A 49,571-nucleotide genomic window follows, 5' to 3' on the forward strand; every position below is an offset into this window, starting at 1 on the left:
AGATGAATCTCCTGACCTGCCTCGATGAACTGGCCGGTGCCGATCGAGACGTGCTGGTTGACGCCGACCGTGAGGTGGTCGTCGGCCCTGGCGTGTACTTTGCGGTCGGCGTGGACGGTGCAATGCTCTTCGGCCTTGAACTCGCTGTAGCTGTTGTGCTCCACGGTGTCGTGCCGTTCGTGGCCGACGTGGATTTTCTGGTCGTGCCCGATGTTTTGATCCCAGTTGCGCTGGGCGTGCACGAAGATCTGCTCTTGGCCTTTGCGGTCTTCGATGCGCAGTTCGTTGAAGCCGGCGCCGCCGGGTGAGCTGAGGGTCTTGAAGGTGGTGCGGGTCTTGTGGACGGGCAGTTCGTAGGGCACGGCGTTGGTCTTGTGAAACAGACAGCCGCTGATCAGCGGTTGGTCGGGATCGCCCTCCAGGAAGGTCACCAGCACTTCCATGCCGACGCGCGGGATGGCGAGGCCACCGTAATGCGCACCGGCCCAGGCCTGCGAGACGCGCAGCCAGCAACTGGTCTTGTCGTCAGACTGGCCCTCGCGGTCCCAGTGAAACTGTACTTTTACCCGGCCGTACTCATCGCAATGAATCTCTTCCCCTTTGGGGCCGGTGACCCTGGCGCTCTGGCTGCCGAGTATTCGCGGTTTCGGATGCTTGAGCGGCGGCCGGTAGGGCACTTCCCACGGCGTCGCCCTGAAGGTATTGCGATAGCCCTGCAGGAAATCATCCTTGAAGCGCGCCGTATCGCTGTTGATCGACTCTTCCAGCACCTGTGGCTGCTTGCCTTCGTGGAGGATTTCGGTCAGCAGCCACAAATCGTTCCAGCGGGCCTGCGGGTGTCGGGTCAACGCCAGGAAGTGGCCGCTGACCAGCGACGGTTGATCGCTTTTGCCTTCGGCCAGTTGGAAGTCGCTGCGATGCCGTTCCAGCGCGCGTCTGGCCAGGTGTCTGCCACGGTCGCGGTGGGTGAAACGCCCCGGATAGTCGTAGTCTTCGAGATCGGGCATGACGCCGCTGCTGTCGTCGCTTTGCAGATTCAGGTGCGGCTTTTCAAAGTCATGGTCGCGGCGAGTGGTGCGGGTGGTGCGGGTTTCCAGGCGTACGTCAAAGCCCTTGATCACCGGCTCGCTGGCGAGCATCCCGCAATCCTGCTGATAGGCGACAGGCGCCAGCCTGGGGAACATCACCTGGTCATCGGCGAACACCAGCCTGTGTGCCGTGGGGCTGTGTTCGAAGTGGTAGTGAATGCCTTCCTCTTCGCACAGACGCTGGATGAAGTGCAGGTCCGATTCATCGTATTGCACGCAGTAAATGCGCTCGGGATAAACAGCCCCCACCTTGAAGGCGTAGGCATTGCTCTGGATGCCATGTTCCTCCAGGACCTGGGCGACGATGTCCGGCACGGTGAGGTTCTGGAAGATGCGCTGGTTAACGCGGTGGGCCAGATAAGAAAGGCGCGGACGCAGGGTCACGGAGTAATGCGTCAGGCGTTTGCCGGAGTCACCCTGGGCGACGCGATAGATCTGCCCGTGGATGCCGTGACCGTCGGGCGAGAGCTGCAGGAAGGCCGGCTTGTGCAACAGCTTTTCGAGGTCCAGTGAAGGCCGTTCGCTGACCAGTTCCACATCAAACCCGAACGGTTCACTGATCGTTTCGCGACCCTTGAAGGCATGAACCTGAAGATCGTCTGAAAACCCTTCGATGGTCAGGCTGAAATGGGTCCGGTTGGCCGGTGCGGACATCCCTTGTTCCTTCTGCATGTGGCTGCGCTGGCCAATACCCAAGGGCATCAGCAAACGTAAAAGAGAGGTAAGCATGCAAGCGCACCGACCCGCCGAGCGGGCCGATGCGCGAGACGATCAGTCGTGGTCAAACGACCGGAGAGCGCCAGTCATCGGAACCGGAAGTGCCGGAAACCTCGTGGGTCCAGGTGATTTTGCGGTAGGTGAGCTGCACCTCTTCCTGGAGCATGAGATGAGCGTTGTCGAGGTCCTGGCAGTTGGGCATGGTGTTGTTGATGGAGACGACGATCGCGTCTTCGAGTGTGGTGGTGTAGTAGTGCTCCTGAGCGCCTAGCGCCGAAGTGCGGTAAAAGTGAATGACGATTTCGGTCAACCGCTCCCCGGAGGTCAGCGCGGCCAGCAGCAATGGTGATGACTTGTCGTGGGCCTTGGTGATGGTCACGGGCTTGTGAACGCGTTGACCGGTCGGTTGGCCGGATTGCGGATCCCGTGGAATGATGATGTCGTGGTGGAAGGCCTGAATCATGACCTGGTCTTCGTGACCGTCCTGATAGGTGTTGCCAACCGAGTCGGCGGTAAATGCGCCGGCCGTGATCAGACCTTGTTTTTCGCCAGTGACGGACATGTACGCTGGAGTTGCCATGAATGCTTCCCTTGCTGAAAGTTGGGTTGTCCGAAGAGCGGAATTGCCCGCCGGGGTAGACAAGGGAAATCAATTAATGTGCCAGAAAATAAAAAGCCCATATAAAACAAGTTTTTATAAAATCGGCTGGTTATTTATTAATCAAAAAGAGCTAAAAAAGCCTTGAAAAGTGCGCAAGAAGTTGCGCAGTGCTGTGCAACTTCTTGCGCACTTGTCTGTAAGTATTTAATTGCATGGCCTGCGGAGAAGTATCCACAGGGTTATCCACGGAGAGGTGCGCAACTTGTTGCGCATTGTGCGGCAGCATGACTTAGGTTCGGATCTGGCGATGCGTGAGAGGGGTGTACTGCATTCAAAATGAGCTGTACTTGCATGTGATGGAATGACCGGGTCTGCAAGGGCGCTTAAAAGAAGCGCACTAAAGTTTCTGTAGGGAGTTTCGGTTGCATGTTAACCCTGCTGGAACTTTCCTACAGAATGTAGGGAAATGTCAGGCGTACAACCGCTTGCCGCTTTCGGTTGTGGTTAGTAAGATCCCAGAACTTTCTGCATGTCCAGTTTCAATCAGTAAATGTAATGCACATTATTTTATCCCTAATGCCTGTAGCACGAATGCTATGTGGAATTAATTGTGTTTGAAGGTCATGAATGTCCTACTCAAGCAAACTTTCGACTCATTATATTCAGCTCGCTGAAGCTGCTATATCCAGCGAAAACGTCGTGGGTGACGATGCCCGTTTTTCGAGTGAGTATGAAGCGTTAGAGCGCGAACTGGCTAAAGCTTCGTCTGTACATGTTAGTGGTCTTGTTGACTGGGCTGAGATTCGAGAAAACAGCGAGCGGTTGCTGCGCAATCAGTCCAAAGATCTGCGAGTGGGAGCTTGGTTGACATGGGCCTTGTATCAGCGAGAGTCGTTCCCTGGATTATTGGCCGGTCTGGGTTTATTGCTTCACCTTTGCGAAAAACACTGGGTTGACGTTTATCCTCGGAAAGCCAGAACACGCAGTGCAGCGATCGCCTGGTTGGTGCCACGTCTTGAACAGGTGCTGACGGAGGGCGTTGCAATAAAAGAGCAATTGCCTTTGTTCAGTCGTATGACTGAGTTGTTAGAGGGCCTTGATGCTGTTTGTAGTGCGCACCTGGCGCATGATGCCCCATTGCTGCTACCAGTTTCACGCCGCCTGAAGGGAATGGTACAGCGTGCGGCTGACAATCAATCTGAACAGGGTGCTGTTAGCTCTGCAGTTGCTCAGGTCAGGCAAGTCGCCAGTTCTCTACTGGGTTCTGGGGGCGTAATCGAGAACGAAAAAGAAGCGCATAAGGTTTTGCGCGCCCAACAAGAACAAGCACGACTGCTTTGCGCCTGGTGGCTCAAGCAGAAAGCGACGGACCCGCGTGCTCTTCGCCTAAATCGCACGCTGCTCTGGTTGTCTGTCGACGCCTTACCTGAACACACCGCCGAGCACGTCACTAGTTTGCGCGGTTTGCCGACCGATCGGCTCAAGGCTTACCAGGCTCGATACGACCAGGCCAAATACGCAGATCTTCTGGTTGAGTTGGAGTCGAGCCTGGCGAAGGCTCCTTTTTGGTTCGATGGTCAGCGCATGGTCTGGGAGTGCCTTCAAGAGCTCAACGCAGCCATTGCGATGCGCGAAGTAGAGATCCAGCTTGCGCACTTGATTCAGCGGCTTCCCGGTCTCATCGACTTGCGGTTTCACGATGGCACCCCGTTTGCCGATTCCGCGACTCAGGCCTGGATTACCGGGCATGTCATGCCTCATCTGGAATCTGCTACCCCGCCAAGCAAGATTGAAATCGCTGGCGACGAGTCGGAGTGGGAGGTGGCGCTTAAAGAGGCGATACCGATCATGCGTAAGGAAGGCCTCAAGACAGCCGTCCAGATGCTCAAGCAAGGACTGCAGAAGGCTTATGGCCAACGCGCCCGATTCCTTTGGCAGTTTGCTCTGGCACGACTGTGTTTCGAAGCCAAAAAGTACGAACTTGCCAAAGTTCAGCTCGAGACACTCGATCAGACTTTGCAGGGATCAGAACTGAACAAATGGGAACCTGAGCTGGGTTTGCACGTACTCCGTTTGTTGCATAGTTGCTGTGAGTTATTACCACAGAGCCATGTTGTACGTGAGAGTAAAGACGGGATTTATCGCAGGCTGTGCCATCTCGATCTTGAAGTGGTACTCGAATAGGCCCAAGGGCCGCAACCTCAAGGAGAAAAGCCATGGCCAAAGAAGGCTCGGTAGCCCCTAAAGAACGCATCAACATCACTTTCAAACCTGCTACTGGCGGTGCTCAGGAGGAGATTGAACTGCCGCTGAAGTTGATTGCAATCGGTGATTACACCCATCGCAAGGACGAGCGCAAAATCGAGGATCGCAAGCCGATCAGCATCGATAAGGACACGTTCGACGAGGTATTGGCCAAGCAGGAATTGAGTCTGACGCTTGGAGTACCAAACCGCCTTGAGAGTGGCGATGAGGCCGATGAGTTGGCCTTGCAACTTCGCATCAACTCGATGAAGGACTTCAATCCCGCCAGCCTGGTCGAGCAAGTGCCTGAGCTGAAAAAACTGATGGAACTGCGCGATGCGCTGGTGGCCCTTAAAGGCCCGCTAGGCAATGCACCTGCGTTCCGCAAAGCGATAGAAAGCGTCCTCGCCGGCGAGGAATCCCGTGATCGTGTATTCGCTGAGCTGGGCCTGAACGCCCCAGCCCCAGACGCCTGAGACTCCAGCCAAGGAAGCCAATGCAATGAGTACTAGCGCAGCACAAGAGAAAAGCGCCGAGAGCGGCGAATACAGCATCCTCGACAAAATCATCGCCGAAACTCGTCTGACTCCGGATGATGAAGCCTACGATATCGCCAAGCGTGGTGTGTCAGCTTTTATCGAAGAACTGCTCAAGCCGCAAAACAAGGGTGAGCCGGTCAAGAAGGCTTTGGTTGATCGTATGATCGCCGAGATCGATGCCAAGCTAAGCGGTCAGATGGACGAAATTCTTCATCATCCGGAATTCCAAGCGCTGGAATCGTCGTGGCGTGGCCTGCAACTGCTTGTTGATCGGACCGATTTTCGCGAAAACATAAAAATCGAAATCCTCAATGTCTCCAAAGACGACTTGCTGGACGATTTCGAAGATTCCCCTGAAGTCATGCAGTCGGGGTTGTACAAGCATATCTATACTGCCGAATACGGCCAGTTTGGTGGGCAACCGGTTGGCGCGATCATCGCCAACTATTACCTCTCCCCAAGCTCGCCGGACGTAAAGCTGATGCAGTACGTCTCCAGTGTGGCCTGTATGTCCCACGCGCCTTTTATCGCGGCTGCGGGTCCGAAGTTCTTCGGTCTGGAGAGCTTTACCGGCCTGCCGGATCTCAAAGATCTGAGAGATCATTTCGACGGTCCGCAATTTGCAAAATGGCAGAGCTTCCGTGCTTCTGAGGACTCCCGTTACGTTGGCCTGACCGTGCCGCGCTTCCTGCTCCGCAACCCTTACGATCCTGAAGAGAATCCGGTCAAATCGTTTGTGTACAAAGAAACTGTTGCCAACAGTCACGAGCATTACCTATGGGGCAATACTGCTTACGCGTTCGGCTCCAAGCTAACAGACAGCTTCGCAAAATTCCGGTGGTGCCCGAACATCATCGGCCCGCAGAGCGGTGGCGCTGTCGAAGACTTACCTTTGCACCACTTTGAAAGCATGGGCGAGATCGAAACCAAGATCCCAACCGAAGTTTTGGTCTCTGACCGTCGTGAGTACGAGCTGGCCGAGGAGGGCTTTATCTCTCTGACCATGCGCAAAGGCTCCGACAATGCCGCGTTCTTTTCCGCAAGTTCGGTGCAGAAGCCGAAGTTCTTCGGCGGCAGCGCAGAAGGCAAGGTTGCAGAGTTGAACTACAAGCTTGGCACCCAACTGCCGTACATGATGATCGTCAACCGCCTGGCCCACTATTTGAAGGTGCTGCAGCGCGAGCAACTCGGGTCGTGGAAAGAACGTACTGACCTTGAGCGTGAACTCAACAAGTGGATCCGTCAGTACGTTGCCGATCAGGAAAACCCGAGCGCTGAGGTTCGCGGGCGTCGTCCGCTGCGTGCTGCGCAGATCACCGTCAGCGACGTTGAAGGCGAGCCGGGCTGGTACCGAGTCGGCCTGAATGTGCGGCCTCATTTCAAGTACATGGGGGCGGATTTCACGCTGTCGTTAGTAGGCAAGCTGGATAAAGAGTAAGCGTGCGACTCATGGACGGATACGGCAGCCTTTTCGAACGCCTCAACGGAGACGCAGAACAGCGTAAGGGCTCGAGTTTCGAGGTCTCGGCGCTGGCGTCGGTCGCTGCCCATCTGGCCAAAATGCTCAGTACTCGGGCGGGCAGTGTGCAAACGCTGCCCGACTATGGGTTGCCCGATCTCAATGACATGCGCCTAAGCCTGCACGACTCACTGAGTCAGGCCCGTGCGGCCATCGAAAGCTTCATCGAAGCCTACGAACCAAGGCTGAGCAAGGTGCGTGTCATTTCCCTGCCCCGTGATCATGATCAGCTTCGCTTGGCCTTCAGTATTGAGGGTTTGTTGGAGGTCCAGAGTTTCAAACGACAGGTCAGTTTCGCCGCGCGCCTGAATGGGAGCGGTCAAGTGCAGGTCAACTATAAATTAGAATGATGCCGGAGCAGTTTCCAATCACCAGCCTGGATCCGGAAGGGCAGCTCGCGTTTTTCATGGGGCTGAAGTGATCTATTTAAATCCATCCTTTTTCTGATATCTGGAAGTAAGTATTTTATCGGTCCATTGAACAGGGAGATTGATAGGTGACAGGGATCCAAGTTAAGTGCGGTTATTAAAAACAATTGGTTTGGTACGCGTTTTTTACGCGCGGGTCGGTTAGATAAATACATGTTTCATACCAGCCTTACCGCATTCTGGCGTTATTCGAGTTGACGCTCTTAGGCTTGTAAGTACAGAAATATGCGTCGGCAATAGCTCATCCAACAGGAAGGTTATTCGTGTCCTTTAATAACTACTACCAGAGCGAACTCACCGCACTGCGCCAACTTGGTCGCCGGTTCGCCGAGCGTAGTCCGGCGCTGGCGCCTTTTCTGGGGCAGAGCGGGCGAGATCCGGATGTCGAACGACTGTTGGAAGGGTTTGCGTTTCTGACAGGCCGGTTAAGGCAGAAACTTGATGACGAACTGCCAGAACTCAGTCATTCGCTGATGCACCTGTTGTGGCCTAACTACATGCGCCCGTTGCCGGCCTTCAGCATGCTGCAGTTCGATCCGCTCCGACGTTCCGGACCGGCACTTAAGGTTGGCCGCGATACCCCCATCGAAAGCGTGCCGATCGAGGGCGTAAATTGTGGTTTCCGTACGTGCTACGCAACCGAGGTTTTACCGCTGCAGCTGGCCGCGCTCAATTATTCGGTGAAAGGGAGCGGTTCGTTGCTCAGTCTGCATCTTGAAATGAGCGCAGAGGGCCATCTTGGTGAAGTCAAACTGAGCAAACTCCGTCTCTATTTTGCAGGCGAGCGCTACATCAGTCAGATGCTGTACCTGAGCCTACTACGCAACCTCGCGGGCATCGAGCTTATTCCTCTGGACGAAGCTGGCAAGCCCCTCGTGGATGCTGGGGAAAAACCGGTAATTTTTAAAATCCCGAGTAGTCAGGTTGAGCCGGTGGGGTTCGCTGAAGAAGAAGCGCTGATCCCATACCCTTTGAACACTTTTCGCGGTTATCGCTACCTGCAGGAATATTTTGCTTTTCAAGACAAGTTTCTTTTTGTCGATGTCAACGGTCTAGGCGTTCTGAATACGTTGTCAGATGACACCCTCAAGCAAGTGCGCGGCGTGGAATTGCGTTTCGAGATTAGCAAGAGCGGCATCTTGCACGCGCGGCCAACCCTGGAAAACGTAAAGCTCTACTGCACCCCGATTGTCAACCTGTTCAAGCATGACGCTTTGCCCATCTGCCTTGACGGCAAGCAGGATGAATACTTGCTGCTGCCAGCAAAACTCGGCCTCGAAAGCTGCGGCGTATTTTCGGTGGAAACCGTCCTGGGGTGGGATCCCGGCGGGCTCAGTTATCAGGAGTACGTGCCCTTTGAGTCGTTCGAGCACGACCCGAGTTTCGACGTTCCCGATAGCCGTCCTCACTACAGTGTCCGTCAGCGCTCTTCATTGCTGCATGGTGGTCTAGATACTTACCTGAGTTTTGGCGTGCGTCATACCGAAGTTCGCGAAACCGTTTCGACTGAACTGATGTGTACCAACCAGAATCTGCCACGCAAGCTAAAACTCGGCGATATCTGCCTGGGCTGTGAAGCCACGCCGGAGTTCTTGAGCTTTCGCAATATAACGCCAGCCACCTCAAGTTTTGCGCCTCCGTTGAGTCGGGACTTTCTTTGGAAGCTCATCAGCAATATGTCGCTTAACTATCTATCACTGGCTGATATCCGAGCGCTGAAAGTGATCCTCGAAACCTATGATCTGCCTCGGTATTACGACCAACACGCTGAAAAAGTCAGCAAGCGACTTCTTGGGGGACTTAAGTCGATCACGCATCAGACCGTAGATCGTCTGCATGGAGGATTGCCGGTTCGCGGCGTGCGTACGGAGCTGACCATGGACCCTGAGGGGTACATCGGAGAGGGCGATATGTTCGTTTTCGCGTCTGTTCTAAACGAGTTTTTTGCGCTGTACGCCAGCCTCAACTCGTACCACGAGCTCCACGTAAAAAGCACTCAGGGAGAGGTGTACCAATGGACGCCACGTATGGGCCTCCAGCCGTTGCTTTGAGCGGGCTGACTCAACAAATACGCGAATACTCACTGTTTCAGGCGGTTCTCCTGATCATCGAACGATTGCGGGTGGCGCACCCGCATCTCAGCGAGGACGAAGTGTATGAACAGTTGGAGTTTCAGGCTAACCCGAGCTTGGGATTTCCCGGCAGCGATGTTGATCGCGTGGAGTTTTTCCATGAGCACGGCCTCATGCGTGCGCGCCTGCGCTTCAACCTGATTGGCTTGGTGGGATCGGTTTCGCCAATGCCTGCTTTTTATGGAGAGCAAGCGCTGGGCGACAGCGAGGAGGGTAATCCGACACGCGATTTCCTCGACCTGTTTCATGATCGCTTGCAACGAATGATGTTGCCGATCTGGCGCAAGTACCGCTATCGGGTGAGCTTCCAGAGTGGAGCCCTGGACCCTTTTTCGGCGCAGCTATTTGCCTTGATCGGGCTAGGTGGCGAGGAGATCCGCAAAGCGAAGGAGCTGAACTGGAAGCGCTTACTGCCTTACTTGGGTTTGCTTAGTTTGCGGGCGCACTCGGCGGCGTTGATTGAGGCGGTACTGCGTTACTACTTCAAGCACCCCGAACTGCTGCTGGAACAATGTATCGAGCGCCGGGTAACTGTTCTCGATGAGCAACGTAACCGGTTGGGTCAAACCAACAGCCTGCTCGGCGCAGATGCGGTTCTGGGCGAATACGTGCGTGATCGTAGCGGCAAGTTCCGTATTCACGTCCGTGAACTCGACTGGTCGCGATTTCACGAATTCCTGCCGATCGGCCTCGGCTACCAACCATTGTGCGCACTGGTGCGCTTCACATTGCGTGATCCCCTCAGCTACGACATTCGCCTGGTGCTGCGTCACGAGGAAATCCGCGAGCTTCGTATCGGCGAGCAGAACCGTTGTCGCCTCGGCTGGACCACCTGGCTGGGCCGTGAAAAAGCGGACGGTGTGGTGCTTCTCGGCAGCAAAATTCATTAAGGACAGATACCCCCATGATCAATGTGGATCTTCAAAAACTGATTCAGGCGCTGGATGTCGATACCCGTCGTGATCTTGAGCGATCCGCTGAGCGCTGTGTCGCTCGTGGCGGCTGTAAGGTCCTTGTAGAAGACTTGATGCTCGGGCTATTGGAGCGTCCTCAAGGCTTGCTCGCCCGTGCCCTGCAGGACGCGGATGTGGACTGCGCGGAAATGACCGCCGTGCTGCATCCGAAGGTCGAGCAAAGCGCTTCTCGCAACCCGGTTTTTGCCCCTGAACTGGTGCAGTGGCTGCAGGATGCCCTGCTGGTGGCCACCCTTGAACTCGGTCAAAACCAGGTGGATCAGGCCGCATTGATTCTCGCCCTGCTGCGCAACCCCAATCGTTATGCGGGCAGCCGCTATCAGTCCATTCTCGCCACGCTAAACATCGACCGCTTGAAAGAGTTTGCTCTCTCCCAGCAGTCACAACCTGCTTCCGTGAAATCCAGTTCGGCAAACGAGTCGCTGATGGCGCGGTTCACTCACAACCTGACGCAACAGGCCCGCGACGGCAAGCTCGACCCGGTACTTTGTCGCGACGGCGCGATTCGTCAGATGATTGATATTCTCGCCCGTCGCCGAAAGAACAACCCGATTGTGGTTGGCGAGGCAGGCGTCGGTAAAACCGCTCTCGTCGAAGGGCTCGCGTTGCGCATCGTGGCGTGTGAGGTGCCAGAGGTGCTTAAAGGCGTGGAGCTGCTGTCTTTGGACATGGGCCTTTTGCAAGCAGGCGCCAGTATCAAAGGCGAGTTCGAACGCCGCCTCAAAGGTGTGATCGATGAGGTCAAAGCATCGCCCAAGCCAGTCATCCTGTTCATCGACGAAGCCCATACCCTGATCGGCGCGGGTGGCAGTGTCGGTGGGTCCGATGCGGCCAACCTGTTGAAGCCGGCGCTGGCTCGCGGCGAGCTGCGCACCGTTGCTGCCACCACATGGGCGGAGTACAAGAAGTATTTCGAGAAAGATCCGGCGCTGGCTCGACGTTTTCAGCCGGTGCAACTGCTTGAACCGACTATCAGCGAAGCGGTGACCATACTTCGTGGCTTGGCACGTGTGTATGAACAGAGCCATGGTATCTATCTGCGCGATGATGCAGTGGTGTCGGCCGCCGAGTTATCCGCTCGTTATCTGGCTGGCCGGCAACTGCCTGATAAAGCCGTCGACGTTCTGGACACTGCATGCGCCCGTGTGCGTATCAGCCTCGCGGCCGCTCCGGAAAGCCTTGAGCGTTTACATGGCGAACTGGCAGAAGGGCGCCGCAGTTGTCGTGCCCTGCGTCGTGATGCCGAGGCCGGTGTGCCAATCGACCACGAAGCGCTTCAGGCGCTGGAAGCGCGTCTGGCGGAGGCCGAAAACGAAAAGACTGCACTGGAAATCCAGTGGATCGAACAGCGGCAATTGGCCGAGCATCTGCTGGATCTGCGGCGGAAGCTTGCGAAAGCGCGTGAATCTGTTGCTGGCGAAACGATTATCGCGATTGAAAAAGACGCTGAAGACCTCGTGGTCGAAACCGTGAGGGCTGAAGTCGAGGAAAGCCAAAGCGTCGAGGCTTTGGAAGCCCGGCTCAATGAAACCCACAGCGCATTGACCGCTGCTCAGCTCAAAGCGCGATTGGTCAGCTTCGAAGTCTGCCCGCGGCTGGTGGCGGAAGTTATCAGCGCATGGACGGGTGTGCCTTTGGCGCAACTGGCCCGTGAGCACAACGCCAAGGTTGCCAGTTTCGCCACCGATCTACGCACACGAATCCGTGGTCAGGAGCAAGCCATTCACTTGCTGGATCGCTCCATGCGCGCTGCTGCCGCAGGCCTGAACAAGCCTGACGCACCGGTTGGCGTGTTTCTATTGGTTGGTCCAAGCGGTGTCGGAAAAACTGAAACGGCTCTGGTGCTCGCGGATCTTCTATACGGCGGTGATCGGTTCATTACCACAATCAACATGTCCGAGTTCCAGGAAAAACACACGGTTTCCCGTCTGATAGGTGCGCCACCGGGCTACGTCGGCTACGGCGAGGGCGGCATCCTCACCGAGGCGGTACGGCAAAAGCCATACTCGGTGGTATTGCTTGATGAAGTCGAGAAAGCTGATCCAGATGTACTCAACCTGTTCTACCAGATTTTCGACAAAGGCTTGGTCAATGATGGCGAGGGGCGCGAAATCGATTTCCGCAACACGCTGATTTTGATGACATCGAATCTGGGTAGCGACCTGATCAACGATCTTTGCGAAAACGGTGTTCGGCCAGCCACTGAACTACTCGAGCGGACTATCCGTCCGGTGCTCAGCAAACATTTCAAACCAGCATTGCTGGCGCGCATGAAAGTGGTGCCGTACTACCCAGTCGGTGGCTCCGTGCTGCGCGAGCTCATCGAGATAAAGCTCAGCCATCTCGGCGAACGTCTCAGTCGTCGTCGGCTTGACTTCACATGGTGCCAAAGCCTCGTCGATTACCTGTCGACGCACTGCGCTCAGAGCGAGAGCGGTGCTCGGCTGATCGATCACCTGCTTGATCAATACGTGGTTCCACTGGTGTCGGATCGTTTGCTCGATGCGATGGCGATCGGTGAAGAGCTCAAACGTGTACACGCCGCTCTCGATGCCGGCGGTGGCGTGACGTGCGAATTCGTCTGAGGCCTGCGTGATGTTCACTCAAGTACCGCAGCCGCTGGCATACGCCGAATCGTTGATGACGCAGTTCGCTAAATTGGCCCGCGCGCCGGATGGCCCTGCGCTATTAAGCGCATTCGTTAGGGGGCTGACCGAGCTTAGCGGTTGCGAGCTTGCGCAAGTGTATCTACTTGACGCGACTCACACGCGCCTTGGGATCAGCGCCGAGTGTCTTGATGGCGTGCTTCGGCCATTGGAGGCAACGAGCCCTATGGCCAACTATTACGAAGAAGAGTTGATGCAGTTCGTGCTCTGCCAAAATCGGATAGTGTGCCTTGAAGACTTGAGCAGCAGCCTGCAAAAAACCGACTTCCTTCCTGTCGTGACGGCACCCTGGCGATCATTGTTATGCGTCCCTTTGGTTAACCAGCACAAATCCATTGAAGGTTTGATGCTGTGTGCCAGCCAGCGGCGTAACGAGTTGCAGGGTGTTGCCGATTCTCTCCGATTGCTTGGCTCATTCGTGGTTGACCAACTGCATGTGCTGCAGCGCTTGCGTCACCCTTCCGATTTAGTGAGGTCTGCCGCTCTTGGCCCGCCGAGCATCAGCGGTTATGGACTGATCGGCGAAAGCACCGCGATACGGAAAATCTCCTCGCTGATCAGCAAAGTTCTGCATACGTCCTACACCGTACTACTGCGTGGCGAAACGGGCACCGGCAAGGAAGTGGTAGCTCGGGCGATTCACGACTGTGGTCCGCGCCGCTCAAAGGCGTTCATCGTGCAGAACTGTGCGGCGTTCCCGGAGAGCCTTCTTGAAAGCGAGCTCTTTGGCTATCGCAAAGGGGCTTTTACCGGCGCGGATCGCGACCGCGTTGGACTGTTCGACGCCGCCAACCACGGGACGTTGCTTCTCGACGAGATCGGTGACATGCCGATGCAGTTACAAGCCAAATTGTTACGTGTGTTGCAGGAAGGAGAGATCAGGCCACTGGGATCCAATGAAACCCACAAAATCGATGTGCGAATTATCGCCGCGACTCATCGCGATCTGGCGGTGTTAGTCAGTGAGGGGAAGTTTCGGGAGGATTTGTACTACCGGTTGGCACAGTTTCCAATCGAACTGCCAGCCCTTCGCCAGCGCGAAGGCGACATCCTCGATCTGGCCCGTCATTTCGCGGACAAGGCTTGCGTATTTCTACAGCGGGAGCCAGTGCGCTGGTCGAAAGCCGCGCTTAACCAATTGTCGGATTACGCATTCCCTGGAAACGTCCGCGAACTTAAAGGCTTGGTCGAGCGTGCCGTGCTTTTGTGTGAGGGCAGCGAATTAAGGCCCGAGCATTTCTCTCTATGCAATGAAAAGACGGCGGAATGCTCCCGCTTCAATGTGCGCAAACGCCTCGAGCAGTTCGAGCGCAGTCTGCTACTCGATTGTCTGCGCAAGCACGATGGTAATCAGACCCTCGCTGCACGCGACTTGGGGTTACCGCGGCGAACGCTTCTATACCGCCTTGGGCGCCTGAACATCAATACGAGCGAAGCCTATCAGGAGGCCAAAGACGCTCGATCGCACGTTGTTCGCTTCTGACAGCGCGGCCCGTGGGGCCGGAGCCTGTGTTTGTCTACCCCTGGAGGACTCCAATGTTCGTTCGTCACTGGCAAGCCACCCTGCTGGCGCTTGTCGTCTTATCCGGCCTGAGCGGCTGCAACAGCAATTACAAATTCAACGACGACGCGTATCGCCCGCTGGGTGATGCGAATGCGTTCAATCGCGGGCGATAACCGCAAGGAGCATCACTATGGAACTGGCTTTCGAAATCCGAAACGCCAAGCATTTCGTGTCCGCGAAGTTCTGCCGTAAGACCTTTAAACAGGCGGGTGGCGTGATCGGACGAGGCGCCGATTGCGACTGGATCATCCCTGATTCAAATCGCCATCTGTCCAATCACCATGCGATCGTCAGTTACCGCGATGGCACGTTCTTCCTGACCGACAGAAGCAGCAATGGTGTCGTGGACGCACACACGGGTGCACGTTTGCCCAAAGACTCGCCGGTGCCTATCGAGGATGGAAGTACCTATCTGCTGGGTGAGTTCGAGATTGTTGCGCAGTTGCCATCTCGGTCAGTCAGTCTCGACGGCGATGCCAACCCTCCCGAGGCCGTTGGCAGTCTGATTCCCGATGACGCGTTTCTTGGCGTTGACCCCGTTATGGCCTTCGATCAACGAGATCGGATCTACTCGAAGAACGAGGATGTAATGACGGCAGTCTCCACGCCGCATCCCCCCCTTCAGAGCCCCGACTACGCGCGTATCGATATGGAAAACCTGCGTGTGCCGGAGTTGATCGCTGACACTGCGAACGACCAACCAACGCCAGCCCCGGAACGGGTGGAGTGTCAGAGTGAATCCTTCTGGGAGCGCTTCGGCACTTCGCTCGGGTTGAATCTCACTGATCTCTGTCAGGACCAATGCGAGGCATTGGCGCTCAATGCCGCACGCCTGCTCAAGCAGAGCATTGGTGGGTTGCAGCAAAGTTTGCAAACCCGCAACGAGTTAAGAGGTGAACTGCGCCTCGCACAGACCGTCGTGCAAGGTGCTCAAAAAAATCCGCTCAAGTTCGCTGCCGATGCCAGTGAAGCGTTAGAGATTTTTTTGTTGCAGCCTGGAAAGTCCGGGCAGTTATCAGCAGAGCAAGCAGTCGCTCGTTCCTTTCGCGATTTGCAGGCGCATCAGATCGCTCTGCTTGCCGGCTGCCGCGCGGCAGTCCGCGGCACACTGGAGCATTTCTCCCCTGAACGGTTGGCCCTACGCTTCGAGCGCGATAACCAGCCGATCTTCTCCACTTCGGGCAGTCGTTGGAAAGCCTTTGGGCGTTACCACCATTCCTTGCGACAGGACAACGACTGGAGTGAGCGCCTCCTGGCGCGTGACTTCGCTCAAGCCTACGAAGAGCAGGTTCGCCTCATTTCCACCTTCCACACCGACCGCCAAGGATGATGCGCATGTCTCACCCCTCTGCCATTTGTGTCAAAACGCTGATTGTGTCTGCCTTCCTGATACTCATCGTGGGTTGCTCGTCGCTGTCTCCGTACTCGTCGGTGACCAAACTTGATCTAAAGGTGACGGCCAGTGATCAGTTGAATCCGGATTTGAATGGTCGGCCATCGCCGGTTGTTGTGCGTCTTTTTGAGCTCAAGCACCCGGTTGCTTTTGAGAACGCGGATTTCTTTAGCCTGTACGAACGCTCCAAGGAAACATTAAGCCCCGACTTAGTGGCGACTGAAGAACTGGAACTGCGTCCGGGCGAAACATTGAAACTCAAGCTCCGTGTTGAAGAGGGCAGCCGTTTCGTAGGCATCCTTGCCGCATACCGCAACCTGTCGGAAACCCAATGGCGCCATACGGTGCAAGTCACTCCCGCCGGCGTCAACGAGGTTGATCTTACCCTGGACCAGTCAGGCATCCGCACCACGCATGATATGTCTGTCAAGGCGGGTGAATGACCATGAACGCTCATAAAGTTGTATGGCAGGAAGGCATGCTGCTTCGACCTCAGCACTTCCAGCACAACGATCGTTATTTCGATCGGGAAATGAAGACCCGAACCCAATTGCTCGGTGCTTACACTTGGGGCTTTCTGAGTCTGGACATCGACTTGCATGGCCTCAAGATCGGTAAATTAGGCGTTAGCCAGGCTTCGGGTGTTTTGCCAGATGGCACTCTTTTCGAGTTGGGGTGCAACGCCGAACCTTTGGTTTTGGAGGTCCCGCCGAATACTAGTAATACGCCCGTCTATCTGGCTCTGCCACTAGTGACCGGTAATCACATTGAAGCTCGTCGCCGTGAGCAGTCTGACGTGCTGGCGCGCTACACCGTCTACGAAGCAGAGATTGCTGACTCTAATGCTGGCGATGACTCTTACCGTCAGATCAGCTGCGCGCGTCCGGATTTCAAGCTGTTGCTAGGGGAGCAGCAGAGTGATCAGGCGTACGTGAAGCTGAAAATCTGTGAAGTGCTCGACACCACGCCAGACGGAGCCATCAGCCTTGACCCCGGCTTTGTCCCGACTTACATCCAGGCCCACTCATCCAGCTACCTGCTGTCCTGTCTCAAGGAAGTCATCAGCATGCTTGGCCACCGGGGCGACGCGATTGCCGACCGTATAAGCTCCAGCGGCAAGTTGGGTGGCGCTGAGGTGGGTGACTTCATGATGCTCCAGCTGATCAATCGCAGCGAATTGTTATTACAGCACTACTTAAGGCTGGAGCATGTTCATCCGGAACTGCTGTACCGCACGCTGCTGACTTTGCTCGGTGATTTGGCGACTTTTTCCAATGAGAGCCGACGACCTCGACTGGAGGTTCAATACCAGCACAGCAATCAAGGGGTGAGCTTTGGCAGGTTGATGGACGCTATTCGTCAAATGTTGTCGATGGTGCTTGAACAGCACGCCATCGAACTGGCTATGCAAACTCGCCAGTACGGAATCATCGTCTCTCCGCTGCACGACCACAAACTGCTGAACTCGGCCTCTTTCGTAATAGCCGCGAGCGCCAACTGCGAGTCCGAGGACCTACGGCATCGATTGCCAGCACATCTCAAAGTCGGCCCAGTCGAAAGTATCCGTCATTTGGTGAACCTGCATCTGCCAGGCATCAAGATCAGACCGTTACCCGTAGCGCCGCGCCAGATCGCTTTCCACGCCGACAAAACATATTTCATCCTCGAACTCAGTGCCGAAGACCAGGAACAAATGGGCCGCTCTGCAGGGTTCGCTTTCCACGTCTCGGGCGAGTTCGCCGATCTTGAACTGAAATTCTGGGCTATCAGGAACTGACCAACATGAATAGGGACACAGAATTCGATCAAGACCAGAAGACCGTATTGCTCGACCGCCAAGGCCGTGGCCCGGCATCGAGCCCTCTGACGGACTTCGACGCACCGCCTCGATTCGAGCAATTGGAAGAACGCATGATCTATGCGGCACGTCTGCATCCCGCCGAAGCGTTCAACATCAGCCTCAACTCGCTGGTGGCTGCAGCGTCAGAGCTCTTTTCTGAAATCGTACGCCTTAAACATGCCGCGACTCGGGAACAAATGAGTGATCTGAACGCTGCTCTGATCAAAAAGGTCAATGAGTTTCAGGTTCGCGCCTTCCACAGTGGTTTCGAAAACAGCGAGGTGATGAGCGCCTGTTATGTGCTTTGCACGGTTATCGATGAGACGGTCGTTACCACGTCGTGGGGCATCGAAAGTGAATGGGCTCAGATGAGCCTGCTCAGCAGATTCCACCAGGAGACCTTCGGCGGAGAGAGGTTCTTCCGCATCCTCGAGCAGCTCTCGAAGAACCCTCTCAAATATCTGCCAATGCTGGAACTGATGTACCTGTGCCTGTCGTTGGGCTTTGAAGGTAAATATCGGGTTCAGCCGCGCGGCATGCTTGAACTTGAAGGCATCCGGGACGCCCTTTATCGGCAGATTCGTCAAGCGCGCGGTGACGTGCCACGTGAGCTGTCGCCGCAGTGGAAGGGGCTGAGCGATCAGCGGCGAAATCTGATCCGTATCGTGCCTGTGTGGATGGTCGCTCTGTTCACTCTTGTATGTCTGTCGGTGATGTATTCCGGGTTTGCCTGGGTATTGGGTGAGCAGCGCGAAACCGTGTTGCAGCCTTATCAACCGTTTGATCCGGTCGCGGCAGCGCCGCAGTCGCAGTTGTAAAACAGGGACGCGTAATGAAAAAGTTCTTTAAGAAGATGGGCGAATTCCTGCGCAAGACGTGGGTCTGGACGCTCCTGCTGACGCTGCTTTTCGCCCTCTTGGTGTGGTTCGTTGGCCCGCTTTTGGCCGTCGATGATTACAAGTTCTGGGAGGCTTCGACTGCCCGTTTGCTGACCATCAGCGGGCTGACGCTGATATGGGGGCTGACGATGGTGTTCGTCAGTTGGCGCGCGGGTCTGCGCAAAAAGGCGATTGAGGAAAGCGAGTCTGGCCAGAAACGTATCCAGCGGGACGAAAAGATTGATCAGCACCAAAGGGAAATCACTTCACGCTTCAAAGCTGCTTTGAAAACGTTGAAGACCTCGCGCGTTTACAGCGGTCGAAGCGAGCGGTGGCGTGACGACTTGCCCTGGTATCTCTTGATCGGCCCCGAGGGCAGTGGCAAAACCAGCTTGTTGGATTTTTCGGGTATTGATTTTCCAATCAATGCGATTGACCGAAAAATGACCCGGGACACCACCGGCACCCAGCACTGCGACTGGTATTTTGGTGAGCAAGGCGTGCTGATCGACACCGCAGGTCGTTACCTGACCCAGGAGGATTCTGAAGTCGATGGCAGTGCGTGGAGGACCTTACTTGAACTGCTGCGCAAGCGACGTCCGAATCGTCCGCTAAACGGCGTGCTTGTGGCGATTCCAGTGGAAAGTTTGCTGAGCTCGGACGAAAGACATCTTCAGGATCTGGCCACTGCCGTTCGTGCGCGCCTGCAAGAGCTGCATCAGAAACTGTATGTCGATGTACCCGTTTATCTGGTCCTGAGCAAAGCGGACCGACTGTTGGGTTTCGAAGAATTCTTTGACCAATTGACTCATGAAGAAAGTGAGCAGGTGCTAGGCGCCACGTTCCGTAAAGAACAGAAGGGCAGCGATACCACCGTTCTGCGCGGTGAGTTCGAACAATTACTGCACCGCCTCAACAGTCAAGTCATAACCCGCATACGACAAGAGCGTGACCCCCAACGCTGTGGACGCATTCTTGATTTTCCGCATCAGCTCGGATCGACCGGAGACAAGCTTTGCCTTTTTGTCGACATGGCATTCACGGGTAACCGTTATCAGCGCGTCACCCAGTTGCGTGGCTTTTACCTGATCAGTGCGCCTTACCTTACTGAAAAAATGGATAAAACCGCTGCCAAGATCGGAACTGAGGCGGGCATGAATAGCGTTGTACTGCCGATCTTGCGCAGTGGTCGGTCGCGCTTCATTCATCATTTGCTCAGCCGGGTCATTTTCCCCGAAGCGGATCTCGCAGGTCTGAACCGGCAAGAACGTCGTCGTATTCATTGGCGGCATCGAACGTTGTACGTTGGCGCATCCGCCGCGCTGGTCTTCTGCGGCATGCTTTGGACTCAGGGGTTCTCCGCAAATCATGATCGGCTGGAAAAGTTGCGCAGTCTGGCGCAGGTCGCGGCCCAACAACGATCGGTTCTTATGCCTGGTGATGAGGCCAAGGCAGCGCTCAATTCATTGGACACCCTTTATGCGGCCACCCAGGTATTCCCGAAAAAGACTGAAGCTGGCTATCAAGAGCGCACCGGCTTGTTTCAGGGTGACGATGTCAACCCCGTGGTCAACGCTGCTTACGAGCGGGAGCTTCAGGATCAATTATTACCAAGGGTAGCCGCGCTGCTTGAACGGCAAACCCGCGGCAGCATGACGGATCGTGAGCGCCTGCTGAACAGTCTGCGGGCATATCTGATGCTAAACATGCAGGAACGTCGTGACATACCGTGGCTTAAAGACTGGGTCGCTGCGCAATGGTCCCAGCTTTATAGCGGCGATACCGCAGTGCAAAACGGCTTGGGTAAACACTTTGAACGCTTGTTGAAGCTGCCCTTCAGTCATCCGGTCAATGATCAATTGGTCGCTCAGGCGCGACAGGTTTTGCGTAGCGAGTCCTTGGCCAACGTCGTTTATCGCATGCTGCGTGATCAGGCTCATGCGTTACCGCCTTATCGCTTTAGCCAGCACCTTGGTCCACAAGGATCGTTGTTTGTGGGCGCTGATTACGTCATCCCTGGGTTCTACACTCAGCAAGGCTATCAGCAGTATTTCTCGGTCAAGGGCATGGTCCTGATAACCGACATGCTGACGGACAACTGGGTTCTGGGAGAAAGCGCTGGCATCAGCACCATGGATTTGCGTCGGCTCATGGTCGAGCTCGAACAGCTTTATTTCCGCGACTATGCCAACCATTGGGGCGAGGCAGTCGGTGCGCTTGATTTGCCCGCCGTCAATGATTTTGGGGAGAGTGCGGAGCAACTGGCAGGTCTGACATCGGCCAACTCACCTCTAGTCCAATTGCTGGTGGAAGTCCGGCAGCACACCCGCTTTCCAGAGGCGGCAGACGCAGCGACCGAAGGTCTCGATGCTGCGCAGCAGTTGACCGGCAAGGGCAGTAAGTTAACCAGGCTGGCGGGTGATACGGCTACTAAAGCGGCTGACGCCCTGGTGAAGAACTTGCCGAATACCGCGAAAAAATCTCTGCAAAATCGCTTCGAACCACTGCACCGTTTGCTGGATGCCGAGCACGCTCCGACGGCCGATCTAGCCGCCACGCTAGGCGCTCTGAATGAACTGCAACTGCAGATGGACAGCCTGGCGCGAGCCAGTGTTCCAGAGCAAGCGGCATTCGAAATGGCCAAGGCGCGCATGGGTGGGCAGCGTGACGCCCTGAGCAAATTACGCAGTGTGTCCGTACGACTGCCGCGTCCAGTGGCCGGTTGGTTCAACGTACTGGCAGAAGACGCCTGGCGTCTGGTGCTCAATGATTCCTATCACTATCTCAATCAGCGTTATCAGAGCGAGCTGTACAGCTTTTATGGCAAAGCGATCAGCCAGCGATACCCGTTCAATGCTCACAGCGCTAGCGATGTTACGATCAGCGACTTCCGCGAGTTCTTCAAAGCGCAGGGCATAGCGGACCGCTTCTTCGACAATTACATGCGTCCATTCGTCAGCGGTACCCCGGAAAATTACCGCATGCGCCATGTCGACGGACACAGTGTACCCGTCTCCAAGGTCTTCCTTGACCAGATGTCGGCCGCTTCAGTCATCCGGCAGAGTTTTTTCGCCGACAACCCTGCCGAGCCGCAAGTGCAATTCAAGCTGGAGCCTTACACCCTTGATCCAGCTGTGAGTCGCTCCGAATTCAAATTTGGCGAAAAAACCATTGAATACCGCCATGGCCCGATCTTGCCCGTCTCGCTCAAGTGGCCCAACGATGTTGATGGCGGCCGTACCAGCCTGGTGCTCGACAGGATGGCAGGTCGGCCGCTAGGCATCGAAAAGAATACGGGTCCGTGGTCGCTGTTCCGGTTATTTGATTTGATGCAAACCGAATACCTGATTGGGCGGGACGTGATGGTGCTCAAGGCAGACGTAGGCGGGCTGCGTGCCAACTACCTGCTGACCAGCCAACGCATGCCTAATCCGTTCGATATGGATGTGTTGCGCCGCTTCCGTATGCCGGTGCAGCTCTGATGTCGTCCGTCAGCCCGTGGCGCAGTGCTGCTTGCACCAACGTCGGCAAGGTTCGAGCCCGCAATGAGGACGCTTTTCTCGACACCCCGGAACAGGGACTGTGGGCTGTTGCGGACGGGATGGGCGGCCACCAGGGCGGAGATATTGCCAGTCAGTTGATCGTCGCCAGCCTGGCGGACTTGCCGCTTAAAGATGACTTCAACGAGCGGCTCACGGATATCCGTCAATGCTTGCATTGGCTTAATCGTCGGTTGGCTCAGGAGTTGACCCTGATCGCCGAGCACCACGACAGCACCATGGGCAGTACCGTTGTGGCGCTGCTCGTGGAAGGCAGCCGTGCAGCATGCATCTGGGCGGGCGACAGCCGCTGCTATCTATGGCGCGGCCAGCGTCTGTATCAACTGTCCAGAGACCATTCGTTGCGCCAACAGTTGGTCGATGAACAGAACATGAGCGTTGAGCAGGCCGAGGTCTATCCGGGCTCCCATGCACTGACCCGGGCGGTCGGAGCTGACGACCAGCTAACCCTGGATGTGCTGGAGTTCGAAGTGTATTCCGGTGATGCTTTTCTGCTCTGCAGTGACGGTCTCTATCAAGAGCTCAGCAGCGCTGCACTGGGCAGCGCGCTCAGCCTGACGGCTCCTCATGTGGCGTTGGAGCGTCTTTTCGACAGCGCATTGCGTGGTTGCGCACGCGACAATCTCACCGCAGTGGTAATACGCCAATGACCGAAGTCTCTGAACCCGTTCCCGCCTTACCCGCAGGGGACGCGCAACACAGTCGCCTGACCTGTTATGCGGGCGCCGGGTCTCGCAAGGTTAAACCCGCGTTGGCATCAAACAGGGCCAGCATCAATGCAATGCCCGATCTACTCGCGGGACGGTATCGCATCGAACGTTTACTTGGCGCAGGCGGCATGGGGGCGGTGTACCGCGCACGAGACTTGCTGAGCGAGCAGTACGGTGAGCCTGAGGCTTACCTCGCAATAAAAGTGGTCAGCGAAGAACTTGCTGAGTCACCGGATGCCAGCGCCTTGCTATACAACGAATTCGCCCTGACCAGACGCCTGCATCACGAAAACGTGTTGCGCTTTTATAGCTTTGAAGTCGACACCGTCTGCCAGCGGGCGTTCATCACCATGGAGCTGATGCGTGGGCTGCCACTGGACAAGCTTCTCTGCGAGCGGCCGCTTGGCATGCCGTGGAATGAGGTGCGCGACATCGCGCTGCCGTTGCTCGATGCGCTCGCACATGCTCATGCTCGCGGTGTGCTTCATGGTGACCTGAAACCCAGCAACATAATGCTGAGCGACGACGGTGTTCGCTTGTTCGACTTTGGCCTCGGTCAAGCGGAAAAAGGAACCCTCCGCGGTTTACCGCACGTGAGCCGTGATCGCTTCAACGCCTGGACGCCTGGTTACGCTGCCCCTGAGTTGCTTGAAGGCCAGCCGCTGTCGACCCGTGCCGATGTCTATGGGGCGGCGTGTGTGATCTTTGAGCTGGCGGGAGGCCGACACCCTTTCCATCGGATGTCTTCGACGCAAGCGCGTGACCAGCATCTGGAGAGCCAACTCCGCCCCCCCGGCGGCCTGCCGAAATCGTGCTGGCCAGCGCTGAAAACAGCGCTGGCCTTCGACCCGGCAATTCGCACGATCACCGCTGCGCAATTAAGAAGCGCCCTCAGCGTCAATTCCTCCTGGCTGCAACGCCTTTCAAGGCGAAGACCGGCTGAAATGGAAAGAGCTCCTTCCTGATCTGCTGGAAAAACATAAAATCCGCCGCAAAAAATTGGAAGATGAAGCCGAGTGTGCAGGTGTAGCGATTGACAGGACTTATCAAGGTCCACCGATTGCAGCCCTGCAGCAGTAAGGTGATCGCGCGTTGATCCAGGAGCAAGTGAATCGCAGCAATCACCCTGAAGTGTCCTGAACAGCTGAAGAAAAATGCCAGGCGAGGTGATGAGCTTTGTTTTTTCGGCTATCGCGCTTGTAAGAGCGCAGAAAAAAGAAAGCCCGCACATCGGCGGGCTTCTTTATATCTGGATATCTGGCAGATTCTCAGAACGTCTCTGACGGCCTGAAATCAAAAATGGCGCACCTGGCGGGATTCGAACCCACGACCCCTGCCTTCGGAGGGCAGTACTCTATCCAGCTGAGCTACAGGTGCAACGCGGGCGCCATGATACTCATCTGGCCTGCGTGCGTCCATGCTGGCGAGTGACTGTTGTCGATTTCACACGTTTCCGGATGTTGGAAAAGGCGTTGACCCTGATTTTTCGTCGATGCGACGGGGCGCGTTCTTTTTTTCGAACGGGCTATTGTCCTTTACCCCTGTAGTGCCTAGGATTCGTTTGAGATTTCAAACGCTCCCGTTCGATCACCCGCGCTTTTCCCGATCCGTGTGTGCGGGGCCCGGCGAATGTTTTCCTGACGGCAGCCTCGGCTGAGGCGCCTTTGAATAATCAATAATTCGCTCCGCCGTGCGCGGTGCTGTTTAGGAGGCCGACATGCAGCTCAAAGATTCGAAGTTGTTCCGCCAGCAGGCGTATATCAATGGCGCCTGGGTCGATGCCGACAGCGGCCAGACCATCAAGGTCAACAATCCGTCGAACAACGAGATTCTGGGCACCGTTCCCAAGATGGGGGCTGCCGAAACCCGCCGTGCCATCGAAGCCGCTGATAAAGCCTTGCCCGCCTGGCGTGCGCTGACCGCCAAAGAGCGTGGTAGCAAGCTGCGTCGCTGGTTCGAGCTGATGATTGAAAACCAGGACGACCTCGGTCGCCTGATGACGCTGGAGCAGGGCAAGCCGCTGGCTGAAGCCAAAGGCGAGATCGCTTACGCCGCTTCCTTTATTGAGTGGTTTTCCGAAGAAGCCAAGCGCATCTATGGTGATGTGATTCCTGGCCATCAGCCGGACAAGCGCCTGATCGTGCTGAAGCAGCCTATTGGCGTGACCGCCGCGATCACCCCGTGGAACTTCCCGGCCGCGATGATCACCCGTAAAGCCGGCCCTGCGCTGGCCGCCGGTTGCACCATGGTGCTCAAGCCAGCGTCGCAAACCCCTTACTCCGCGCTCGCGCTGGCTGAACTGGCCGAGCGTGCCGGCATTCCGGCGGGCGTGTTCAGCGTGGTGACCGGCAGCGCGGGTGACATCGGCTCCGAGCTGACCAGCAACCCGATCGTGCGCAAGCTTTCCTTCACCGGCTCGACCGAGATCGGTCGTCAGCTGATGGCTGAATGTGCCCACGACATCAAGAAAGTTTCGCTGGAACTGGGCGGCAACGCGCCGTTCATCGTGTTCGACGACGCGGACCTGGATAAGGCCGTGGAAGGGGCGATCATCTCCAAGTACCGCAACAATGGTCAGACCTGCGTTTGCGCCAACCGCCTCTACGTGCAGGATTCGGTCTACGACGCCTTTGCCGAGAAGCTGCAAGCCGCTGTGGCCAAGCTGAAAGTTGGCGATGGCATGACCGAAGGCACCACCACGGGCCCGCTGATCGATGAAAAAGCGGTCGCCAAGGTCAAGGAACACATTGCTGATGCACTGAGCAAAGGCGCGAAAGTGCTGAGCGGTGGCAACAGCCTGGAAGGCAATTTCTTCGAACCGACTATTCTGGTCAACGTGCCGAAAGACGCAGCCGTTGCCAAGGAAGAGACGTTCGGTCCATTGGCGCCGCTGTTCCGCTTCAAAGACGAGGCTGAAGTGATCGCGATGGCCAACGACACCGAGTTCGGTCTGGCGTCGTACTTCTACGCGCAGAACATGAGCCGTGTATTCCGTGTGGCCGAAGCGCTGGAGTACGGCATGGTGGGGATCAACACCGGCCTGATCTCCAACGAAGTTGCGCCGTTTGGCGGTATCAAGGCGTCGGGCCTGGGCCGTGAAGGCTCCAAATACGGCATCGAAGATTACCTGGAAATCAAATACCTCTGCCTGTCCGTTTAAGGCAGCGGTATCGAGCCTGTCGGGCGCGAGAGCGACGTCCGGCAGGTTTTTGTAGCACCCAAACCTATTTGGTGGCCGGGAGGCCGCGACAGTCGATCATCGTATGCTGCCGCTGTTGACCCCCGCTGCCTGATCCTTGAACCACACCGCCCGATGAGCGGTGAATGAGGAAACCATGAGCAAAACAAACGCATCCTTGATGAAACGCCGTGAAGCCGCTGTACCGCGCGGCGTTGGTCAGATTCACCCGATCTTCGCCGAGTCCGCGAAGAACGCCACCGTCACCGACGTTGAAGGCCGTGAGTTCATCGACTTCGCTGGCGGCATCGCTGTACTGAACACCGGTCACCTGCACCCGAAAATCGTTGCCGCCGTGCAAGAGCAACTGACCAAGCTGACCCACACCTGCTTCCAGGTGCTGGCTTACGAGCCGTACGTTGAGCTGTGCGAAAAAGTCAACGCCAAGGTCCCGGGGAATTTCGACAAGAAAACCCTGCTGGTCACCACCGGTTCCGAAGCGGTCGAAAACGCCGTCAAAATCGCCCGCGCTGCCACAGGCCGTGCCGGCGTGATCGCCTTCACTGGCGCTTACCACGGTCGCACCATGATGACCCTGGGCCTGACCGGTAAAGTCGTGCCTTACTCCGCAGGCATGGGCCTGATGCCAGGCGGCATCTTCCGCGCGCTGTACCCGAACGAGCTGCACGGTGTGAGCGTTGACGACTCCATCGCCAGCATCGAGCGCATCTTCAAGAACGACGCCGAGCCAAGGGACATCGCGGCCATCATCATCGAGCCTGTTCAGGGCGAAGGTGGTTTCTACGTGGCGCCGAAAGCCTTCATGGCTCGCCTGCGCGAGCTGTGCGACAAGCACGGCATTCTGTTGATCGCTGACGAGGTGCAGACCGGCGCTGGTCGTACCGGCACGTTCTTCGCGATGGAGCAGATGGGCGTTGCTGCCGACCTGACCACGTTCGCCAAGTCCATCGCTGGCGGTTTCCCGCTGGCCGGTGTGTGCGGCAAGGCCGAGTACATGGACGCCATCGCTCCAGGCGGTCTGGGCGGCACGTACGCCGGTAGCCCGATTGCTTGCGCCGCTGCGCTGGCGGTCATGGAAGTGTTTGAAGAAGAGCACCTGCTGGACCGTTGCAAGGCAGTGGGCGAGCGTCTGGTCACAGGGCTGCGCGCCATCCAGGCCAAGCACCCGGTCATCGGCGAAGTGCGTGCGCTGGGCGCCATGATTGCGGTCGAGTGCTTCGAAAACGGCGACACCCACAAGCCGAATGCGGCAGCCGTGGCGCAAGTCGTTGCCAAAGCGCGTGAGAAGGGTCTGATCCTGCTGTCGTGCGGCACTTACGGCAACGTTCTGCGCGTGCTGGTCCCACTGACCTCGCCAGACGAGCAGCTGGATAAAGGGCTGAAAATCATCGAAGAGTGCTTCGCTGAAATCGCCTGAAGCGTGGGTCACGGTTGATCAATACGATTGATCAAAATGTGACCAAGTCGTTAGAAAAGACCTGCTTCGGCAGGTTTTTTCGTTTATTGACGTCAGAAAATTCGCTTTTTACCTGTCTCGAGCGCAGGTCTTTGACTAAGGTAAAAAGACTGATGCCGGAGAGTCATGATGACCGTTGTAGAGGCGCCTGCTGTTCCTCGCGTGTTGATTGCTGAAGCGGACCCCTGGACGCGGGAGATGCTCAGCGAGTTGGTGCTGGACGTGCGCTGCGATGCGCAGCTGGACGTGTACCCCGACGGGAAGCAGGCGGTCGAGCTTATGCGCGGCTTCATTCCCGACCTGGTGATTGCTTCACGCGAGTTGCCAGGCGTTGATGGCCTGACGCTGCTGCGCGGCGTGCGGATGCTCAAGCGTCAGCCTCCTGTGCGTTTCATTCTCCTGAGCAGTCGCAATGACAGCGCCAGTGTGCGCGAAGCCGTGCAATTGGCGCCCACCGCTTATCTCACCAAGCCACTGAACATCGACAGTCTGCGCCAGCGCCTGACGATCTTGCTCTCGCCCGACGGTGCGCAAGTCGCGTGCGCGGTGCCTGCCTTGGCGCCGGGCATGGGCCTGGATGCATTTCTGGACAAGCGCCGTGAGCTGGCGGATGGCGGCCCCTTGTACGTCGATGTGCGGGACGTCATTGCACGCAGTCGCACACCGTCGGGCGTCGATCTCAAAAAGCTGGAGCAGGAACTGATCGATGACCCGCACGTTACGGCTGTCTTGATCGCCGCCGCCAACAGTGCCTCACAGCATCAAGGCAGACCGCAACAGACATTGGCGCAAGCGCTGGCGACCCTGGGTGCCACGCAGAGCGCGAATCTGGTTCAGGGCCTGGCGCTCAAGCGCGGTGCTCTGTTGAGCGACCCTGGGCTGATTCTTCAGGCCAGCCAGATCTGGGATGTCTCGCATCGAACGGCCGGATACGCGCGGATTCTGGCACGCACGCTGGACCTGGACCACGAGCGTTGCCATTGCGCGGGGTTGCTCAGAGGGCTGGGCGATCTGTCGGTGATCCGCTGTCTGCAAGAATGGCTTCACGCGGGCGGCACGCTGGATGAGGCGTGCATTGCGCGCGCGCTTGAACACTATGCGGCGGCCTTCGGTTCGGCGCTGCGCACGCGCTGGCGCCTGCCGTTGGAGCTGCGCGAGCTGATCGCGGCGGTCTATCAGTACAACACCGGCGTCTATACCCGCGAAGTGCTGGCGATGAACTTGGCCGGGCAGATGGGTCGCCTCGGGGAAGCAGACCCACTGGAAGCCCTCGCCAAGAGTAAGTCTGCGCGGCTGCTGAAGGTCAACGCGTCAGATCTTGAGAGGGTACGCAGTAAGCTGGTGGCCTGATGTAACAGCAGAACGCACTGCAGCCAGGGTACGCCTGTCACCCCCTTAACGCGGCATGTGTGAAATTTCACTCGGACATCCGCTTGCACGTCCTACTTTTCTTTCGGAAATGCCTGACTTTTATTCCCGGGCCTCCTCCTTATAGTTGCGCCGCTGCAACTATCTGATCATGAACGAGGGGAGATACACATGAAGAAAATATGGACGTTGGCGGCTGTCGCCACACTGATCGCGACGACCAGTGGCTGCGTAAGCTACAACGTAAGCCAGCCAACGGCGCCGCTCTCGGGCGATGTCAAAACCGACCTGAAAGCTGACGTAAAAGTCGGTGAAGCCATCAGCGGCGAATCCTCCACCAACATCCTGTTTGGCTGGTTGGCGTTGGGCGGCGATAACCAGTTCGCGGACGGCGTGAGCTATGGCGCAGGCGGCGGCTCCGGAATGGGTCTGCCATTGCCTGATCCGGTTTCCAACGCCAAGGCAGCTGCCGCTTACAAGGCTGTGAAGTCTTCCGGCGCAGATCTGATTGTCGCCCCTCGTTATGAAGTGACCGTCAACGATTACTTCATTTTCAAGCAGGTGAACGTCAAGGTCTCCGGTAACAAAGGCAGCATCCAGAGCATTCGATAACGCCTGGACGGCTGGCGAGGGTGCCTCGCAGGGATCACCGCCAGCCTTCACACCAATACGATTTGATTCTTTCCCTGACGTTTAGCCTGATACATCGCCGCATCCGCACGGGCGTAGAGGGCTTCCAGGCTCTGGTCCTGTGTGCCCAGATTGGTCAGGCCCTGGCTGGCCGTGATGCCAAAGCTTTTATCGTCACGCTGGAACGACAGCCGCTGAATTTCCCGTTGCAGGCGCTCGGCAATCTGCTTGGCCATGTCTGGCGCGCAGCCCGGGAACACCGCCGCAAACTCCTCGCCGCCAATACGTCCGAACAGATCGCCACGGCGCAGCGTCTTCCGTCCGCACTCGGCGATGCGTTGCAGCACGATATCGCCTTCCTGGTGACCGTACGTGTCATTGACCAGCTTGAAATCATCCACGTCCAGCAAGAGAAACGCCATCGGTGTGCCTTGCAGACGAGCCTGCTCGAATTCGCGTTGAGCGCACTCGAAGAAGTGTCGGCGGTTGCTGCTCTGGGTGAGCACGTCGGTGGTGGCCAGGCGTTGGAGTTCGTCTTCCAGCTGCTTCTTTTCAGTGATGTCTTCGGCGATGCCGACCACGATCAGGCGTTGCCCCTGTTCGGCCTGGTGGCTGACGAAGCATTTGTCGCTCAGCCAGCGCACCTGACCATCGGCGCGAATGATGCGGTATTCGCGGTCCTCGATGGAGCCTTTTTCCAGTACTTCACTGAGGCTGCGCTCTGCGTAATCAAGGTCGTCCGGATAGATGCTGTCGCGCCATTCGCCAAAATCGGCCAGCAGTAATCCCGCCGAACGACCAAAGATGCGCTCGTAGGCAGGGCTGACGTAGATCATGCGCTGGGTCTGCCAATCGAACGCCCAGAGCACCGCGTTGACGCTGACCAGCAACGAGCTGAAGAGCTGCTCGCGCTCGCTCAAACGCGCCACTTCCGCCTGGGCGTGCATCAAGGCCAACAGGGTTTCCGCTGCTGCGGGGATGACGGTCGGGGGTGTCTGATTGTCCATGAGCACTGCATCTCAAAATAAGGTGCGGCGCACAGCCACAACGTCTCACACAGCATAGTGCGAAGGTGATAATGAGATAGGTGTAGTGGCACGAAGTTCCGACAGGCGCACACCCGGATGGATGTGCGCCGATCAACGGCATCAGCCGTGGTGAGGGCGTAGCGAGTAGGTTTTCAACTGGTCGGCGAAGTCACGCAAGGACTGAATACCACTGGCTTCCGCCTCATGGACCCAGTCTTTAATGGCTGCCAGCATGTCATGGCCGTTGCTGCTGGTTTTGGCCCAGATTTGCTGCAAGGCCAGGCGCTTCTCGTAGATCACTTTCAGTGCCTGACTGTGCTCCAGCATGCTCTGGATACGCACCTGATGTCTGTCTTCCAGCAGACTGGTTTCACGCGACAGCAGCCGTTTTGCGCGGCGGAACTGGTGGCGGACGGACGCGTCGGCCTTGGCCAGTTCCTGCGTCACCAACGGCGCGATCACCAGCTTGCGGTACTGCGCCATGATCTGGAAACGGTTATTAAGAATCGCCATGGCAGTGTCCATGTCGACATGGCCCTTGCCTTCCACGCGATGCGCGATCGGTGCCACCCGCTGCACTTTGGCCAGTCGCAGCCAGCAGAACAGTTTGATCCACGCCCAGCCCATGTCGAACTCCCAGCGCTTGACCGACAGTTTGGCCGAGTTGGGGTAGGTGTGATGGTTGTTGTGCAGCTCTTCGCCGCCGATCAGGATGCCCCACGGCACCAGATTGGTCGCCGCATCGCGGCACTCGAAGTTACGATAGCCGACGGCGTGGCCAAGACCATTGACCACACCGGCCGCCCAGACCGGAATCCACATCATCTGGATGGCCCAGACAGTGATACCGATGACCCCGAACAGCGCCAGATCGATCACACCCATGATCATCACGCCCAGACGCGGGTAACGCGAGTACAGGTTGCGCTCGATCCAGTCTTCCGGGCAGTTCTTGCCGTAGATGCGCAGCGTGTCCGGGTTCTCCGCTTCGGCGCGATACAGCTCGGCACCTTTGCGCAGCACGGTGGACAACCCTTTGATGACCGGGCTGTGCGGGTCATCGACGGTTTCGCATTTGGCGTGATGCTTGCGGTGGATGGCGGTCCACTCCCGGGTATTCTGCGCCGTGGTGAGCCACAGCCAGAAACGGAAAAAGTGCTTGAGCCCGGCGTTGAGTTCGAGCGAGCGGTGAGCTGAATAGCGATGGAGATAGACCGTGACGCTGACAATGGTGACATGTGTCATCGCCAGGGTGACTGCGACCAATTGCCAGACGGAAAGGTCGAGCAGACCGTTGTTCCACATAGGCTGAGTTGCCCTCGGTTGTAACGCGAACAGGTAATGAGGTCGTTTTTTGTACAGACCCCTACAGCAGCGCGCATTATCACTTAGCCACCAGATAAAACCAGTCGCTGTTTCACATAAGCGTCGCAGGATGTTTCTTGCTCTATAATCCGGCCTTTCGTAAGGTTTTCGACTTTCTATGTCAGCTATCACCCGAGATGCGCTGAAAACCGCACTGTTGTATGGGCTGCTGTCGATTTTCTGGCTCGTGTTCTGCGACGACGTGCTCCCTTTCCTGATCGACGACTCGGTTCAGCTGGCGCGTGCCCAACTGATGAGTGGTTATGTCTGGCTGGCGATCAGCGCCGTGTCGATCTACCTCGCCCGGTCCCGGTTATTGGGGTTCATCGGCATCAAAGCCCGGGCTCAGCGCAAACAGGACCTGCAACGTCTGCGTCTGGCTGCAGCCGTGTTCGACAGTACGCTGGAAGGCGTACTGGTCACGGACGCCGAAGGCGTAATCGTGCACGTCAATCGGGCATTCATATCGATCACCGGTTATCAGCAAGACGAAGTGCTGGGCGAGCGCCCCAACAAATTCAAATCCGGGCGCCATGGCCCGGAGTTCTACGAGCGCATGTACAAGACCATTCTCAGCGCCGGGCAGTGGAGTGGCGAGATCTGGAACCGGCGCAAAAACGGCGAAATCTACCCGCAATGGCAGAGCATTCGCTCCATTAAAGATGACCGGGGTGTGATCACTCATTTTGTTGCAGTGTTCTCGGACATCACCAGCATCAAGCATTCCGAGCGCGAACTGGCTCATCTGGCGCATTACGACGCGTTGACCGGCTTGCCCAACCGACTGTTGTTCACCGACCGCGCGGAGCAGGCGCAGACCCATGCCCGGCGCAACAAACATCATCTGGCTCTGTTGCTGATCGACCTCGACCACTTCAAACACATTAACGACAGCTTGGGCCACAGCATCGGCGATGAGGTCCTGAAGGCGGTCAGCGAGCGACTCGCGCAACGGGTAGGCAAAGGAGCAACCCTGGCGCGGCTCGGGGGCGACGAATTTGCTGTGCTGGTCGAGAGTTCTCAGCACGCAGTTCAGGCGGCGGAGTTGGCCCAAGGCTTGTTGGACGGGTTACGTGAACCGTTCCTGATCGACACTCAATCTCTTTTCCTCACGGCGAGCATCGGTATCAGCATTTTTCCCAACGATGCACTGAGCGCCGAACAACTGTTGCGTAACGCCGACGCCGCCTTGTTTCAGGCCAAGAGTCAGGGCCGGGAAAGCTATGCGTTGTACACAAGAGAATTGACCGCCCACGCCCAGCGCCGGGTGGAACTGGCCGGGGAACTGCGGCGCGCCATCGTGCAGAACGAGTTGCGCCTGTTTTATCAGCCGATCCATAACCTGCATACCCGTCGTATCGAAGGTGTCGAGGCGCTGGTGCGTTGGCAGCATCCTCAGCGCGGTATGGTATCTCCGGGCGAATTCATTCCGATTGCAGAGCAAAGCGGCCTGATCGCCGATATCGATAACTGGGTGTTGACCGAGGCATGTCGGCAGATGCGGCAATGGCTGGAAGACGGGATCGGGTTGTCATTCGTGGCGGTCAACGTATCGAGCCGGTTGTTTGGCCGAGCCGATCTTGATCGCCGGGTGGCGCAGGTGCTGGGCGAAACAGGGCTGGCGTCACACTACCTTGAGTTGGAAGTCACTGAAAGCGCGGTCATGGACGATCCCGAGCAGGCGATCGAACAGATGCACCGCTTGCGCGAGCTGGGCCTGAAACTGTCGATCGATGACTTCGGCACGGGGTATTCGTCGTTGCTGCGGCTCAAGCGCATGCCGGTGCAGAAACTGAAGATCGATCAGGGATTTGTAGCGGGTCTGCCGGACGATGAGGACGATATCGCCATTGTTCGGGCAATCATCGCGCTCGCTCAGGCCATGGGCATGCGGGTACTGGCTGAAGGTATCGAGCAAGCCGACCAGGCGCAGTTTCTCCTGGCGAACCAGTGTGAGCTGGGGCAGGGCTACTGGTTTGCCCGACCCATGCCTGCCGAGCAGATCGACTGGCAGCATGCGCCGGTGTTTGCGTTGACCTGACCGCATCGACTGAAGGCGCTTGCCCGTGATAAATGATCACGCGCCATTCCGAGACACCGCGGCGCCTTCTTCGCGGGCAAGCGCGCATCTACAACGCGCTGCTAGAGCGGTGACTGACGGTCAGGACGCCGCGCTGAGCCAACTCCAACCAAATACCTTTTGGTTATATCTGCATTCTTAAATAGTATTTTTAAGAATAACCCCGTCCTTCTACTATCGCTCCCACGCCACTGGCAGCCGCCTTCACCCTGCCGCTGCGGGCAACCCATCAAGGAGCACGATCATGAGCGCATCTCTACGTAGCGTGGATGGTCAGGACGAAGCAAGCATTCTGCGAGAAATTCAGAACGCCCTGCGCGACCTGCGTTTTGGCGCGGTTGAAATCACGGTGCACAACGCACAAGTGGTGCAGATCGAGCGCAAGGAAAAATTCCGTCTGCAGAATCCGGGTAACAAACAAAGCTGAAGCACTTGGTCGTAGCGCGTTTGCAGGCGAGAGGCCCGTCCAGATGCCACGAATTCAGGGGGCCGGACAATCGCATCGCGGGCAAGCGCGCTCCTACACAGCGCGCCCATTAGAAAAACCAACAACGCATAGTTTTCCAGGAGCTTGATTCATGTCCATTCGCCGTTACGCGCTGGCCGCTCTCGCCGTTGCCGTGTTTGCCGGTCCTGCCGTTGCCAAGGATTTCACCCTGCTGAACGTGTCCTATGACCCAACCCGCGAGTTGTATCAGGACTACAACGCCGAATTCATCAACTTCTGGAAAAAGTCCCACCCGGAGGACACCGTCAAGATCAACCAGTCCCACGGCGGTTCGGGCAAGCAAGCGCGTTCGGTCATTGACGGTTCTCCTGCCGACGTGGTGACCCTGGCACTGGCCGGTGACATCGACGAAATCGCCAAACTGGGCAAAACGCTTCCGGCTGACTGGCAGACCCAACTGCCCGACGCCAGCACGCCGTACACCTCGACAATCGTGTTTCTGGTGCGCAAGGGTAACCCCAAGGGCATTCACGATTGGGACGACCTGATCAAGGATGGCGTGTCGGTCATCACGCCAAACCCTAAAACATCGGGTGGGGCGCGCTGGAACTTCCTGGCGGCTTACGGCTATGGCCTGAAGTCCGGCGGTGGCGATGAAGCCAAGGCCAAGGAATACATCAGCAAGTTGTTCAAGCATGTGCCCGTGCTGGATACCGGCGCGCGGGGCTCGACCATCACTTTCGTCAACAACGGTCAGGGCGACGTGCTGCTGGCGTGGGAAAACGAAGCGTTTCTGGCGCTGAAAGAAGACGGCGGTGCTGACAAATTCGACATCGTCGTGCCTTCGCTGTCGATCCTTGCCGAGCCTCCTGTCGCCGTCGTCGATAAGAATGCCGAGAAACATGGCACCACCGAAATTGCGACCGAATACCTCAAGCATCTGTACAGCAAGGAGGGCCAGGAAATCGCGGCGAAGAATTTCTACCGTCCGCGCGACAAGGAAGTGGCTGCCAGGTATGAGAAGCAGTTTCCTGAACTGAACCTGCTGACCATCGATAAAGACTTCGGCGGCTGGAAATCGGCTCAACCGAAATTCTTCGACGATGGCGGGATCTTTGACCAGATCTATATCCCGCAGTAACGCAACAAATCTGTAGGAGCGCGCTCCTACAGGGGACACCGTGGCGGACAATGAGTTTTCTGATAGATTTTCCGCCGCGCGCCTACATTGGAATCAAACAACCCGGCCTCGCTCCGGGTTCCGTGTGTTAACCAAGGACACTCATGTCTCGACGCATATCCCCCGTCATACCCGGCTTCGGGCTGACGCTGGGCTACACCTTGGTGTACCTCAGCCTGATTGTGCTGATACCGCTTGCGGCCATGTTCATTCATGCCTCTCAGCTGAGCGCCGCTCAATTCTGGACCATCGTGACTGCACCTCGCGTGCTGGCCGCCCTCAAGTTGAGCTTCGGTACTGCGTTCTTTGCGGCCATCATCAACGGCATCATTGGTACGTTGTTGGCCTGGGTATTGGTTCGCTACACCTTCCCGGGACGCAAGATCATCGACGCGATGATCGACCTGCCGTTTGCGCTGCCCACGGCGGTTGCCGGTATTGCGCTGACCGCGCTGTACACCCCCACCGGTCTGGTGGGCCAGTTCGCCACCGATCTGGGCTTCAAGATCGCCTATACCCCGCTCGGCATAACCCTGGCACTCACATTTGTCACACTGCCTTTCGTGGTGCGCACCGTGCAGCCGGTGCTGGCCGATATTCCCCGTGAAGTCGAAGAAGCCGCTGCCTGTCTGGGCGCGCGACCGATCCAGGTGTTTCGCCACATTCTTGTGCCGGCGTTGCTGCCTGCCTGGCTGACCGGCTTCGCGTTGGCGTTCGCGCGGGGCGTGGGCGAGTACGGCTCGGTGATTTTCATCGCGGGCAACATGCCGATGAAGACCGAAATCCTGCCGCTGCTGATCATGGTCAAGCTCGACCAGTACGATTATGCCGGCGCTACTGCCATCGGGGTCATGATGCTGGTGGTGTCGTTCATTCTCTTGCTGCTGATCAACCTGTTGCAGCGACGCATCGAAACCCCTAACTGAGGAGGCGCACGTATGTCTGGTTCATCGCTTATTTCCGCTTCCTCCGCCAATGCCGCCCGTCGCGGCAGCGCGGTGTCGCGGCGCCTTCTGATCGGCCTTGCCTGGCTGATCTTTGCGCTGTTTTTGTTGTTGCCCCTTTTTGTGGTCGTCGGTCAGGGCCTGAAAAACGGCCTGGGTGGTTTTTTCACGGCGATTCTTGAGCCGGATGCGCTCTCGGCACTCAAGCTCACGGTCTATGCCGTTCTGATTTCAGTGCCACTGAACGTTGTATTCGGTGTCGCGGCGGCGTGGTGCGTGAGCAAGTACTCGTTTCGTGGCAAAGCGATCCTGGTCACGCTCATCGACCTGCCGTTCTCGGTATCGCCGGTGATTGCCGGTCTGGTCTACATCCTGATGTTTGGCGCCCGGGGCATCTTCGGGCCGTGGTTGCAGGATCACGATATTCAGATCGTCTTTGCGTTGCCGGGCATCGTGCTGGCGACCATCTTCGTGACCGTGCCGTTCGTGGCGCGCGAGCTGATCCCGCTGATGCAGGAACAAGGCACGCAGGAAGAAGAGGCCGCACGGCTGCTGGGCGCTAACGGCTGGCAGATGTTCTGGCACGTCACGGTGCCCAACATCAAATGGGGCCTGATCTATGGCGTGGTGCTGTGTACCGCGCGGGCGATGGGTGAGTTCGGCGCGGTGTCAGTGGTGTCTGGCCACATCCGCGGCGTGACCAACACCCTGCCGCTGCATGTCGAGATTCTCTACAACGAGTACAACCACGTGGCTGCATTTGCCGTGGCGAGCCTGTTATTGATCCTTGCGCTGTTCATCCTGCTGCTCAAGCAGTGGAGCGAAGCGCGCATTAGCCGTCTGCGCCGAAGCGCGGCGGAGGAATAATTCATGTCGATCGAAGTCCGTAACGTCAGCAAGAATTTCAACGCCTTCAAGGCCCTCGACAGCATCAGTCTGGACATCCAGAGTGGCGAGCTGGTCGCGTTGTTGGGCCCGTCCGGTTGTGGCAAGACCACGCTGTTGCGCATCATTGCCGGGCTGGAAACGCCGGATCAGGGCAGCATCGTGTTCCACGGTGAGGACGTCTCCGGCCATGATGTGCGGGATCGCAACGTCGGTTTCGTGTTCCAGCACTATGCGTTGTTTCGCCACATGACGGTGTTCGACAACGTCGCCTTCGGCCTGCGCATGAAACCGAAGAATCAGCGCCCGACCGAAAGCCAGATCGCCGCCAAGGTTCATGAACTGTTGAACATGGTGCAACTGGACTGGCTGGCGGACCGCTATCCGGAGCAACTGTCCGGTGGTCAGCGTCAGCGTATTGCGCTGGCACGTGCATTGGCCGTCGAACCGAAGGTGTTGCTGCTGGATGAGCCGTTCGGTGCGCTGGACGCCAAGGTGCGTAAGGAACTGCGCCGCTGGCTGGCGCGTCTTCACGAAGACATCAACCTGACGTCAGTGTTCGTGACCCACGACCAGGAAGAAGCCATGGAAGTGGCCGACCGGATCGTCGTCATGAACAAGGGTGTGATCGAGCAGATCGGCTCTCCGGGCGAGGTTTACGAGAACCCGGCCAGCGATTTCGTCTATCACTTCCTGGGCGACTCCAACCGTCTGCATTTGGGCGAAGACAACCACGTGCTGTTTCGTCCGCACGAGGTGTCGTTGTCGCGCCATGAAGTGGAAGGGCATCACGCCGCCGAAGTGCGCGACATTCGGCCGTTGGGTGCAACGACACGCGTGACGCTGAAGGTCGAAGGGCAACCGGACCTGATCGAAGCGGAAGTGGTGAAGGATCACGACAGCCTGATCGGTCTGGCGCGCGGGGAGACGTTGTTCTTCAAGCCGAAGGTGTGGCAGAAGGTCGAGAGCATCTGATACGGGATCTGGCCGAACCCTGTAGGAGCGTGGCTTGTCCCGCGATCTGCCGGGTACCGGCAGCAACGTTACAAATGCGATGTGACTGACACACCGCATTCAACCGTTTTTACTGCCGCTTCGCGCCAGATCGCGGGACAAGCCACGCTCCTACAGTTGATTGGCTCGGGCTTAAACCGCTGCCTTCTTCAGATTCCGTTTGTGCGTGCGGCCCACTTTGCCTTCGATGTTGTTCTGCAGCTTCTTCCGCATTCCCATCAGAAAAGCGGCTTCGGCCACCACGAACAGCGGGCCGATGATCAGGCCTGTGACGTCGTCGACGAACGCCGGTTTGCGGCCTTCGTAATAATGCCCCACGAACTGAATCACCCAGCCGACCACGAACAGCCCGACGCCGGAGGTGAGCCAGACCAGCGTGCTCTGCTGCGCCAGGTGCGCGCCGATCCACAGGAACAGTGCCAGCACGATGCCCATTGCCACGCCGAAAGGCCTGTCCAGGCGCAGATAGAACAACGTGGCGGCCACGGTGGCCAACAACGCGGGCGACAGCCACAGCTCGCCCAGCGACCAACTGCTCCAGCCCGGTCGTGACAACAGCACGGCCACTGCCAGGACGATCAGCGGGACGCCGACGAAGTGGGTGAGTATGTTCCGGGTATCACGGTGGTACGCCGCGTACTGGCTGAGGTGATCGACGAGGTTTTTCATTGTTATTCCTCCCTTGATGCGTGGATCATGCCGCTGATTTTCGGCTGGGCCTATTGGCTGGCCCAGCCTGCAATAAAACGCCAGCGAGAAAAAGGAGATTCACATGACGAATGGAACCCAATGGCGCTCATGGTTGGACAACGACAAATGGTTCAGTGAGTTGCCCGGCTCCTTGCAGGATAGTCTGCTGACGGTCATGCGGCAGCGACGCGTGACGCCCGGCAAACGGGTCTTCGAGTACGGCAAGCCGGCCTGCGGTCTGTACGCGTTACTCGACGGTTCAATTCGCTTCAATGACCTCAAGAGCCAACAACAATGGCAACCTCAGCCAACCCAGGTGAGGCCGTACTGGTTCGGCGAGGTGTCCCTGTTCGACGAGCAGCCCCGCCTGCGTGATGCCTACGCCGAAGGCCAGGTCATCCTGCTGCACCTCCCTCAGGCGCCGCTTCAAGCGTTGCTGCGCGATCATCCGCATTACTGGCGCTGGTTCGGCCAGTTGCTGGGGCGAAAGTTGGGGTTGATGGTGCCGCCTCCCGATGAGTTGAGGCTGATGCCGACCAAAGAACGCGTCGCCTTTCGCCTGCTGATGCTTGCCGAAGGTTATGGCGACATGGATAGATCCACTCGCGTTGTACCGGTTCACGACATACTGTCCAGGCGTCGGCTGGGGTTGTTGCCTGAGGTGGTTGAGCGGGTGATTGCCGAGTTTGCCGAGCGCGGCATTCTGCGCGGTGAGCACGATGCCATCCACATTCTCGATACCGACCGGCTGCGCAAGGCGGCTCTGCACCGACTGACACCGTTGATCGCTTGATCAGCGAAGCATGCTGTCGCGGTACTGGCTGGGCGTCATGCCGGTCCAGCGCTTGAACGCGCGGCTGAAACTGCTGGTGTCGGCAAATCCCAATAGGTAGGCGATTTCGCCCAGTGAACTGCCAGGATCGCGCATATGCTGCAGCGCCAGATTCTGTCGGCACTGATTGAGCAGCAGGTCGTAGCTGCAGCCTTCGTCCGCAAGATGGCGCTGCAAGCTGCGCAGGCTCAGATGAAGGTGCTGGGCGATGCGTTCGGCCGACGGTTCGCCTTCCGGGAGTTGGGTTTCGATGGCGCCGCGCACTTTGCGCTCCCAGGTCAGTGGGCTGAGCTTCTCTATGGCGCGGTTGAGTACGGTCTCGTTGTGCTCGGCCAGTTCAGGATTGGCGTCGTCCAGATGGCTGTCGAAATCGTCGCAGGCGAACGCCAGCAGATTGTCCGGCGCGCCGAAAAACAGCGGCGCGCGAAACACGTCATGCCAGGGTTTTGGATCTGCCGGTTGTGGCCGCATCAGGTGCACGGCGAGCGGCGCGTAGTGGCGCCCCAATCGATTTCTGCAGGTGCGCACGTAGATTGCGGCGAACGCGTCCATGGCTTCATTGGCGGGCATCGGTCCGCCTTCCGGTACGCGAAAACGAAACTCATAGCGGTCGCCCACACGGACAAAGCTCAAGTCCAGCGCGTCGCTCACCACCGGGTGATAACGCACGATGCGTTCGAACACTTCTCGAAGCGAGCCGCTGGCCACCAGCGCGTAACCGAGTGCGTGAAAGGTCGTCGGACTGACGAAGCGCGACACCCGCAAGCCCAGCGCCGGGTCGCCACTGGCCTGCACTGCCAATTGCCAAAAACGCGTAGTGACAGTGACCGGGTAGCGCGCGTTCGGGTCGTCCATCAGTTGCGAATCCAGCCCCGCAGCCTGACCCAGCGCAAGACCGTCGAGGCCGAGGGCGTCGAGTTGCTTGCGCAGGGCGCGGGTCCAGCTGGCGAGAACACTCGGCTCAGGCATACAGATTGGCGCTTCCGGTCAACGGGTTGGCGTTCACGGCCGGGCGGCTTTACGCCACGTACGGCACAGTGAAGCAGTGGTTTCACGTTGAAACATATTTCAATAATAAAACCGGAGAATGGAAGCATGCACGACACTTCTGCAAGCGCTGCCGGCCTGAATGCGCAGCAGCGATCAGCGCACATTCGCGCGGTAGTGATGGCGCATGGCAACGCGCTGCGCGAACGCTACCCCCTCCTTGCGCATCAAGACGCAATCGGTGTCGGCATTCTGGTTGTCGCACTGGCGGGCATGATGGGCAGCGCGGCGCTCTATCTCGGTGGATACATGGCCTGGTGGATATGCGTACTGCTCAACGCATTCTTTGCGTCGCTGACCCACGAGCTGGAGCACGACCTGATCCACAGCATGTATTTCCGAAAACACCGGGTGCCGCACAACCTGATGCTGGCGCTGGTGTGGATGGCGCGGCCGAGCACCATCAATCCCTGGATTCGCCGGCATCTGCATCTTAACCATCACAAGGTGTCCGGCACCGAAGCGGACATGGAAGAGCGCGCCATCACCAACGGCGAGCCATGGGGCATCGCGCGTCTGCTGATGGTGGGCGATAACGTAATGTCGTCGCTCATTCGCATGCTGCGGGCGAAAACCTGGGCGCATAAGTTCAGCATTCTCAAACGCACGTTGCGGGTTTATGCGCCGCTGGCGTTGCTCAACTGGAGTGCCTGGTACGTGTTCCTCGGCTTTCATGCAGTCAATGGCGTCGCCAGCCTGACGGGGTTTGCTATCGACTGGTCGGCCAATACGCTGGCGTTCATGCATGTCATCGACATCGCGGCGGTCGTGATCGTCGGGCCCAACGTGTTGCGGACCTTCTGCCTGCATTTCGTCAGTTCCAACATGCATTACTACGGCGATGTCGAGCCAGGCAACGTCATGCAGCAGACCCAGGTGCTCAACCCCTGGTGGCTGTGGCCGCTTCAGGCATTCTGCTTCAACTTCGGCAGCACCCACGGCATCCATCACTTTGTGGTGAAGGAGCCGTTCTACATCCGCCAGATGACGGCGCCGGTGGCGCACAAGGTCATGGCCGAAATGGGGGTTCGTTTCAATGATTTCGGGACGTTCGGTCGGGCGAACCGGTTTGCGACGCTCCATTCGGCAGACGTAAAAAACGCACTTAAGCCCGTACGCGGTTGAACTTGTAGGAGCGCGCTTGCGAGAAATTTCACGGTTTAAAAATTTCTGTAACAACCGGCTCGTATTCTTCACTCATCCCCGGCGAGCTTGGGGGCAGACAGCGTGATTATCAGGGCTACTCCTTAAGGCAGGGGGTGGCCCTCTTTTTTTGCAGCGCTGGCGCATGAGAGTGCGATATATGGCTTTCGGTTATTAATAAATATCTTCTTATTCTTTTTCGAATATATATCTCGTCCCTATACTCGCCGCCATGAACGCAGAAAATGCAGGAGGCGAAAGCCATGCATAAAGAATCGATCCGTTACCTGATCGTGCCAGGCTGGCAAGGATCTGCCGACGACCATTGGCAAACTCACTGGCAGAACAGCTTGCCCAACAGCGTGCGCGTGGAACAGGCCGATTGGCTGAAACCGCGCCGCGAAGACCGGGTAGGGGAGCTGCAGCGTGTGATCGCCGCCGAAAGTTCTCCGGTGATTCTGATCGCCCACAGCCTGGGATGCGTGACTGTAGCGCATTGGGCCCAGTTGGCCCCGCTGGAAACCCTGAGTCAGGTGCGTGGGGCGTTGCTGGTGGCGCCTGCCGATGTCGAGCGTCCGAACTGCCCGCCTGCCCTTCGCAACTTTGCGCCGATCCCCGAGCACTTGCTGCCGTTCCCGAGCCAGGTGGTCAGCTCCGACAACGATTCCGCCGTCAGCGCCTTGCGTGCGATGGAGATGGCCCGCAATTGGGGCGCTGAAATCGGCATCCTCAGCGGTGCCGGACACATCAACGTCAAGTCCGGTCACCAGCGTTGGGAACAGGGTTTTGCTTACCTGTACCGCTTGCAAGGTCGAATCGAGCAATCGGCCCGGCGTCGTGCCTGAAGGCCTTTCGATCACTGGTTTTTTGGCCGCAGCGAACGCACAGGCGCTGCGGCCTTTTTTTTAACGCTCAGGTCGATGGAAGGCTTGGGCGGGAGACTGCCATGAGCCATTCCACCCTGTTGAACCAGCCAACGAGTCAGCCGCTGCTGACCTTTCCTGACGCTGAAAAGAGCCCATTGAGCATTCGCGCCAAGGCGCTGGTGTTCGTCGATCCTCGCTCCCGTCGCTTGCGCGAAGAAATGGAGCAACTGGCGCCCCTGGATTTGCCGGTGTTGATTCGAGGCGAGCCAGGCACGGGTAAGGAGTTGCTGGCGCGACACATCCACCGAGGCAGCGACCGCTCCGGCTTGTTCGTGTCGGTGAACTGCGGGGCAATCAGCCCGACCTACGCCGACGCCGAGCTTTTTGGTTACGCCGCGGGCGCTCATACGGGGTCGGTCAGCAGTCGAGCGGGGTGGTTCGGTTCGGCGACAGGCGGGACCTTGTATCTGGACGAGATCGCCGACCTGCCGCTGTCGATCCAGATCAAATTGCTGTCTGCGCTGGAAAACCATGAAGTCACTCGGGTAGGCGCGCAGCAACCCACTCCCGTGGACGTAAGACTCGTGGCCGCGACCAGCATCGACCTGAGCCTGGCGGTGGCCGCCGGGAAGTTCCATGAGCGCCTGTATCGCTATCTGAGCGAGGGGCGACTGGACTTGCCGCCACTGCGTGAGCAACCGGGCAATATCTTGCCGCTGGCGGAGTATTTTCTCGGCATCTACAGTCAGCGTCTGGACTTCTCCACACCGTTGATCAGCGAGGCGGCGCAGCAGGTGCTGGAAGCGCATTACTGGCCTGGCAACACACGAGAGCTGGAAAACGTCATTCACTTCGCGCTGCTGGTGAGCAGCGGGGCGGAGATTCTTCCTGAACATCTGAATTTGCCTGGAAGACATTAAGCCGCCTCTGCAGATGCGCACTTGGTCGGGGTCGTATTCGGACGATGTGATATGTCTCCTACATCAATGTCACTGGCGCTACCGCAATCGCGGGCAACCGCGCTCCCACAGAATGTCGGGGTGATAACTGATCTAGACGGCTGATCAGAGGCTGTCTGCTGGCAAAACGCTTCCTGAGAACCAAAAAGCATAAACATCCGACGAAAAAGTATTGTCTCGGAATAAAAAATCTCGGTAATGTCCGCTCCAGCCGCCACCCTGCCAAGGGCGATACCCGCGGCACTATCGAGAGAGGTTGCCCACAAGGCGACCGGATTTTTCCTAAGGAAATCGCATGAAAAAGACGTTGTTGTTCACCGCTCTGGCGGCTGCCCTTTCCATCGGCGTGGCGCACGCTGGCGAGAAACTCGTGGTCGGCGCGACTCCGGTCCCGCACGCCGAGATCCTTGAGCTGATCAAGCCTGAACTGGCCAAAGAAGGCGTAGACCTGGAAATCAAGGTTTTCACCGACTATGTGCAGCCCAACGTTCAGTTGAACGAAAAACGTCTGGACGCCAACTACTTCCAGACCAAGCCGTATCTGGACGGCTTCAACAAGGGTAAAGGCGCGACGCTGGTGACTGGCGTTGGCGTACACGTCGAACCGTTCGGCGGCTACTCGAAGAAGTACAAGTCGCTGGCGGAGTTGCCGGAAGGCGCAACCATCGCCATTCCTAACGAAGGCAGCAACGCCGGTCGTGCGCTGTTGCTGTTGCAGAAAGCCGGTCTGATCACCCTGAAGAACCCGACCGACGCACTGGCAACCCCGAAAGACATCGCCACCAACCCCAAGAAATTCAAGTTCCGCGAGCTGGAATCGGCCGTGCTGCCGCGTGTGCTGGATCAGGTCGATCTGGACATGATCAACACCAACTACGCGCTGGAAGCCAAACTGAGCCCAAAAAAGGACGCGCTGATTCTGGAAGGTTCGGACTCGCCATACGTGAACTACCTGGTCACCCGTACCGACAACGCTCACACCGACGCGATCGAGAAATTGTCGAAGGCGCTGACCAGCCAGCAAGTCAAAGACTTCATCAACAAGAAGTATGACGGCGCGGTATTGCCAGCGTTTTGATTGGAAGATGAATGCGCGGCGAAAGCGCATTCATCTGTAGGAGCGCGCCGTTAAGGGTGCGCGGAGTCAGGGCTCACCGACCCACGTTTCTCACGCCGACGGCTTGTACATGCGTCGGCGTTTTTGCATGGAAGCCCAGAGCGCGGTGTAGGGCGATGAGCAGTTTCACGTTGTCTTCATGCGCTTTGTCTTGCGAATGATCGTTGTCGTTTCCGCGTACTGGCATCGTCGTTCCTCTTCTTTCTGCTTATCCCGAAGATCGGTTCATTCGCAGGCGGTGCCTGGCTGCGAGATGCGGAATAGACAGCAATCATGGGCTTCGGGTTCTCGCTGGAACATAAGAATTGATATCGGTCAGGTCACGGAAAAGGGCACTGCGGTCGCCCTAGTTCTTTCAGCGCTATTCATATGCTCTAACGATATTTAAAATTCCGTTCTTATAGCTATAAAGTTCCGACACCTAAGCCCTATGCCTTTTTGGAGTCGGAGTTCTCATGCCAGCAGCCTCCCAAGCTTCCTTGTCCTCGCAAGCGCCGGATCAATTGTTCGAGGTGCGTCCGTTCGCCGAAAAGGTGGGCGCAGAAATCGTCGGCCTGGACCTGTCCCGCCCGCTGAATGACGCAGACTTTGCTCGCGTACACCGTGCGCACCTGGAATACCACGTCGTGGTGTTCCGCGATCAGCAGATTACCCCGCAACAGCAGATCGACTTCAGCCGTCGTTTTGGCGTGCTGCAGATTCACGTACTCAAGCAGTTCCTGCTCGCCAACCACCCGGAAATCCTGATCGTCTCCAACATCGTCGAGAACGGTCAGCCGGTCGGTCTGGGTGACGCGGGCAAATACTGGCACTCGGACCTTTCCTACAAAGAACTGCCGAGCCTCGGTTCGATGCTCTATGCGCAGGAGCTGCCCAGCGAAGGCGGCGACACGCTGTTCGCCGACATGCACCTGGCGTGGGACACGTTGCCTGAGCACCTGCGCAAAGCCGTCGAAGGTCGTAGCGCGGTTCACAGCTACACCGCCCGCTACCGCGAGGGTCGTAATGCCGAAAACTGGCGTCCGACGCTCAGTGCCGAGCAACTGGCGCAAGTGGCCGTCGTCAGTCATCCGATCGTGCGTACCCACCCGGAAAACGGCCGCAAGGCCTTGTTCGTCAGCGAAGGGTTCACCACCCATATCGTGGGTCTGCCCGAGGACGAGAGTCAGCAGATCCTCAACGAACTGTACGCCCACAGCGTGCGTCCGGAAGGCGTCTATCGCCACGAGTGGCAGGAAAACGACATGGTGTTCTGGGACAACCGTTCGCTGATTCACCTGGCCGGCGGTACGCCCGATCACCTGCGTCGCCGGCTGCATCGCACCACCATCCAGGGCGACGCGCCGTTCTGATTCCGCAGCCTCGATTCCGGCAACCCTTATTCAGGAGCCCGTTCAATGAATGCTGTTCTGCAAAGCCACACGGCTAGCGATCGCTTGAGTGCGCAACAGGTCAATCAGCCTACCGCTGAAGCGCTGTTGCAAGTCCAGGGCGTAAGCCTTGAATACCGCACGCCGGAACGCGTGGTGCGGGCCACCCATCAAGTCAGTTTCGAAATCGATCCTGCTGATCGTTTCGTGTTGCTCGGCCCTTCGGGGTGCGGCAAGTCGACCCTGCTCAAAGCGGTTGCCGGCTTTATTCAACCCAGCGAAGGGCAGATTCGTCTGGCCGGTCAGCCAGTCAGGGAACCGGGGCCGGACCGAATCGTGGTGTTTCAGGAGTTCGACCAGCTTCCGCCCTGGAAGATGGTGATCGAGAACGTCATGTTTCCGCTGCTGGCCTCACGTACGCTCAAGCGTCGGGAAGCCGAAGAGCGTGCGCGGCATTACCTGGAAAAGGTCGGTTTGAGTGCGTTCGCCGACGCCTATCCGCACACGTTGTCGGGCGGCATGAAAGCCCGTGTCGCCATTGCCCGCGCCCTGGCGATGCAACCGAAAATCCTGCTGATGGACGAGCCGTTCGCGGCGCTCGATGCGCTGACCCGTCGCAAGATGCAGGAAGAGTTGCTGGAGCTGTGGGAAGAGGTGCGTTTCACGCTGCTGTTCGTCACGCACTCTATCGAAGAAGCGCTCGTGGTGGGCAACCGGATTCTGCTGCTGTCGCCGCATCCGGGGCGTGTTCGCGCCGAGATCAACAGCCATCAGTACGACCTGAAAAGCCTGGGCGGCGTGGATTTCCAGCGCTCGGCGCAACGTATTCACCGGCTGCTGTTCGATGAAGGCGAAGCGCCTGTGGCCGAAGAAGATCTGCGGTTTCAGGATATTCGTATTGCCTATTAGCAAGTGCATCCCCTTGTAGGAGCGCGCTTGCCCGCGATTGCGGTATTTCTGTGACATTGATGTCGCCTGACACGACCCAATCGTCCGGATGCGGCCCAGACCAAGCGCGCTCCTACAGGGGGTTAGGTCGACTTAAAGAGAGATTTCCAAAATGAGCCTTTCACCCCCGATCCGCGAAGAGTATGAAGTCGCGCTGGAGCCTTTCACTCAGGAAGACCTGGCCCGCGACATTCCTCTCGCACAACGCATCTGGCAACTGAGCTGGGTGCGCAAGAGCGTGATTCTGATTGCCCTGGCGGTGATCTGGGAAATCGCTGCGCGTATTCAGGGCAACGACCTGTTGCTGCCCAGCTTCCTGCAAACCACTCACGCTTTTGTCGATGGCATCGTCACCGGCGAGCTGCTGGCCAAGGTCTGGATTTCCCTGACCGTGCTGGTCAAGGGCTACCTGATCGGCATCGTTCTGGCCTTCGGTTTGACCACGCTGGCGGTGTCCACGCAACTGGGCCGCGACCTGCTCGGGACGCTGACCGCGATGTTCAACCCGCTGCCGGCCATTGCGCTGCTGCCGTTGTCGCTGCTGTGGTTCGGCCTTGGCGAGAACAGTTTGATTTTCGTACTGGTGCATTCGGTGCTGTGGGCCTTGGCCCTTAACACCTACGCCGGATTTCTCGGTGTTTCGGAAACCCAGCGCATGGCCGGTCGCAACTATGGCCTCAAAGGCCTGCGCTTCGTCTGGTACATCCTGATTCCAGCGGCGCTGCCGTCGATTCTGGCGGGCCTGAAAATCGGCTGGGCGTTTGCCTGGCGCACCCTGATCGCCGCCGAGCTGGTCTTCGGCGCGTCGTCGGGCAAAGGCGGGCTGGGCTGGTACATCTTCCAGAACCGCAACGAGCTGTACACCGACAAGGTGTTCGCTGGCCTGGCGGCCGTGATCATCATCGGTCTGCTGGTGGAAAACCTGCTGTTCAGCAATGTCGAGCGCCTGACTGTGAAACGGTGGGGCATGCAGCGCTGATCGGTCATTAGAAGATTATTTCGCTGACTGGACCGGACCGCCGGACATGAAGCTTTCCAACATTTTTCGCGTTTATTGTGAGGATTCTATGGGGACTTCATCCAAATACCCGATGCTGGCCGCGCTAGCAGCCACGGTGGGTCTGGTCGGTGCGCTGTCGAGCAGCGGCGCCCATGCCGAGGGCAAGATCAGCATCGCCCAGCAGTTCGGCATCGGCTATCTGATTCTCGACGTGGTGCAACAGCAGAAGCTGATCGAGAAACACGGCAAGGAGCAGGGCATCGACATCAAGGTCGACTGGAACAGCATTTCCGGCGCCACCGCCATGAACGAAGCTCTGCTGGCCGGGGCGTTGGATGTGGTGTCGGCCGGCGTGCCGCCGATGCTGACCATCTGGGACCGCACCAAGGGCAGACAGAACGTCAAAGCCATCGCGTCTCTGGGCTCAATGCCTAACTACCTGCTCAGCAACAAGCCGGACGTGAAGACGATCAGCGACTTCACCGACAAGGATCGCATTGCCGTGCCCGCGGCAGGCGTGGGCTTCCAGTCGCGTACCTTGCAGATCGAAACGGCCAGGCTGTTCGGGAACGACAACTACAAGAAGTTCGACAACATCTCCGTCAGCCTGCCGCACCCGGACGCCACCTCGGCGCTGATCGCGGGCGGCTCTGAAATCAGCGCGCATTTCTCAAGCCCGCCGTTTCAATATCAGGAGCTGGAAAGCCCGAACGTGCACAAAGTGCTGAGTTCTTACGACGTCCTGGGCGGTCAGGCGACGTTCAACGTGCTGTACACCACGCAGAAATTCCACGACGAAAACCCGAAGACCTACAAGGCCTTCTACGACGCGTTGGCCGAAGCCGAGAAAATCATCAAGGCCGATAAACCGGCAGCGGCGAAGACCTACATCGAGGTCGAGAAATCCAGGCTGCCGCTGCCGTTGGTGGAAAAGATCGTCTCCGATCCTGAAATCGACTTCACCGTCGTGCCGCAGCGCACCTTCATCTACGCCGAGAAACTGCATGAAATCGGCGTCTTGAAAAACAAGGCCGACAGCTGGAAAGATTTCTTCTTTGAAGAAGCCCATGGTGGTGCGGGGAGCTGATCCAGCCAGTCGGTCTTGCGCTAAACCCTGTGGGAGCCGGCTTGCTGGCGAATGCGGAGGGT

41 protein-coding genes, 1 tRNA gene and 1 pseudogene are annotated in these 49,571 nt (G+C 57.7%); 36 read left to right on the forward strand and 7 right to left on the reverse strand.

Annotated elements, in window-relative coordinates; translation table 11 throughout:
- Both BMY73_RS22705 and BMY73_RS22710 read right to left on the reverse strand, forming a co-directional pair.
- A partial coding sequence (locus tag BMY73_RS22705; RefSeq protein WP_092409950.1) for a type VI secretion system Vgr family protein occupies positions 1–1,742 on the reverse strand: 1,742 nt, incomplete at its 3' end.
- 127 nt (positions 1,743–1,869) lie between these two features.
- Positions 1,870–2,385: an Hcp family type VI secretion system effector gene (locus BMY73_RS22710; protein ID WP_062391131.1), complete on the reverse strand. Its 516-nt coding sequence runs from the start codon at positions 2,383–2,385 to the stop codon at positions 1,870–1,872.
- Between BMY73_RS22710 and BMY73_RS28375 the strand changes: the two genes are divergently transcribed.
- From BMY73_RS28375 to BMY73_RS22790, 17 genes are all read left to right on the forward strand, one after another.
- A complete protein-coding gene (locus tag BMY73_RS28375; RefSeq protein ID WP_175500235.1) occupies positions 2,384–2,551 on the forward strand; it encodes a hypothetical protein in 168 nt (55 codons plus the stop codon). The two genes, BMY73_RS22710 and BMY73_RS28375, sit on opposite strands and share 2 nt — an antisense overlap.
- A gap of 482 nt (positions 2,552–3,033) precedes the next feature.
- The gene (tssA, locus tag BMY73_RS22715) at positions 3,034–4,590 is read left to right on the forward strand and encodes a type VI secretion system protein TssA (RefSeq protein ID WP_092409952.1); all 1,557 of its coding nucleotides are present in this window, start codon (positions 3,034–3,036) and stop codon (positions 4,588–4,590) included.
- 32 nt (positions 4,591–4,622) lie between these two features.
- Positions 4,623–5,126, forward strand: a complete 504-nt coding sequence (tssB, locus tag BMY73_RS22720; RefSeq protein ID WP_062390713.1) for a type VI secretion system contractile sheath small subunit — start codon at positions 4,623–4,625, stop codon at positions 5,124–5,126.
- A gap of 25 nt (positions 5,127–5,151) precedes the next feature.
- Entirely contained in the window at positions 5,152–6,627 is a 1,476-nt protein-coding gene (tssC, locus tag BMY73_RS22725) for a type VI secretion system contractile sheath large subunit (protein ID WP_062390711.1), read from the forward strand.
- 11 nt (positions 6,628–6,638) lie between these two features.
- Positions 6,639–7,058, forward strand: a complete 420-nt coding sequence (tssE, locus tag BMY73_RS22730) for a type VI secretion system baseplate subunit TssE (RefSeq protein ID WP_092409954.1) — start codon at positions 6,639–6,641, stop codon at positions 7,056–7,058.
- Between the two features lie 341 nt (positions 7,059–7,399).
- Positions 7,400–9,187, forward strand: coding sequence for a type VI secretion system baseplate subunit TssF (tssF, locus tag BMY73_RS22735; protein WP_062390706.1), 1,788 nt, complete (start codon positions 7,400–7,402; stop codon positions 9,185–9,187).
- Positions 9,151–10,158, forward strand: coding sequence for a type VI secretion system baseplate subunit TssG (tssG, locus tag BMY73_RS22740; RefSeq protein ID WP_062390704.1), 1,008 nt, complete (start codon positions 9,151–9,153; stop codon positions 10,156–10,158). Before tssF ends, tssG begins: the two co-directional genes overlap by 37 nt.
- 14 nt (positions 10,159–10,172) lie before the next feature.
- Positions 10,173–12,827 carry a type VI secretion system ATPase TssH gene (gene tssH / locus BMY73_RS22745; RefSeq protein WP_062390702.1) on the forward strand — a complete coding sequence of 885 codons (2,655 nt, stop codon included), beginning with the start codon at positions 10,173–10,175 and terminating at the stop codon, positions 12,825–12,827.
- A 10-nt stretch (positions 12,828–12,837) separates the two neighbouring features.
- Positions 12,838–14,391, forward strand: a complete 1,554-nt coding sequence (locus BMY73_RS22750; protein WP_092409956.1) for a sigma-54 interaction domain-containing protein — start codon at positions 12,838–12,840, stop codon at positions 14,389–14,391.
- Between the two features lie 53 nt (positions 14,392–14,444).
- Positions 14,445–14,585 carry a hypothetical protein gene (locus BMY73_RS22755; RefSeq protein WP_062390698.1) on the forward strand — a complete coding sequence of 47 codons (141 nt, stop codon included), beginning with the start codon at positions 14,445–14,447 and terminating at the stop codon, positions 14,583–14,585.
- Positions 14,586–14,602: 17 nt separating this feature from the next.
- Entirely contained in the window at positions 14,603–15,802 is a 1,200-nt protein-coding gene (gene tagH, locus BMY73_RS22760; RefSeq protein ID WP_062390696.1) for a type VI secretion system-associated FHA domain protein TagH, read from the forward strand.
- 5 nt (positions 15,803–15,807) lie between these two features.
- Positions 15,808–16,308, forward strand: a complete 501-nt coding sequence (gene tssJ / locus BMY73_RS22765; protein ID WP_062390694.1) for a type VI secretion system lipoprotein TssJ — start codon at positions 15,808–15,810, stop codon at positions 16,306–16,308.
- 2 nt (positions 16,309–16,310) lie between these two features.
- Positions 16,311–17,642, forward strand: a complete 1,332-nt coding sequence (tssK, locus tag BMY73_RS22770) for a type VI secretion system baseplate subunit TssK (RefSeq protein ID WP_062390727.1) — start codon at positions 16,311–16,313, stop codon at positions 17,640–17,642.
- 5 nt (positions 17,643–17,647) lie between these two features.
- Positions 17,648–18,523, forward strand: a complete 876-nt coding sequence (icmH, locus tag BMY73_RS22775) for a type IVB secretion system protein IcmH/DotU (RefSeq protein WP_092409958.1) — start codon at positions 17,648–17,650, stop codon at positions 18,521–18,523.
- A 14-nt stretch (positions 18,524–18,537) separates the two neighbouring features.
- Entirely contained in the window at positions 18,538–22,065 is a 3,528-nt protein-coding gene (gene tssM, locus BMY73_RS22780) for a type VI secretion system membrane subunit TssM (protein WP_092409960.1), read from the forward strand.
- Positions 22,065–22,793, forward strand: a complete 729-nt coding sequence (locus tag BMY73_RS22785) for a PP2C family protein-serine/threonine phosphatase (protein WP_062390686.1) — start codon at positions 22,065–22,067, stop codon at positions 22,791–22,793. Before tssM ends, BMY73_RS22785 begins: the two co-directional genes overlap by 1 nt.
- Positions 22,790–23,818 carry a serine/threonine-protein kinase gene (locus BMY73_RS22790; RefSeq protein ID WP_062390684.1) on the forward strand — a complete coding sequence of 343 codons (1,029 nt, stop codon included), beginning with the start codon at positions 22,790–22,792 and terminating at the stop codon, positions 23,816–23,818. The genes BMY73_RS22785 and BMY73_RS22790 overlap by 4 nt, the downstream gene beginning before the upstream one ends.
- Positions 23,819–24,153: 335 nt before the next feature.
- Here the strand turns inward: BMY73_RS22790 and BMY73_RS22795 are convergent.
- Positions 24,154–24,230, reverse strand: a tRNA-Arg gene (locus tag BMY73_RS22795).
- 340 nt (positions 24,231–24,570) lie between these two features.
- Here BMY73_RS22795 and gabD point away from each other — a divergent pair.
- The 4 genes from gabD (at position 24,571) to BMY73_RS22815 (ending at position 29,488) form a co-directional block, all read left to right on the forward strand.
- Positions 24,571–26,013, forward strand: coding sequence for an NADP-dependent succinate-semialdehyde dehydrogenase (gene gabD / locus BMY73_RS22800; protein WP_092409962.1), 1,443 nt, complete (start codon positions 24,571–24,573; stop codon positions 26,011–26,013).
- 175 nt (positions 26,014–26,188) lie between these two features.
- Positions 26,189–27,469 carry a 4-aminobutyrate--2-oxoglutarate transaminase gene (gene gabT, locus BMY73_RS22805; protein ID WP_062390680.1) on the forward strand — a complete coding sequence of 427 codons (1,281 nt, stop codon included), beginning with the start codon at positions 26,189–26,191 and terminating at the stop codon, positions 27,467–27,469.
- 168 nt (positions 27,470–27,637) lie between these two features.
- Positions 27,638–28,858: an HDOD domain-containing protein gene (locus tag BMY73_RS22810; protein ID WP_092409964.1), complete on the forward strand. Its 1,221-nt coding sequence runs from the start codon at positions 27,638–27,640 to the stop codon at positions 28,856–28,858.
- Between the two features lie 189 nt (positions 28,859–29,047).
- Entirely contained in the window at positions 29,048–29,488 is a 441-nt protein-coding gene (locus BMY73_RS22815) for a hypothetical protein (protein WP_062390674.1), read from the forward strand.
- A 47-nt stretch (positions 29,489–29,535) separates the two neighbouring features.
- Here the strand turns inward: BMY73_RS22815 and BMY73_RS22820 are convergent, their stop codons facing one another.
- Together BMY73_RS22820 and desA are read right to left on the reverse strand one after the other, a co-directional pair.
- On the reverse strand, positions 29,536–30,513 hold the full coding sequence (locus tag BMY73_RS22820; protein ID WP_062390672.1) for a GGDEF domain-containing protein: 978 nt from the start codon (positions 30,511–30,513) through the stop codon (positions 29,536–29,538).
- A gap of 141 nt (positions 30,514–30,654) precedes the next feature.
- The gene (gene desA / locus BMY73_RS22825) at positions 30,655–31,839 is read right to left on the reverse strand and encodes a delta-9 fatty acid desaturase DesA (protein WP_062390669.1); all 1,185 of its coding nucleotides are present in this window, start codon (positions 31,837–31,839) and stop codon (positions 30,655–30,657) included.
- A gap of 178 nt (positions 31,840–32,017) precedes the next feature.
- On the opposite strand from desA, the gene dibA reads away from it, so the two are divergent.
- From dibA to BMY73_RS22855, 6 genes are all read left to right on the forward strand, one after another.
- Positions 32,018–33,940 (forward strand): phosphodiesterase DibA, encoded by a 1,923-nt coding sequence (gene dibA / locus BMY73_RS22830; protein WP_062390667.1) that lies wholly within the window; start codon positions 32,018–32,020, stop codon positions 33,938–33,940.
- A gap of 283 nt (positions 33,941–34,223) precedes the next feature.
- Positions 34,224–34,406, forward strand: coding sequence for a sulfur starvation response protein OscA (gene oscA / locus BMY73_RS22835; protein ID WP_062390665.1), 183 nt, complete (start codon positions 34,224–34,226; stop codon positions 34,404–34,406).
- A gap of 151 nt (positions 34,407–34,557) precedes the next feature.
- The gene (locus tag BMY73_RS22840) at positions 34,558–35,568 is read left to right on the forward strand and encodes a sulfate ABC transporter substrate-binding protein (RefSeq protein WP_092409966.1); all 1,011 of its coding nucleotides are present in this window, start codon (positions 34,558–34,560) and stop codon (positions 35,566–35,568) included.
- A 143-nt stretch (positions 35,569–35,711) separates the two neighbouring features.
- A complete protein-coding gene (cysT, locus tag BMY73_RS22845; RefSeq protein ID WP_062390660.1) occupies positions 35,712–36,533 on the forward strand; it encodes a sulfate ABC transporter permease subunit CysT in 822 nt (273 codons plus the stop codon).
- 12 nt (positions 36,534–36,545) lie between these two features.
- Positions 36,546–37,418 carry a sulfate ABC transporter permease subunit CysW gene (gene cysW, locus BMY73_RS22850; RefSeq protein WP_092409968.1) on the forward strand — a complete coding sequence of 291 codons (873 nt, stop codon included), beginning with the start codon at positions 36,546–36,548 and terminating at the stop codon, positions 37,416–37,418.
- A 3-nt stretch (positions 37,419–37,421) separates the two neighbouring features.
- On the forward strand, positions 37,422–38,411 hold the full coding sequence (locus BMY73_RS22855; protein ID WP_092409970.1) for a sulfate/molybdate ABC transporter ATP-binding protein: 990 nt from the start codon (positions 37,422–37,424) through the stop codon (positions 38,409–38,411).
- A gap of 171 nt (positions 38,412–38,582) precedes the next feature.
- Here the strand turns inward: BMY73_RS22855 and BMY73_RS22860 are convergent, their stop codons facing one another.
- Positions 38,583–39,119, reverse strand: a complete 537-nt coding sequence (locus tag BMY73_RS22860) for an Mpo1 family 2-hydroxy fatty acid dioxygenase (protein WP_092409972.1) — start codon at positions 39,117–39,119, stop codon at positions 38,583–38,585.
- Between the two features lie 103 nt (positions 39,120–39,222).
- On the opposite strand from BMY73_RS22860, the gene BMY73_RS22865 reads away from it, so the two are divergent.
- Positions 39,223–39,933 carry a Crp/Fnr family transcriptional regulator gene (locus BMY73_RS22865; protein ID WP_092409974.1) on the forward strand — a complete coding sequence of 237 codons (711 nt, stop codon included), beginning with the start codon at positions 39,223–39,225 and terminating at the stop codon, positions 39,931–39,933.
- Here BMY73_RS22865 and BMY73_RS22870 read toward each other — a convergent pair whose 3' ends face one another.
- Positions 39,934–40,941, reverse strand: coding sequence for an AraC family transcriptional regulator (locus tag BMY73_RS22870; RefSeq protein ID WP_092409976.1), 1,008 nt, complete (start codon positions 40,939–40,941; stop codon positions 39,934–39,936). It abuts the gene before it with no gap.
- Between the two features lie 126 nt (positions 40,942–41,067).
- Between BMY73_RS22870 and BMY73_RS22875 the strand changes: the two genes are divergently transcribed.
- From BMY73_RS22875 to BMY73_RS22910, 8 genes and pseudogenes are all read left to right on the forward strand, one after another.
- On the forward strand, positions 41,068–42,144 hold the full coding sequence (locus tag BMY73_RS22875) for a fatty acid desaturase (RefSeq protein ID WP_062390647.1): 1,077 nt from the start codon (positions 41,068–41,070) through the stop codon (positions 42,142–42,144).
- Positions 42,145–42,425: 281 nt separating this feature from the next.
- Positions 42,426–43,007: an alpha/beta hydrolase gene (locus BMY73_RS22880; protein WP_092409984.1), complete on the forward strand. Its 582-nt coding sequence runs from the start codon at positions 42,426–42,428 to the stop codon at positions 43,005–43,007.
- A 101-nt stretch (positions 43,008–43,108) separates the two neighbouring features.
- Positions 43,109–43,936 (forward strand): annotated as a pseudogene (locus tag BMY73_RS22885) (sigma 54-interacting transcriptional regulator); the annotation flags it as partial.
- A 346-nt stretch (positions 43,937–44,282) separates the two neighbouring features.
- Complete coding sequence (locus tag BMY73_RS22890) at positions 44,283–45,065, forward strand: MetQ/NlpA family ABC transporter substrate-binding protein (RefSeq protein ID WP_092409978.1); 783 nt, start codon at positions 44,283–44,285, stop codon at positions 45,063–45,065.
- 494 nt (positions 45,066–45,559) lie between these two features.
- Positions 45,560–46,456 carry a TauD/TfdA dioxygenase family protein gene (locus BMY73_RS22895; RefSeq protein ID WP_092409980.1) on the forward strand — a complete coding sequence of 299 codons (897 nt, stop codon included), beginning with the start codon at positions 45,560–45,562 and terminating at the stop codon, positions 46,454–46,456.
- Positions 46,457–46,501: 45 nt separating this feature from the next.
- On the forward strand, positions 46,502–47,383 hold the full coding sequence (locus BMY73_RS22900) for an ABC transporter ATP-binding protein (RefSeq protein WP_092409982.1): 882 nt from the start codon (positions 46,502–46,504) through the stop codon (positions 47,381–47,383).
- Between the two features lie 151 nt (positions 47,384–47,534).
- Positions 47,535–48,401 (forward strand): ABC transporter permease, encoded by an 867-nt coding sequence (locus BMY73_RS22905; RefSeq protein ID WP_062390641.1) that lies wholly within the window; start codon positions 47,535–47,537, stop codon positions 48,399–48,401.
- Between the two features lie 88 nt (positions 48,402–48,489).
- Positions 48,490–49,509, forward strand: coding sequence for an ABC transporter substrate-binding protein (locus tag BMY73_RS22910; RefSeq protein WP_062390639.1), 1,020 nt, complete (start codon positions 48,490–48,492; stop codon positions 49,507–49,509).
- The last annotated feature ends 62 nt before the right edge of the window (positions 49,510–49,571 follow it).

The sequence above is a fragment of the Pseudomonas sp. NFACC02 genome (genome assembly GCF_900110765.1).
GTDB lineage: Bacteria > Pseudomonadota > Gammaproteobacteria > Pseudomonadales > Pseudomonadaceae > Aquipseudomonas.

What these genes read in the sequence shown, in the direction of transcription:
- BMY73_RS28375 (WP_175500235.1), top strand. Translation starts at nt 2,384, where the DNA reads ATGAATGCTTCCCTTGCTGAAAGTTGGGTTGTCCGAAGAGCGGAATTG.
- BMY73_RS22710 (WP_062391131.1), bottom strand. Translation starts at nt 2,385, where the DNA reads ATGGCAACTCCAGCGTACATGTCCGTCACTGGCGAAAAACAAGGTCTG.
- tssA (WP_092409952.1), top strand. Translation starts at nt 3,034, where the DNA reads ATGTCCTACTCAAGCAAACTTTCGACTCATTATATTCAGCTCGCTGAA.
- tssB (WP_062390713.1), top strand. Translation starts at nt 4,623, where the DNA reads ATGGCCAAAGAAGGCTCGGTAGCCCCTAAAGAACGCATCAACATCACT.
- tssC (WP_062390711.1), top strand. Translation starts at nt 5,152, where the DNA reads ATGAGTACTAGCGCAGCACAAGAGAAAAGCGCCGAGAGCGGCGAATAC.
- tssE (WP_092409954.1), top strand. Translation starts at nt 6,639, where the DNA reads ATGGACGGATACGGCAGCCTTTTCGAACGCCTCAACGGAGACGCAGAA.
- tssG (WP_062390704.1), top strand. Translation starts at nt 9,151, where the DNA reads ATGGACGCCACGTATGGGCCTCCAGCCGTTGCTTTGAGCGGGCTGACT.
- tssH (WP_062390702.1), top strand. Translation starts at nt 10,173, where the DNA reads ATGATCAATGTGGATCTTCAAAAACTGATTCAGGCGCTGGATGTCGAT.
- BMY73_RS22750 (WP_092409956.1), top strand. Translation starts at nt 12,838, where the DNA reads ATGTTCACTCAAGTACCGCAGCCGCTGGCATACGCCGAATCGTTGATG.
- BMY73_RS22755 (WP_062390698.1), top strand. Translation starts at nt 14,445, where the DNA reads ATGTTCGTTCGTCACTGGCAAGCCACCCTGCTGGCGCTTGTCGTCTTA.
- tagH (WP_062390696.1), top strand. Translation starts at nt 14,603, where the DNA reads ATGGAACTGGCTTTCGAAATCCGAAACGCCAAGCATTTCGTGTCCGCG.
- tssJ (WP_062390694.1), top strand. Translation starts at nt 15,808, where the DNA reads ATGTCTCACCCCTCTGCCATTTGTGTCAAAACGCTGATTGTGTCTGCC.
- tssK (WP_062390727.1), top strand. Translation starts at nt 16,311, where the DNA reads ATGAACGCTCATAAAGTTGTATGGCAGGAAGGCATGCTGCTTCGACCT.
- icmH (WP_092409958.1), top strand. Translation starts at nt 17,648, where the DNA reads ATGAATAGGGACACAGAATTCGATCAAGACCAGAAGACCGTATTGCTC.
- tssM (WP_092409960.1), top strand. Translation starts at nt 18,538, where the DNA reads ATGAAAAAGTTCTTTAAGAAGATGGGCGAATTCCTGCGCAAGACGTGG.
- BMY73_RS22785 (WP_062390686.1), top strand. Translation starts at nt 22,065, where the DNA reads ATGTCGTCCGTCAGCCCGTGGCGCAGTGCTGCTTGCACCAACGTCGGC.
- BMY73_RS22790 (WP_062390684.1), top strand. Translation starts at nt 22,790, where the DNA reads ATGACCGAAGTCTCTGAACCCGTTCCCGCCTTACCCGCAGGGGACGCG.
- gabD (WP_092409962.1), top strand. Translation starts at nt 24,571, where the DNA reads ATGCAGCTCAAAGATTCGAAGTTGTTCCGCCAGCAGGCGTATATCAAT.
- gabT (WP_062390680.1), top strand. Translation starts at nt 26,189, where the DNA reads ATGAGCAAAACAAACGCATCCTTGATGAAACGCCGTGAAGCCGCTGTA.
- BMY73_RS22810 (WP_092409964.1), top strand. Translation starts at nt 27,638, where the DNA reads ATGACCGTTGTAGAGGCGCCTGCTGTTCCTCGCGTGTTGATTGCTGAA.
- BMY73_RS22815 (WP_062390674.1), top strand. Translation starts at nt 29,048, where the DNA reads ATGAAGAAAATATGGACGTTGGCGGCTGTCGCCACACTGATCGCGACG.
- BMY73_RS22820 (WP_062390672.1), bottom strand. Translation starts at nt 30,513, where the DNA reads ATGGACAATCAGACACCCCCGACCGTCATCCCCGCAGCAGCGGAAACC.
- desA (WP_062390669.1), bottom strand. Translation starts at nt 31,839, where the DNA reads ATGTGGAACAACGGTCTGCTCGACCTTTCCGTCTGGCAATTGGTCGCA.
- dibA (WP_062390667.1), top strand. Translation starts at nt 32,018, where the DNA reads ATGTCAGCTATCACCCGAGATGCGCTGAAAACCGCACTGTTGTATGGG.
- oscA (WP_062390665.1), top strand. Translation starts at nt 34,224, where the DNA reads ATGAGCGCATCTCTACGTAGCGTGGATGGTCAGGACGAAGCAAGCATT.
- BMY73_RS22840 (WP_092409966.1), top strand. Translation starts at nt 34,558, where the DNA reads ATGTCCATTCGCCGTTACGCGCTGGCCGCTCTCGCCGTTGCCGTGTTT.
- cysT (WP_062390660.1), top strand. Translation starts at nt 35,712, where the DNA reads ATGTCTCGACGCATATCCCCCGTCATACCCGGCTTCGGGCTGACGCTG.
- cysW (WP_092409968.1), top strand. Translation starts at nt 36,546, where the DNA reads ATGTCTGGTTCATCGCTTATTTCCGCTTCCTCCGCCAATGCCGCCCGT.
- BMY73_RS22855 (WP_092409970.1), top strand. Translation starts at nt 37,422, where the DNA reads ATGTCGATCGAAGTCCGTAACGTCAGCAAGAATTTCAACGCCTTCAAG.
- BMY73_RS22860 (WP_092409972.1), bottom strand. Translation starts at nt 39,119, where the DNA reads ATGAAAAACCTCGTCGATCACCTCAGCCAGTACGCGGCGTACCACCGT.
- BMY73_RS22865 (WP_092409974.1), top strand. Translation starts at nt 39,223, where the DNA reads ATGACGAATGGAACCCAATGGCGCTCATGGTTGGACAACGACAAATGG.
- BMY73_RS22870 (WP_092409976.1), bottom strand. Translation starts at nt 40,941, where the DNA reads ATGCCTGAGCCGAGTGTTCTCGCCAGCTGGACCCGCGCCCTGCGCAAG.
- BMY73_RS22875 (WP_062390647.1), top strand. Translation starts at nt 41,068, where the DNA reads ATGCACGACACTTCTGCAAGCGCTGCCGGCCTGAATGCGCAGCAGCGA.
- BMY73_RS22880 (WP_092409984.1), top strand. Translation starts at nt 42,426, where the DNA reads ATGCATAAAGAATCGATCCGTTACCTGATCGTGCCAGGCTGGCAAGGA.
- BMY73_RS22890 (WP_092409978.1), top strand. Translation starts at nt 44,283, where the DNA reads ATGAAAAAGACGTTGTTGTTCACCGCTCTGGCGGCTGCCCTTTCCATC.
- BMY73_RS22895 (WP_092409980.1), top strand. Translation starts at nt 45,560, where the DNA reads ATGCCAGCAGCCTCCCAAGCTTCCTTGTCCTCGCAAGCGCCGGATCAA.
- BMY73_RS22900 (WP_092409982.1), top strand. Translation starts at nt 46,502, where the DNA reads ATGAATGCTGTTCTGCAAAGCCACACGGCTAGCGATCGCTTGAGTGCG.
- BMY73_RS22905 (WP_062390641.1), top strand. Translation starts at nt 47,535, where the DNA reads ATGAGCCTTTCACCCCCGATCCGCGAAGAGTATGAAGTCGCGCTGGAG.
- BMY73_RS22910 (WP_062390639.1), top strand. Translation starts at nt 48,490, where the DNA reads ATGGGGACTTCATCCAAATACCCGATGCTGGCCGCGCTAGCAGCCACG.